This is a genomic window from Rhizobium sp. USDA 3886, from assembly GCF_056279785.1.
On the sequence record NZ_JBWCDC010000001.1, the window covers coordinates 3,219,791 to 3,277,461 of the forward strand.

Sequence of the window (57,671 nt, forward strand, 5' to 3'; positions counted from 1 at the left end):
GGAACAATCCTCTCCTACTACAGCGCCATGTGGCACGCTCCGGTGCTTGCGCTGCTCGCACTCGGTTTTGCGGCACTTCCCGGCGACAACGCATTTCTCGTCGGCATTCCGTTTTCCCTGTTGTGGATCCTTTCACCACTCGTTGCCTGGTATGTTAGCCAGTCAGCAGAAACCGAAGACCGGTTGGAAGTTGCCGATTCGGTATCGAGCGAACTTAGGAAGATCGCGCGACGCACCTGGCGTTATTTTGAGACCTTCACCACGGCGGAACAGAACTACCTGCCGCCAGATAATATTCAGGAAACGCCGCACGTCATCGTCGCGAGCCGTACCTCGCCGACCAATATCGGTGTGTATCTGCTCTCGGTCGTTTCCGGCCGCCAGTTCGGCTGGTTTTCCTTCGAGGAAACGATCGAGCGGCTGGAGCAGACGATCGCCACCATCGACAAGATGGAGAAGTACCGTGGACACCTCTTCAACTGGTACCACACCGACACGCTGCAGACGCTTGGGCCGCGATATGTTTCCGCTGTCGATAGCGGAAATCTCGCCGGCCACCTGATCGCAATTTCGTCTGCCTGCCGCAACTGGGCCGAGGCGCCTTCGGCGCATATGCAGGGCAATCTCGACGGGGTCGGCGATACCGCCGGTATTCTCCGCGAAGTGCTCGCCGATCTTCCGGATGATCGCAAGACTGTCCGTCCGCTTCGCCGCCGTCTGGAAGAACGGATTGTCGGCTTCCAGAACGCGCTCGCAGCAGTCAAGCGCGAGCATGAGTTCGCTTCGATCCGCGTCATCAATCTTGCAGTTCTTGCGCGCGACATCCAGAAACTTGCGGCAAACCTCGATCACGAGGTGAAATCGGCGCTTAGCGGCGAACTAACGCGCTGGGCGGAGTCGCTCGTCAGAGTTTGCGAAGCGCATATTTCCGACAGCACATTCGACCTTTCGAATATCGACGCGTTGCGCCCGCGCCTGATTGCTCTTCGCGACAAGGCCCGCGATCTCGCCTTCTCGATGGACTTCAGCTTCCTCTTCCGTCCGGAACGCCGTCTTCTCTCGATCGGCTACCGTGTCGAAAGCGGCGAACTCGACCAGGCCTGCTACGACCTCCTGGCGTCGGAATGCCGTCTCACCAGCCTCTTCGGCATCGCGAAAGGCGACCTGCCGACGGAGCACTGGTATCGCCTTGGCCGCCAAGTCGTGCCGGTCGGTCCGCGCGGCGCTCTGGTCTCTTGGTCCGGCTCGATGTTCGAATATCTGATGCCGCCGCTCGTCATGCAGGAGCGCGGCGGGGGTATTCTCAATCAGACCAACAATCTGGTCGTGGTCGAGCAGATGAACTACGGACGCAAGCTCGGGATTCCGTGGGGCATTTCGGAAGCGGCCTTCAATGCTCGCGACCATAACCTCAACTATCAATATACGAACTTCGGCGTGCCTACGCTCGGCCTGAAGCGCGGCCTCGGCCACAATGCCGTCATCGCGCCCTATGCCTCGATTCTCGCCAGCCAATACGACCCGCGGTCGGCACTCGAAAATCTGCAGCGCCTGCGTAAGCTTGGTGCGCTCGGCAAGTTCGGATTCCATGACGCCGTCGACTTCACGCCGACCCGCGTGCCGGAAGGCAAGAAATGCGCAGTTGTCTATAACTACTATGCGCACCATCACGGCATGTCGATCGCGGCCGTCGCCAACGTCGCCTTTAACGGGCATCTACGCGAACTCTTCCATTCCGATCCGGTCATCGAAGCCGCCGAATTGCTGCTGCAGGAAAAGGCGCCGCGCGACATCCCTGTCATGAGCGGCAAGCACGAATCGGATACGCCCGCCAGCATCCAGGAAGACCTGTTGCGGCCGGAGCTTCGCAAGATCGCCGATCCACTTTCGCGCGACCGCGAACTCGTGTTCCTGTCCAACGGTCACTATTCGATGATGCTGACGGCGACCGGTGCCGGCTATGCGCGCTGGAACGGCCAGGCCGTTACCCGCTGGAAGGCAGACCCGACGGAAGACCGCTGGGGGAGCTTCATCTTCCTGCGTGATACGGCGACCAACGAATGGTGGTCCGCGACGGCCGAACCGAAAAGTGTCGAAGGTGAAAAGGTCAATGTGCTTTTCGCCGACGAAAAGGCGGAATTCACCAAGGTCGTTGGCGACCTCAGCAGCGAATTGGAATGCATTGTTGCGACTGAACACGATGCAGAAGGCCGCAGGCTGACGCTTGTGAATATGGGATCGGAAGATCGCTTCATCGAAGTTACCTCCTATTTGGAACCAGTGATCACGACCGACGATACGGACAATGCGCATCCGGCATTCGCGCGCATGTTCGTGAAGACGGAATTCGGCAAACGCGGCGACGCCATCCGTGCCGAGCGCAACAAACGCGATCCGGGCGAACCGAACATGAGTGTAGCCCATCTGATCGTCGATAGTGCCGGTCCTTCACGCCAGACGGAATTCGAGACCGATCGCCGCAAGTTCATCGGCCGCGGCCGCAGTCTCGCGGATGCCGCAGCTTTCGATCCCGGGGCGACCCTTTCGGGCACCGACGGCTTTACGCTCGATCCGATTCTTTCCCTTCGCCGCACAGTGCGCGTACCGGCCGGCAAGAAGGTCAGCGTGATCTTCTGGACCATTGCCGCCCCCAGCCGCGACGAAGTGGATAAGGCCGTGGCGCGCTATCGCCACGCCGATGCCTTCAACCATGAGCTCGTGCAGGCCTGGACACGTACGCAGGTGCAGATGCGCCATGTCGGCGTGACGTCGCAGCAGGCCGCCGCATTTCAGTATCTCGGCCGGCATCTGGTCTATCCGGACATGGATTTGCGCGCCGATGCCGCGGTAGTTCGGGCTGGCATGCACTCGCAATCGTCGCTGTGGCCGCTCGCGATCTCCGGCGACTTCCCGATCTTCATGTTGCGGATCGATGACGACATGGATCTTGACATCGTTCGCGAGGCATTGCTGGCGGAGGAATATCTGCGCTCGCGTGGCGTGACGGCCGATCTCGTCATCATGAATGAACGTGCATCCTCCTATGCGCAGGATATGCAGCACGCCGTCGACCAGATGTGCGAAAACGTGCGCCGCGTCGGCCAGGCCGATGGTCTTCGACAGCATATCTTTGCCGTCCGGAAGGATTTGATGGAGGAGGCGACCTATCATGCACTGATGGCCACGTCGCGCGTCACCTTCCATGCGAAGAACGGCAAGGTTGTCGATCAGATCAACCGCGCCATCGCCCTTTCTGCGCCTTCCAAGGACGACGTGCAGGAAATGGAACGCGAGCAGCGTAAGACTCCGGTCAAGCGCGTGGCGCGCGTCGTGAAGCCCAAGCCGCCGGCGCTTGCGATCGAGGAAGAAGGCGATCTCGACTTCTGGAACGGATTCGGTGGGTTTGCACGCGACGGCCGCGAATATGTCGTCCGCCTTGCCGGCGGCACGGCGACGCCGCAGCCCTGGATCAACGTGATCTCGAACGACAAGTTCGGCTTCCACGTGTCTGCGGAAGGCGCGGGTTTCACCTGGAGCGTCAACTCGCGCGACTACCAGCTGACCTCGTGGTCGAATGATGCCGTCGTCAACCGCTCAGGCGAGGCGATTTACGTCACCGATCTGGAAACCGGCGCGCTGATGACGCCCTTTGCTGGGCTTTCGCAGCGGAGCGATGTCCGCTTCGAGGCACGCCATGGCCTCGGCTACTCCGTCTTCTCCAGCGAGCAGAACGACATCGCGCTGGAAGTGACACAGACGGTCGATCGCCAGAGGCCGGTCAAGCTGCAGCGCGTCCGATTGCGCAACATGGGCACTACGGCGCGCAAGCTGCGGCTCTATGGCTATGTCGAATGGGTTCTCGGCAATAATGCACAGCGCTCGGTGCCTTTCATACTCTCATCGAATGATGAGGAAACCGGCGCACTCCTTGCCGCCAACCAGTATAGTATCGACTTCTCGAACCGCGTGTCCTTCTTTGCCGCCAGCGTGAAGCCGTCCAGCTTCACAACAAGCAGGCGCGAGTTCATCGGCAAGGCAGGTACGATCCAAGCTCCTCAGGCGCTCAAGCCATCCGTTGCACTTTCCGGCGCCACGGAACTTGACGGCGATCCGGCAGCGGCGCTCGCAATCGATATCGAAATCGGCGCCGGGGAAGAGCGTGACGTCACCTTCTTCCTGGGCGACACGGCATCGAGGGAAGAGGCCCAAACCTTGATCGCCGAGATCCGCAAGACCTCCGTTGAGGACACCGTTCAGGCAAACCGCGATTTCTGGCAGAGCTTTACCGGCAAGGTTCAGATTTCGACGCCGAATCAGGCGATGAACAATCTCGTCAATGCCTGGCTGCCCTATCAGAGCCTCGGCTGCCGCATCATGGCGCGGTCTGCCTTCTATCAGGCAAGCGGCGCTTTCGGCTTCCGCGACCAGTTGCAGGATACGCTGGCTTTCGTGCTTCAGGAGCCTTCGCTCGCGCGCAACCAGATCGTCAACGCTGCCTCGAGGCAGTTCCGCGAGGGCGATGTCCAGCATTGGTGGCTGCCGGGAACTGGCGCGGGTGTCCGCACACTGATCTCAGATGACGTGGTCTGGCTTGCCTATGCGATCCACCACTACTGCACCACAACAGGCGACAAGAGCGTGCTCGACGAGGAACTTCCTTTCCTTGAAGGACCGGCGCTGCTCGAAGGCCAACACGACTCCTTCTATCGTCCGGAAGTCTCGGACGACAAGGTCAGCATCTACGAGCATGCCGCATTGGCGCTCGATCTTGCGATCAAGCGCAAGGGGGCCAATGGCCTGCCGCTGATCATGGGGGGCGACTGGAACGACGGCATGAACCGGGTCGGTATCCATGGCCAAGGCACGAGCGTCTGGCTCGGTTGGTTCCTGGCCGGCGCGCTGCGGTCCTTCACACCTTATGCGGAAGAGCGGGGCGATACCGCCCGCGTCGAGCGCTGGACGAAACATCTCGTCGAGTTGAAGAAGGCGCTCGAAACCGCCGGCTGGGATGGCGGTTATTACCGCCGAGGCACATTCGACGACGGTAGCCTGCTCGGATCGAAGGAAAGCCTGGAATGCCAAATTGATTCGATCGCGCAATCCTGGAGCGTGCTTTCCGGCGAAGGCGATCCGGATCACGCGGTCAAGGCCATGGACGCGCTTCTGAACCGCCTCGTGGATAAGGAAGCACGGATCATCCGCCTGTTTACCCCGCCTTTTGCTACGTCGGTCAGGGATCCGGGTTATATCAAGGCCTATCCTCCGGGCGTTCGCGAGAATGGCGGCCAGTATACGCATGCAGCCACTTGGGTGGTCATGGCGCTTGCTCAGCTCAACCGGGGTGACGAAGCGATGGCCTGTTTCGAACTCCTGAACCCGATCACCCATGCGCGCGACAAGGCATCGGCCGAGCACTATCGAGTCGAGCCCTACACCGTCGCTGCCGACGTCTACGGCGAGGGTGCGTTAAAGGGCCGCGGCGGCTGGACGTGGTATACGGGTTCCGCGGGCTGGCTCTATCGTGCCGCAGTCGAGGGGATTCTTGGTATCCGTTTGAAAAACGGAAAGCTTTTTGTTCGCCCGGCGTTGCCGAGTGGTTGGGACGGCTTTTCGGCAGAGATCGAACATTCAGGTGTGAAATATCGCATTTCTGTCTCAAAATCGTCCCATCCGGACGGTTACACTTTGCAGATCAACGGCGGCGAAGTCGCCAATCCCCATGAGGGATATCCGGTCGGATAGCAGCATTTTTACACGCTCACACTCCGGCGATTCGTTGCAGCCAAAAGGTGAAACTTTTTGGCTGCAACTGCGTTTGCAGGTCAAACAGGAGAAGACATCATGGCGGCTACGCCGGAAAACGCCATCGGCGCTGAGCGCTTGTCCCAATCCGCAGCGCGGCCAGCGCGCGATACGAGGCTCGATGTTTTGCGCGGCCTTGCCCTCATCACGATTTTCATCAATCACGTTCCCGGCCAGATATTCGAATATGTGACGACGAAGAATTTCGGCTTCTCCGACGCTGCGGAAGCCTTTGTGCTGGTCTCGGGCATTGCGGTCGGACTCGCCTACGGCTCCGGCTTCAAGGTCGGGAAGCGGCTGGACACGGCGAAGAAGGCGATCAAGCGTGCTTTCACGCTCTATCTCGCCCATATGATTACGACCTTCATAACGCTCGCGCTGTTCATTTGCGGCGCCTGGTTGTTCCACCGGCCGGGATTATTGGTCGAAATCAATATCCTCGCCGTCTTGATGAACTTAACCGATGGAATACCCGCTCTGCTTCTGCTTGGTCACCAGATCGGCTACAACAACATACTGCCGATGTACGGCGCCCTGATGCTCATGGTGCCAGTCATCTTGCTTCTGCACTCAGCCCATCCGCTGGTGGCGCTCGGTGTTTCGGGTGCTGTGTGGCTGCTTGCGGGCATCTATCAGATCGCGCCGCACAACATGCTCATCGCCGACTACTGGTTCCTCAATCCGCTCTCGTGGCAGTTCTTGTTCACGATCGGCGTTGTCGGCATCATGCATGTAAAGCGCGGCGGCAAGCTTCCTCAGCATCCGGCGCTTTTCATTCTCGCATCGAGCTATGTGGCGCTGTCCTTCGCGTGGGTGGTTGGTCAGTTTTGGGATCTCGGAAATTCGCTTGCGGCGCTTGGCTTGCCGCCTGTCCTTACCGGTTTCGACAAGACTTTCCTGTCACTGCCGCGGCTGCTGCATGTGCTGGCGCTCAGCTACCTCATAATCAACATTCCCGTGCTGTCTCGTATCCTGCGCCGTCCGTCCGATCATCCACTGACCATCATCGGCCGCCACTCGCTGAATATCTTCGTCGCGGGAACAATCCTCGCGATGGCGGGTCAGGTGCTGCTCTACATTACCAATCACGACCAGATGATCGGTCCGCTCTTTGTTGTCGCAGGCATCTCGGGCCAGTTCGCTTATGCTTACCACCTCGAGCGCAAGCGCATCGACGGGAGCGCGAAGGCCAGGTCGATGGCTTGCAGCGCTTCCGTTCCCGTCGCCGTACGCGTTGGTGATGGCCCAAAGCTTTATCGCGACGGCCGGAAATAGCCCACTTCTTTGCGATATTAGAACCGGCTGGCGGATCCGACAGCCGGTTTTGATCAATCGGCCCAAGGCAACGCAGCCAGCGGTCGACAATTGACAATGGCGGGCCGGCTCTATCTACACCCGCCTCAGATGCAATTGCTCGAGGAGAAATTCATGGTTGATGAAAAGCAACTGATTTCCAAAATCACGTGGCGGCTCATGCCGTTCCTAGGCATTCTTTATCTCATTGCCTACATCGATCGCCAAAATGTCAGCTTCGCCAAACTGGAAATGGTCGGCGCGCTTGGCATGAGCGAATATGCCTACGGCCTCGGCGCCTCGCTCTTTTTCATTGGTTATTTTCTGTTTGAAGTCCCGAGCAATCTGCTGCTCGAGCGGTACGGCGCCAGCAAATGGTTTGCGCGTATTTTGCTCTCGTGGGGCGCTGTTACCGTCGCGCTGGCCTATACGCAGAATGCGACGATGTTTTACATTCTCCGCTTTCTTCTTGGCGCCTGCGAAGCCGGGTTCTTTCCGGGCGTCCTTTATCTGCTGACACTTTGGTATCCGTCCACCTATCGCGGGAGGATGGTCGGATTGTTCATGATCTTCAGCGCTCTTGCCAATGCTGTCGGCGCACCGCTCGGCGGCATGCTGCTCGATCTCGATGGGGTTTATGGTATTGCCGGCTGGCAATGGGTATTCATCGCGACGGGCATTCCCGCCGTCATAGCAGGCGTGGTCACTCTGTTTTTCCTCTCGGATCGGCCGGAGAGTGCAAACTTCCTGAGCGATGCGGAGAAGAGCTGGCTGAAACGCAGGCTTGAGGTGGAAAATGCAGACATGGACAAGAACGCCGAGAACGGCTTCAAGGCGCTCATCAATCCGAAGGTGCTTCTGATGGCATTGTGCTATGTCGGCTTTCCCCTTGCAGCCTACGGCCTCAGCTATTGGCTCCCGACCATCGTCAAGGAATTCGGCGTCAGCAACACGGCCAACGGCTTTCTAAACATCATACCCTGGGTTCTGGTGGCGGTGGCTCTTTATATCGTCCCGTCGATGGCAGACAGGGCAGTCTCGAAGACGCCTTATATCGTCATTCCAGCCCTGCTGGGCGCCATATGCCTTGTCCTTTCGGCTGTTATTCCGGACCATGGCGTCCAGTTCGCATTTCTCTGCATCGCTGCAGCGGGCATCTTCGCCGGCCAACCGGTTTTCTGGAGCCTGCCGTCACGCTTTCTGAGAGGTGCCGGCGCGGCGGCCGGGCTCGCCGCAATCAACTCCGTCGGCAATCTCGGCGGTTTTGTCGCCCAAAACGTCGTGCCCTGGATCAAGGACAGTACGGGAAGCACGATTGCGCCGATGTTCTTTCTTGCCGCATGCCTGGCTGCCGCCGCGCTGCTGGTGTTCGTGGTCGGGCGCCTGATGCCGCGTGGGCAGATTTCCGCCGAAGAGAGCGGAGCTGTGCAACAGCGCGCGCATACCTAACAACGCAAGCCAAAGCCCCAGCAGAGATATAAGGCTGCTGGGGCTTTGGCTTTTGAGTTCTATTCAGGGATCTCAGCAGGAGAAGGTAAACGTTAACCAACGGAGCCTAACAGTCTCATGGAAACATGGATTGATTCGATGGCATCTTCTTTCGACACCCCTCTCGCCGCGCTGACCGCAAGCGAAATCGTGATATTTCCAAGCATCCCCCTGCCAGGGGATATCGAGCGTTGCGCCGCGACGCTTGACGATCTGCACGGAGAACCGGCGGTCGACTTCTGGAAAGCCGAATGCCGTCTGCTGGCGGACGAACTTGCGCGATGCGGCTTGCGCGAGGAGAAGATCCGGGAGCGCGTCTTGTCCTTCCAGGCTGCGGTGCAAGCCGCTTTGGTTGAGAGACATCAGTTGCGCGCTTTATCCGAAAGCCGCGCGAGGCAAGACAGACAGCGCCGTCGCTTCTGATGCGACAAAGCGCTTGTCCTCTGCCGCAGCCGTAACCGGCATCAGCCTTGAGTCTCGTCTGAAGTACTGAGCCCATACCGACTTACGATTCATCGTCAGCGCTGTTCCAGCCCCACGTTGTCCTTCCCGCCTTAATGTGTGATCGCCTTTCCATGGACGAGCGAAGGGAGTTTCTCCATGGAAAGTACATTGGAGGTGCTCACGACCAGGAAGTCTGGACGTGAGGTTCACCGGCACTGGCCGGACGAGGTTAGGGGCGGATCGTTTCGGAGAGCCTTCGGCCCGGCGCGATGGTGAATGAGGTCGCAGAGCGGCATGGCTTGAAGCCGAACCACCTGTCCACTTGGCGAACAATGGCGCGGCAGGGCAAGTTGGTTCTGCCCGCACCCGAGGCCCCGGTAGAGTTTGCAGCGATAATCGTTGATCCAATGCGAAGCCCGTCGGCATTGCAAAGGTGCTTTGAAATGAAAGCCCGGCAATTGGGGTGGTTCCTCAGCGTTAAAAATCGAGAATGCTATGAAGGAGCTGCTGTCGATGTCGGGATTCAAGCTTCTCACCCCGTCTTGCAGCAATGTATCTTTTGTTCTTCAAGGAGGCGGGACATGGAGGGACTACAAAACTCGTTGGATTTCTATAGTCAGGCAGGCCCCCTGACATCAGGAGGGCAGCATGCCGAAGCTCTTGGCGCGCTAGCAGGAGTTGCTGAGGTCGCCAGCGCTTTGCACGGCATATTGATACATGATGCCTGGGCGCAACGGTATGGCCAAGAGCTAACGCCGGCGTGCCGAGCGCAATCACAATTGCGATCTACACAACGAATGCTCGATGCAATCATTGAAATCCACGCCGCCCCGCTCGTTGTAACGCGCACGCCCAGCCAGAGGGCGGTTGGCGTATGCCGTCACTTTGCTGTTCTTGCCTGTGCGTCGCTGAGGGCTCAAGGGATCCCCGCGCGAGCCCGCTGTGGCTTCGGGATGTACTTTGAGCCTGGTAAAGGTGTTGATCATTGGATCACCGAATACTGGAGCGGACGGCATTGGGTATCCGCAGACTTTCAGATCGATGATCTCCAGTGCTGCGAATTAAAGCTTGATTTCGATCCGCTCGACCTGCCGCGTGGAAAGTTCCTAACCGCTGGCGAAGCCTGGCGGCTGTGCCGTGCCCACACTGCCGATCCCGAGACCTTTGGCATCTTCGACGAGGGAGGCTTCTGGTTCATCGCGCGATGAACCTGGTGAGGGATTTCGCCGCGCTCAATAAAATGGAGATGCTTCCTTGGGACATTTGGGGCTTGATGCCGCAACCCGATGAAGACATATCCCCGGACCGCGCAATGCTCTTCGACCATCTTGCCGCGCTAACGGAAGAAGTCGACGAACGGTTCGATGAGATCGGGACACTCTACCAGCAGAATGGCAAGCTGCATGTGCCGACGCGGGTATTCAACGGCGCGCGCAAGCAGATCGAAGATGTTGCGTCGACTTGATCGAGGAAGAGCCTTGCCTTAGGGCACGGTCGTCCGCTTTTGGGCGCTTATCCGCTAGACATTCGCCACTAATCCGAAAAGTACCGAAAGCTGTCGTTGATCAGGTGAGTTCGTTGGTGGAGCGTCGGCACGTAAAGTCTCTTCTCACCGGATTGAAGGCCATGATAAACGGCGCCTATGGGAATTAAGAACTATCTGATCGAAGGCAGTTCCGGCACTGGAAAAACGTCTGTCGCTACCGAACTGGAGCGGCGGGGCTACGATGTCGTCCATGGTGACCGGGTCTTGGCCTATGTCGGCGACCCCGAGACAGGCCAGGCACTCGCAGGACCACCCACAGGCGCGGACCGCATCGTTTGGGGATACGCGCACTGGATCTGGCCTGTCGACAAGGTCCGCGCTATTGCTGCCGACACCACCCATCCCATCACCTTCTTCTGTGGCGGCTCGCGCAATTTCGATAAATTCCTAGACCTATTCGACAAGGTTTTCGTGCTGGACATAGACGTTGAGACATTGAACCGACGATTAGATGGACGGCCGAATGAGCCGGGCTTCGAGCCGGCCGAGCGGGCGTTGGTACTCCGCTACCATCATACTCGGGGATACCTCCCCGTCGGCATCAATATCGACACGGCAGATACCGTCCCAAGTGTCGTCGACGATATCCTCGCTCAACTCACCTGAAGCCCTGAAAGTATTGTGACTCGGATGGGAAGCACTCGATTATTGCGGGAAAGACGCTAGCCGCTTGAGCGGCTCACTGGCATTGTCGCTTTCGTAGCCGACCGGCAGCTTTCAGAACGACAAACCGGGTGTGTCAACGACCGTCTTGCGGGCGCGTTGCCGTCCGGCAGTACCCGGGCCGGAAGCGGCGTGTCCTGTGTTGGCCCTTTCCGGACGGCGTAGCCATGTAACGATCAAGCCCGCATCGCAGCGTTGGCATGTCCTTCCTTTGGTGCTGACCAATCTCTGCTAAATGATGGGCAACGGTGTCATCTCAGTCTCCATCGTGTTCCGACGCGGTTGCAGTGTCCCGGCGACACCCGCACCAACCGGACTGGTGCCTGGCGCGACAGTGTCATCGGCTTTGCCTTTGGTCATCCAACGGTGCATTTCCGCAGCGGGCATCGTCGCGTCAGTGGTGCATAACATACGAACTTCTGCGCCTGCGGCAGAGAATGGGCATTGATCTACGTCAACCTGAACCCGCGCGTGTTGAAGCAGGCACCATTCGGCGCGCGGCCATTCCGCAGTAATTCGAGGAGCAACACATCCGGCGGCAAATCACCAGTCTGCGACCGGTCCTACCTGTCCACCGTCAGGGCACGCCGCGCTTGACGTGCGTCAATGCCACGCTACTTACGGCCCCTATGATCGTCACGGTCTGGAAACGACCGATGAACGAAGAGCTCAGAAAGAAGATTCTGACGCTGTTGGATCAGCACCGGATCATGACGATTGCAACGCTAACGCCGGACGGTTGGCCGCGGGCGACCACCGTCAGCTACGTGAACGAAGGCCTTACCCTCTACTTCCTCTGCGGTCTGGATAGCCAAAAGGCGGCGAACGTGGCGCGAGACGATCGCGTGTCCTTGACCATCGATCACGACACACCACAAGTAATGGAAATCACTGGACTTTCCATGGCGGCGCGCGCACAGGCGGTGGTCGACCGGGGCGAAGCGGAAAAGATCTTGCGAATGCTGCCGCTGAAGTACCCGGAGCAAGTCTCGCTGCCAGGGCCGATGCCGACTCCGGAGCAGGTTCGCATACTCCGCGTGACGCCGACAGTCATCTCCGTGCTCGACTACTCTAAGGGTTTCGGCCACACAGATCTCGTTACCTGCTGAGTGCTCCCCAAACATGCGTGTGGGGGCCGTGCGTGCAGTGAGGCCGGAACATCGTCGGCAAAGTCGGCCGCCTTCCTTCTGCGAACGGGGTGAACGCGAAAAATCGACCCATCACGAGCTAGATATGGTCGACCAGGGCGCGAGTTCATCGGGCAGGAGGCGAAGGTACCACGCTCCCAATCCTGCCACGGGCGGCCGCCGCGGAATCAGGTATCGACGGCACGGTCGATCAGCAACTGATAGAAGACATCGGCCGCGTTTTGGGGACCGGATGCTGCAAACCAAAGCGGTTCTGTCGAGAGCAGCACGGCGTCCCCTGTCACCCTCGAAGGCTGTAGATCCAGCCCGTCAAGCGCGCCTCGCGATCGGTGCTCAGCATCATAAGCTTTCAGGCATGAGGGTGAACAGATGGCGAGCCTGGATCTCACCCACCGGCACGCTGGAACAGCGAACTTTCCTCCTTCCCTGCGTCTTCGTGTTATTATGGCGACTAGGGAGATGGCTCGATGAGCGAGAACCGGAAGCTAGCAGCGATCCTGGCTGCCGACGTGGTCGGGTACAGCCGGCTGGCCGGCGCAGACGAAGAACGTACCTTGGCGAGGTTGCGGGCACTGCGCAGCGACCTGATCGATCCGACCATCGCCGTGCACAACGGACGCGTGATCAAACGCACAGGGGACGGGGCGCTGGTCGAGTTCCGCAGTGTGGTAGACGCCGTGCGCTGCGCCATGGAAGTGCAGAATGGCATGGTCGAGCGTAATGCCGGCGTGCCGCAGGAGCGCCGCATCGAGTTCCGGATCGGAATTCATCTCGGCGACGTAGTCGAGGAAAGCGACGGTGATCTAATGGGCGACGGCGTCAACATCGCCTCGCGTTTGGAGGGCGTCGCGGCGCCTGGCGCCATCTGCCTATCCGAGGATGCCTATCGTCAGGTCAAGGCGCGGCTTGACCTCTCGGTCAGCGATCTCGGCAACACGCAGCTCAAGAACATCGCCGAGCCGATCCGGGTGTATTCGCTGCGTGTCGGCACCGCCGAGGCAAAGGCAACCGCGAACTCCGAATCCGCGACAAGCCGGCTGGCGACGGTACCGCCGCCGAAGCTGTCGATTGCCGTGCTGCCCTTCGCCAACATGAGCGGTGATGTCGAGCAGGAGTATTTCGCCGATGGAATCTCGGAAGACATCATCACGGCTCTCTCAAAGCTGCCGCAGCTCTTCGTCATCGCCCGCAATTCGTCGTTTACCTTCAAGGGCAAGAACGTCCACGTGCAGGAGGTCGGCAGAAACCTCGGCGTACGCTACGTGCTAGAAGGCAGCGTCCGTAGATCCGGCAACAGGGTACGGATCACCGCCCAGCTTATCGACGCAGCCTCGGGTGGCCATCTGTGGGCGGAGCGCTTCGATCGCGACCTGACCGACATATTCGCGGTTCAGGACGATGTCACTCAGCAGATCGTGGATGCGCTGGCCATCAACCTGACGGAAGGCGACCGGCAGCGGCTGGCGCCAGAGCACATTGGCAACGTGGAGGCTTATGACTATTTCCTGCGTGGCCGAGAGCTGTGGCACCGGCTGACGAAGGAGACGAACATCGCCGCCCGGGATCTTTTGCAACGTGCAATCGAGCTGGACCCGAATTTCGCCTCGGCCCACGCGTTCCTGGCCCTTACCCACGGACTCGACTACTTGAACGGATGGAGCCCGTCACCGCCGAATTCGCGCGAGCAAGCGGAAGAGCTTGCGAGGCGGGCGGTAGCGCTGGATGATCGCGATCCTAGGGCGCACTGGGCGCTGAGCATCGTCGAATTGTATTCGCGACGGCACGATATGGCCATCAGCGAGGCCCAGCGTGCGATAATCCTCAATCCGAACTTCGCTGAAGGGCACGTCAGCCTCGGCGAGGCGCTGTACTACTCGGGCAGGGCCGACGAGGCGCTCAAGTATTTCGATGGGGCGAAGGTCTTGAACCCTTACTTTCCGGATGTGCTCCTGCACTTCCAGGCATTGGCGTTGTTTCAACTGGGAAGGTACGAACAGGCAGTTGGCTTGCTGAAAGAGCGGCTGACCCGCAATCCCGTTACCGATGTTTCTCGCGCGCTGCTGGCTTCCAGTTATGGCCATCTGGGCCGTTTCGACGAGGCCCGCGCGGCTTGGCAGGAGGTGCTCCGGGTTAATCCCGACTACTCCCTGGAATACCGTCGCAAAGTGCTGCCCTACAAGAACCCCGCGGATTTCGAGTTGGTGGTGGACGGGCTTCGCAAGGCCGGCTTGGCGTAACTGCGCACCAGGGGAATGCCCGGTTTCAACCTTCTGCAGCCACTCGCTCAAATGAGAAGCAATGACTGGTGTTGGCGCATAGCCGCTCGGTCGCAATCTTTGGAATTGAGAAAGTTTCGTTGACACGTGCAGCCCCACTGTGCGCGGGGCCGCACGCGCTCAGATCTCAGTGTGCTCAGCTAGTTCCTGTGCATCCTCAATGTCCACGCCGAGGTACTTGACCGTATTTTCGATCTTGGTGTGCCCCAACAGGATTTGGATCGCGCGAAGATTGCCTGTCGCCTTGTAGATCATTGCGGCCTTCGTGCGCCGAAGCGAGTGCGTGCCGTAGTCTTCGCGTCGTAGGCCAATTGCGGTCACCCATTCGTCGACCAATCGGGCATACTGGCGAATACTCAGATGATCGGTGTGGTCGACTCGACTGGGAAAGGCGTAATCGTCAACTGTTCCACCTCGCCGTTCAAGCCATGTAAGCAAACTTGCCCTCACCTCCGCCGTGATTTCGAACTGAACCGGACGGCCGGTCTTTTGCTGGACGACCATGGCTCGAGTTCGAATTTCCGTTCCTGTCACGAGACTCCCGATTTTCATTTTCACGAGATCGCAACCACGCAGCTTGCTGTCGATTGCGAGATCAAACAACGCACGATCTCTCATGCGCCCCTCCCTATCAAGGAAGAAGCGGATCGCCCAAATCTAGCGCTGTTTCAGCGGCTTCTTGACACCGACCTTTCGGCCGGCGTTCCACGCCGGACGGCCCAGGGCGGTAGGATCGTATTGTGCAATACCCATTTCAGTTCTCCTTCGGCCAGCATTGGCCGTTAGGAGAACGCATGGGCGCAAGGATTGAAGGGGCCGAAAGCCGTCGGTCGGCTTCCGGGCTCCGTCTGACGCGAAGTGGACGTTCGGTCGCCCTCGGCCGAACGCACGCGCCGACGCCCCCTTCGTAAGTCCGAAATCCTTGGTTTCAGTCCCATCATTTCAGCTATAAGGTGGGAGACATCGCCCAAAGGGGATTCAAGGCCAATGCCCCCAGAGAAGAAGGACCGTTCGCCTGTTGCGCTGGAACAGCGCGACGTAAGCGCCGACCGGCGCATGTTCTCGCCTTCTGTTGCGCGAAATTCGGCGCCGATCCTCGCGGTCCTAAAACGTGTCCTTCCAACACATGGCGCCGTGCTGGAGATTGGATGCGGGACCGGCGAGCACGCCGTGTGTTTTGCGGGAGCAATGCCCAACCTCACCTGGCAGCCGAGCGATCCGGATGCCGACGCCCGCACCAGCACGTCTAGCTGGATCAAATTCTCAGGGCTGAAGAATGTGCTGGCACCGCGGGATATTGATGTGTGCTCAGGACAATGGGGCGTCGAACAAACGGGGTATTTTGACGCCATCGTGTCGATCAATATGATCCATATCGCGCCATGGGCGGCAAGCTTAGGATTGTTCGCAGGAGCTGGCCGTTTGCTTCACGCTGGTGGGCTTCTTCTTCTCTACGGCCCATTCATTCGCGACGGGGCACACAACGCCCCCTCGAACGCTGCTTTCGACGCGGCTCTAAAGGAGCGCAACCCATCCTGGGGTGTGCGTGATATCGCTGATCTTGAACAAGTGGGTGAGGCCGCTGGACTTAATCTCCGCGAGACGATTGAGATGCCTACCAACAATATGTTGCTGGTCTTCTCCAGCAGTAGAGCCTGAACGACAAGTGGGCGCGAAAGAGACGTGGGCCTATAACAGCATTCGGGCCCTTTGCTGCCGTTCGAGGTCGATCCGAGGAACGTGCGGTATGTGCTAGAATGCGGCCGAAGGCGGAACGCGACAGACACGCTGCGAGGGGCGGTGTGATCGAACCGGAATTCGCGCGACCGAGTGCCAACGTTGTGCTCTTGGAAGGGGAGACGAGGACGATGCCGACACCAGAGCAACCCAGTCTAATAGTTCGACAGAAATCCCCACAGAACATCGAGTTTCCGTTTGCGTCGCTCTCCGATTGGCTGATCCCAACCGAGCTGTTCTTCGTGCGAAACCATTTCCCCTCGCCGGACCTCGATGCGCGAGACTGGAGATTGCGCGTTGGCGGGGCGGTGGAGCGGCCGATCGAACTTGACCTCGACAGCATCAAGGCGATGCGGAGCACGACTTTCACCGCCGTCGTCGAGTGCGCAGGGAACGGCCGCGTCTACTATGTGCCACCGAAGGAGGGGTTGCAGTGGCAGAACGGAGCCGTCGGCAATGCTGCGTGGACAGGTGTTTCTCTGCGAGAGATTTTAGAAATGGCGGGCGTTAAGCGAACCGCACGTGAGGTTCTGCTCGTAGGCGCAGACAGCGGCGTCGTCGACACGAACAGGAAAACGGCTTCTCCCGGCCCCATCGCTTTTGCGCGCAGTTTGCCGCTTGAGAAGGCCATCGCTCACAGCACGATCCTTGCCTATTCGATGAACGAAGAGCCGTTGACGCGCGATCACGGCTACCCGCTACGCGCGGTCGTGGGTGGCTGGTTCGGCATGGCTTGGGTCAAGTGGATCACGCATATCACGGTTGTGGAACAACCGTTCCTTGGCTACTGGCAGGCGCGCGACTATTTCCGTTGGGAGCGCAGCCTCGGGGAACCCAGGCTGGTCCCCCTCGCGGAGATGGAGGTCAAAGCGCAGATCGCGCGTCCCGTGCAGGGGGCGCGTCTCATCGCCGGCCAGCCGTATCGGATTTTCGGAGCCGCCTGGAGCGGAGAGGCTGTTATCCGGCAGGTGCAGGTCTGCACCGGAGATGGTAGGGGCTGGCGCGAGGGAAGGCTCCTCGAAACAGAACGTCCCTTTGCATGGCGCTTGTGGGAGTACATGTGGACCCCTGAAGAAGTGGGGCGATATAAACTGCGATGTCGCGCGATCGATGGGGCGGGGTGCGTGCAGCCCGACCTCCAGCGTTCCGACTGCGAGAGCTACGCGGCCAATTGGATCGTTCCGGTGGAGGTTAGTGTCGTTCCCGAGCCACAGACGTACGAGGAGGAATTCGTGATCTAATCACCCGCATGGGGCGGAATGGCGGCTTGGCGCAACTGCGGCCCGCGTTGTCACTGCGTCATGTCCGCTTTGCAGCAACGGCGGCCGGTGGCTCGATGACCACTATGGAAGCGCATTGCCGCCCGGCAGCATTGGCTCGGTCGGTGGTGTCTCTGACCACATTTCTGCTAAAGCTCGGAAGCAAATCGCCCGCGATGTCACCAACTGCCGAAGTGTGAAGGGCGCAACGGGCTGATGGGCCTCTCGCTCATCAGGCCTCTTGTCTTGAAGGAGGAGCGCTAGGATGAGCACCGACCTGGATACCGTGCGGTCCTATGATGCGGTCGCGGCGGAGTACGCTGCCGAGGCCGCGGCGATGCCCGAATGGGTCGCGACAGAGATCGATGCGTTCGTGACCGAGCTGGGCGGCTCGGGCAGGGTGCTGGAGATCGGAAGCGGTGGCGGGCGAGATGCACTTGAGCTTGAGAAGCGGGGAATTAGCGTCCGGCGCACCGACATTTCAAAGGGTTTCGTCGAACTGCTTCGCGAAAGTGGCTTCGAGGCCGACCTGTTGGACCCCCTGACCGAAGACTTGGCCGACCCGCAGCGTCCCGGCACGCCGTACGACGGGATCTGGGCCTGTGCCTGCCTGATTCATGTCGCGCGCGAGGATTTCGGCACGGTGCTTGGGCGGCTTGCCGAGGCGACCCGGACCGGTGGCCGATTGCACGCCTCGGTTAGAGAGGGCGAAGGCGAGGATGTGTCCACACACGGCAGTGCTGCAGCGCCCCGGCGCTACGTCGAGACGTACTGGCGTGAGTCTGCCCTGCGGTCCGCACTCACAGACGCCGGCTGGATCGTCAGCGAGGTACGTCGGTGCGTCGGAAAGCCCCATGATCGGTGGCTGAGCGTTCAGGCGAGTCGGGCGTGACGCACACAGAACTTGCGGGAACGGCCGATTGTGGCGCGACTATGAACTCTAGGTGGTCACCGCAATGTCGGCTTCCGGGCGAAGGCAAAGATCCCCTCTGTGGCCGACATGGGGCGCATTCCGGCCAATCGGCAAGTAGTTTATGTTTGTTTAAACAGTAACCTCTAAAGTTCACAAAATGCTTACCAAAAGCGAAGTCTAGCAACCCGGCCTGACTACATTTTCTTACGAGGTGAGAACACATGCGCAGGCCTACCGTCCGAACTTCCCTGACCACCATCAATCTGGCGTTTGCCGTTATTTTCCTCGCTTTCGCCTTGTTCGCCCTGGGCAGTGTGCGGCAGGTTAATCAGAATACGACCGATATCGCGAAGAACTGGCTTCCCAGCGTGTCCGTCGTTCGAATGATCCAGTTCGAGCTTCAAAAGATGAAGTTCGCCTATGCCAATCACATCATGTCCATCAGCGATGAAGCGATCGCCACCGCGGAGAAGCAGGTCACGGCGCAACGGGAGCAGCTCGGAAAAGCAATCGAAGCCTACCGGCCGCTGATATCCTCGCCTCGCGAAAAGGAGCTGCTGGAACTGATCGGCAAACAGGCGGGCGACTACGTTAAAGCGGCCGAGCCGATGCTCGAAAAATCCCGAAAGAACGACAACGATGTAGCCAAGGTCATCTTCTACAAGGACATGGAGCCGATCGTTCAAAAAGCCGAAAAGAGTGCGAACGAACTGCTGGATATCAATGTGAACGGCTCGCATGCCTCCTATGACAACAGCACACGCACTTATGCGACGATCCTATGGAGCACTTGGCTGCTGATTGCCCTGGTGGTGGCGATCGTCACCGGCGCGATTGCCTATGTTGCGGTGCAAATATCTCGTCCGATCAAGACGATCACGACTTCGATGGCCGGCCTTGCTGCGGGCGGGACGGACTCGCCCATTCCGTTTGCGCGCCGAACGGACGAAATCGGTTCCATGGCCAGCGCAGTCGAAGTCTTCAGGCAGACCGCATTGGCGAAGGTCAGAGCCGATCAGGAGATTGAGGCAAGCCGAGTGCTTCAAGAAAGTGACCGCCAGCGGCGAGAGCAAATGGACCGTGAGCGAGCTGCAGCCATGGCCCAGGCGACGAGAGGATTGGCTGACAGTTTGAAGAGGCTGGCTGAAGGCGATCTCACGGTCAAGATCAGTGAACGGTTCGATGCCGATTTCGAGGCGCTCAGAGACGATTTCAATAGCGCCGTCGCCCAGCTCCGCAGCGCACTCAGCAGAGTGGCAGGCTCCACGGCCGGAATCGACAGTGGATCGACCGAGATCGCCCACAGCGCCAATGACCTCGCAAAGCGGACGGAACAGCAGGCGGCCGCCTTGGAACAGACAGCCGCGGCGCTGGATGAGATCACTGCAAACGTCGCATCGTCTTCCAAACGCGCAGAGGAGGCACGCAGGGTCGCAACTCAGGCCAATACGAGCGCCAAGACGTCCGGCGAGATCGTCAGCGAAGCGGTCCAGGCGATGGGCCGGATCGAGCAATCCTCCAACCAGATATCGAGCATTATCGGCGTCATCGACGAGATCGCCTTTCAGACCAATCTGCTCGCGCTGAACGCAGGCGTGGAAGCCGCCCGCGCCGGCGAGGCAGGCAAGGGTTTCGCGGTCGTGGCCCAAGAGGTGCGCGAACTGGCGCAGCGCTCGGCGAAGGCAGCCAAGGAAATCAAGGCACTCATTCAAACATCGACCGGCGAAGTGGCGACAGGCGTCGATCTCGTCTCGAAAACTGGAGAGGCCTTGAAGCAGATTGGTGAACTCGTGGTGGCGATGAACCAACACGTAGATGCGATTGCCGTATCGGCACGCGAGCAGTCGGTCGGCCTTGCGGAGATCAACACGGCTGTCAACAGCCTCGACAACACGACCCAGCAGAATGCCGCCATGGTGGAGGAGGCGAGTGCCGCATCCGCATCGCTAGCGAAAGAAAGCACCACGCTCCGCGATCTGGTTCTTCGGTTCAACGTGGGTAGCGGAACGGAACAGCAAGCGCACACATTCCGAAAGTCCGCCTGACGCACTTGTCACCGGAGCAACCGCATCGGAAATCAATGACATGGCGACGGCACTCGGCCAAGACTATGCGATGATCGTAAAATCGCATCCCTGTCAAAGCCATGCTCTGATGTCGTTCCGATCCTGTCGCGCGGCCCCGCTCCGTGCTTGATATTCTCTGTAGCGCTTCTCCGGCGCGACGTCCGCTTGTCGAAGCGGTCGTCAGGTTTTGGGGTAAATGCCCAAGGCAGCCGTTTGCCGCCTTTGCGGCCCTCAGACGATGTAACCGGTGGCGGTCGATACCGATCGGAAGGACTTCAGGTCAAAAAGGGCATGATATCTACGCCGTCACCAGGAAACACGGTGATGTGCGGGTGGTCCTCGAACAGCCTTGCCGCGGCGTCGACGGTTTCCGCTTCGACGACAAGGTAACCGCAGAAAGGATTCACGGCATTGGCGACCCCGTCCTTGGTTATGCGCGTCGTCTTGCCCACCATGCCACCACGATCAAGGATGGATGCGGCGTTTCTGTTTTCCCACGCGGCCCACTGTTTCAGGCCGATGGCGTCGATAGCGTCCTGCTCAGCTTTGGGCCGGCTCCTAAAGGAGGCGAGGTCTTCGGGCTTCATGGTGTAAACGGCAAGAAATCGGGGCACTGCGTTCTCTTCGTGGTGTCAGATGGTTTGTCAGCTTATACTCGTCGCATCAGAATTCACCCGTGTTGCCGCACAAATGTTGTGGGACATACTATGCCGTAATTGGCGCGATGGCGACCACCGGCTTTTGCCGATGGCCGTCGTTTCAGAGCTCTATCTGCTCGGCAATTCGCAACGCGTCATCAATCTCGATCCCGAGGTACGGAACTGTGCTTTCCAATTTAGTGTGTCCAAGGAGGATTTGGACAGCGCGCAGGTTACCCGTCTTCTTGTATATCAAAGCTGTCCGCGGAGTTCGTCGTTGCGCCGGGAGCTAGAAAATGTTCTCGGTGGGAAGTCCGAGTGCGAATGAACCCGCGTATTGCGCCTGGGCTCCGGGCTGCATCGGATGATAGCGAGCGCCCTGTATGTCACGGAAGCAGCGCTCCAGCCCATTCTCTCGATAGAATGCCGCGCCGCCTGCGACCTCCATTGCAAGCTCCGTCACCTCGATAGCGTGCCGCGCGACCAAGGAACGGCCGATCATAACCTCGTTGACGGTTTCCGCGGACGGTTCGTTTCGAGCAACCACCTCCAACATCCAGCGATGCGCGATCTGTGCGGCCCTCAGAGACGTTTCCATGCGCCCGACCAACTCGATCAGATGATCGCTGTTGGCCTTGCTTCGGACCATCTTGACTGCGATGTCGCGGGCGCTCTCGGCGACGCCAAGATAGACCGCGTAGATCAGAGGAAACGCGATCATGCCGATGACTTGAAATACGGGATGCCATTGTCCCGCACTTCTGGAAAATGCGACACTCGCATCCGGCACGAAGAGGTTTTCGATGATGATATCGTTTGACCCGGTTCCCCTCATTCCAAGTGTTCGCCACGTCTCCTCTATCGAAACCTCTGGCGATGCCATCGGAACGCCGAAATGAATGACGGAGCGCGCGCCGTCCTGTTCTTCATAAACAGCACCGGTCATCAGGATGTTTCCTGCCGCCGCGCCGGAAGTGAAGCGTTTACGCGCGGTGATCCGGTATCCGCCATCAACTTTCATGGCCTTGCCCGATCCGCCGATCCAGTCTGATCCGCCGCTCGAGAGCAATATGATTTGCTCCGATGCAACACGTCTCAGGAGCGGCTCCACCGCGGCCACCTTTTGATGCCGCCAGCGCCAGGCGGGGATGGCGACTTGATGGGTATGCATGGAAAAGGCAAGCGCAGTGGACCCACATGCACGAGCAATGGATTTGAGCATCTCAGAAAGTTCGGGCACTTCAGCGCCCAGCCCGCCCAATTCGATTGGAACGCCTGCCCGCGCGAGGCCGGATTCCTTTAGCAGCGCGTAATTCTCGCCGACGAAGGTGTCGCTCTCGTCGATCGATGCGGCGCGTTGCGCGAAGGTGGGCAGGACTGAATTGGTTAGTTCGACGATGGTCCGACCGCCGACAAGGTTCTGTGTTGGTTCTGCAAGCCCGAGCATATCAATGCCTCCTATCTCGTGAGGATTGAAACTCTGCGCTCGTTTCACAATTGCGGCTAGTACACGAACTGTACTGAACTCCACCTCAGTATGGGTAGGCAAGGAGCGTTTGGCGGATCGGTTGCTTTGCAATATCGTGCCTGATCCAGACCGGTGGAGGGTCCTTATGGTAGAGCGTGACGGCTACGGGCAATTCTGTCCAGTATCAATGGCGTCGGAAATCCTCTGCTCGCGGTGGACGACCTTGGTCGTCCGCGAGCTCCTTTGCGGATCGACGCACTTTAATGAGTTGCGCCGCGGTCTACCAAAAATGTCTCCGGCACTCCTGTCAAAACGACTGAAAGAACTGGAACAATCGGGCGTCATCACGGTGACAAGGAGTGCGAACGGCATGACCGATTACCAACTCACGGCAGCGGGCGAAGAGTTGAGACCTCTGATCATAGGTCTCGGAAATTGGGCTCAACGGTGGATGGAATCGCGACTTTCCTTGAAGAATCTCGACCCTTCTCTGCTCATGTGGGACATGCGGAGGAGCCTCGATACAAAAAGACTTCCGCGCCGCCGTTGTACGATACAGTTTCTGTACCCGGAACTTTCGGCCGCGCAAAAGAGCTGGTGGCTTGTGGTCGAAAACGGAAAAGTCGATCTCTGTAACTTCGATCCGGGCTATGATGTAGACCTTCTCGTTGAAGGGTCGCTCCGTTCGATGACCGCAATTTGGATGGGCCTCACGACCATACGTCAGGAAACCGATGCAGAAACACTGAAACTTGAAGGGGACAGGGGTCTCGCGCGCGACATGCAGGAATGGCTCGGTCTTAGTGTGTTCGCCAAAACCCCCCGGATGAGGGTTTAAACTTTAAGGCGAGAGGTTCTGACGGATACCACCTATAAACGAAGACCCGTCACCCAGCTGGAAAATGGGCACGCACTCCTGCAGAAGCCGATGTCCGCTGTTGGCGCATAGTTACCGTCCCCGTCATGGCTCCGGCCCTCGACACTGCAAAAAGCATCTTGGTCAAGGTGTGAGCGGGACAACGCTTACGATTCATCAGCCGTCGCCGAACAAAGTCCGAGGAAAATCAAATCAAAAAGGCCGGAAGGTTTCCCTCCGACCTTTTAATTTCGTTTTCGAACCTGGTTAAGCAGCTTCGGTCGTGTGAGCCTTGCGGACTTCCTCGTCCGTCAGGATACCGCTAGCGCGAAGCAGCGCGGCAAAGCGACCATTGCTGTGGCTGAGTTCATCGAAGCTACCCTGTTCGACGATCCGGCCATTGTCGAGGAAAAGCACCTTATCTGCTTCGCGAACCGTCGACAGGCGGTGCGCGATGATGAAGGTGGTGCGGTTCTGGCGAAGGTTGTCGATCGCAGCCTTCACCCGGTTCTCGGTTTCCACGTCCAGCGCGCTGGTCGCCTCATCGAGAACCAGGATTGGTGCGTCCTTGAGGATGGCGCGGGCGATTGCCACACGCTGACGCTCACCGCCTGAAAGCCTGTTGCCACGCTCGCCGACATGCGTGTCATACTGCGCCTCGCGCGTCTCGATGAAGTCCGCAGCAGCAGCCGCTTCAGCAGCGCGGCGCATCTCTTCCTCGCTGGCACCTTCGCGGCCAAGACGAATGTTGTCGCTGATCGAGCGGTTCAGCAGACCCGCATCCTGGAACACGGTGGCGATGTAACGGCGCAGCGACTTGCGGGTGACCTTGGTGATGTCGTGACTATCCACCAGGATCTTGCCGCTATCCGGATCGTAGACGCGCTGCAGCAGATTGACGAGCGTCGTCTTACCCGCGCCGGTCGGGCCTACGATCGCGACCGTCTGGCCAGCCTTCACGGAGAAGGAGACATTGTGCAGGCCCTGCGACGAGTTGCCGAAGCCGAAAGAGACGTCGCGGAATTCGACTTCGCCCTTGACATCCTTGATGTCGGCATTGCCCGCCGGCTCTTCGCGCTCGCGGACGGAGTCTTCGAGCATATAGAAGTCTTCAAGCTTCGAGCGGGCCTCGAAAATCTGCGTAGCGAACTGGCGCATCTGGTCGAGGCGGGAGATCAGCAGGTTTGCAAAGCCGATGAAGGCGATGACGTCACCGATCCGCAGTTCGCCGGCCTGAACCAGCAGCGTGCCGATCACAAGGATAATCATCATGGCGATGGTCGATGCCATGCGGTTCAGCGCACCGGCAAGCGCCCACCAGTCGAGCACCGGGTACTGAGCCTGCAGGAGCCGGTCGGCAAAGCCCTTGAGCGCCTTGGTTTCAGCCTCGATGCGGTTGTAGCTGTGCAGTACCGAAACGTTGCTGATTGAGTCGCTCACATGCGAGAAAACGGTATGGTAGTGGTTCTCGACCGAAGCCTGGCCGTCCTTCGTGCGGCTCATGACCAGACGGCCAATCAGCCAGTAGGCAAGACCAAGCACGACCAGCACGCCGGACAATCGCAGGTCCATGGACATGGCGGTCGGCACCAGGAGTGCAATGGCGACGACGGTCGAGAGGTGATTGCGCATGAATTCGAGCCAGAGGCCGAACAGCGTTTCGCAAGCGCGCAGCAGCGTATGCAGCGCGTTCGACGTGCCACGCTGGTGATGCCAGGAGAGCGGCATCGAGATGATGCGGCCGAATGCTTCCGTCAGCAAAGTCGCGCGCCGGCCGTGGGCTAGTCTATCCGCCTCGCGGGCGACAAGAACGAAGGCGATCGTATTGAAGACGGCAAATCCGGCCCACATGAACAGGATGGGCTTGACCTCACCCTTGCCTGAGATGGCATCGATGATGCGACCGAACAGGATAGGCTCCGCAATCGTGATCGCGGCCAGAACAATGTTCGCAACGACCACCAGGGATACGCGGAGCTTGTAAGCGCCAAGGTAGCGCAAAGCTCTGGCATAGACCTTGAATAACGACACGGCGGTACCTCTTGTGTGGATCTGCAAAAACGGGATGGCGCGATGCTATGAAAAGACACCTGAACCGACGATTAACGGCGCATTCAGGTGAGATGTTTCTGCAGGATGTGACGAGGCAACTGCTGTGGAAAGCTGCCCAACCGATCGGGAGTGCAACAATTTCCACTTGTATTTAAACCAAGCTTTAGCAATCGATAAACCTTATATGGAGCCAGCTTGTTAATCGAAGACCGTCGTCGCCACGTCCAGGTGGTCCGATCGGCGGATCTCACCTATCGCCCATTGCCGGGCAAGGGGCATTTTGTGAATATTCATTCTTTGGTTCAATTGCTTGTCGTCATAGAAGAATGCAAGAAGCCAGAAAACGTCGTTGAGGAGCTCCGGCGGACCGTCCATTCCTATGGCTTCGAATATTATGGACTGCTTCGCCACCTGAAGCAGAGCCAAGATCCCTGGGGCCTCGTTCTTGCGGGGCATTGGCCCGAGCAGTGGCCGCAAACATACGTTGCAAAAAAATATGTCCTCATAGATCCAACGGTCAGGTATCTGGCGCAGGCACAAAGGCCGTTTCGATGGAAGGACAGCCTTGCCGCCTACCGCCGCGACCCGCATCAGCGGCGCATGGAGCAGATGATGGCGGATGCCCATGCCCACGGCCTCCGCGACGGGTACATCTTCCCCATTCACGGAAAGAGCGGCGTGCTCGGAAACCTGAGCGTCGGCGGTGGGCCTGTGGAATTGTCGCCGGTCGAGATGTCGTTGTTCGAAACGGTTGCACGCAAAGCGTTCTGGCGGCTGCTCGATCTCAAGGGCGAAGCGAAGGCACTCGAAAGCACTTCATTGCTCGAGATGCCGTTGACGCGCCGGGAACTGGAAATCCTCCACTATCTGGCTGACGGCCTCACCTCGATCGAAATCAGCAAGGTGCTGAATATATCGAACCATACGGTCGATTGGTATATGAATGGGCTGCAGGACAAGCTTAAAGCCAAGAACCGCCAGCAGGCGGTGGCGCTGGCTTTCCGTCACGGGCTCGTTATCTGACCCTCGCATTTGGGAAACTCTATTTCGCAAGGGAAATTGAACTTTTCGTAACGGCGCGTTAAGAATTTTCTTCGCGGGTGCAGCATTGCCCGTATCGATGCCGTGAGGAGAGCGCATTGCCCATTTCCAAGATACTCGTTGCCAACCGTTCCGAAATTGCCATCCGCGTGTTCCGCGCGGCCAATGAGCTGGGGATAAAAACGGTCGCGATATGGGCGGAAGAGGACAAACTGGCGCTGCATCGCTTCAAGGCGGACGAAAGCTATCAGGTCGGCCGCGGCCCGCATCTTGACCGCGACCTAGGGCCGATCGAAAGCTATCTTTCGATCGATGAGGTGATCCGCGTCGCCAAGCTCTCTGGTGCCGATGCAATCCACCCGGGTTATGGCCTCCTGTCGGAGAGCCCCGAATTCGTGGACGCCTGCAATAAGGCCGGCATCACCTTCATCGGCCCGAAGGCCGATACGATGCGCCAGCTCGGCAACAAGGTCGCCGCGCGCAATCTGGCGATCTCGGTTGGCGTGCCAGTGGTTCCGGCAACTGAGCCGCTGCCGGACGACATGGCGGAGGTCGCCAAGATGGCCGAGCAGATTGGCTATCCGGTGATGCTCAAAGCTTCTTGGGGCGGCGGCGGGCGCGGCATGCGCGCCATTCGTGACCCGAAGGACCTTGCCCGTGAGGTGACGGAAGCCAAGCGCGAGGCAATGGCCGCCTTCGGCAAGGATGAAGTCTATCTGGAAAAGCTTGTCGAGCGTGCCCGCCACGTCGAAAGCCAGATCCTCGGCGATACCCACGGCAATGTCGTGCATCTCTTCGAGCGCGATTGCTCGATCCAGCGCCGCAACCAGAAGGTCGTCGAGCGTGCGCCGGCACCTTACCTGGCAGAAGCCCAACGCCAGGAGCTTGCCGCCTACTCGCTGAAGATCGCCAAGGCGACGAACTATATCGGCGCCGGCACCGTCGAATATCTGATGGATGCCGATACCGGTAAGTTCTACTTCATCGAAGTAAACCCGCGCATCCAGGTTGAGCACACGGTTACCGAAGTCGTGACCGGTATCGATATCGTCAAGGCACAGATCCACGTTCTCGACGGCTACGCGATCGGTACACCGGAATCGGGTGTTCCCAAGCAGCAGGATATCAAACTCAACGGCCACGCGCTGCAATGCCGTATCACGACAGAAGATCCGGAACATAACTTCATTCCGGACTACGGCCGCATCACCGCCTATCGCTCGGCCTCGGGTTTCGGCATCCGTCTTGATGGCGGCACGTCCTATTCGGGCGCGATCATCACCCGCTATTACGATCCACTGCTCGTCAAAGTGACGGCCTGGGCGCCGAACCCGCTGGAGGCGATCTCCCGCATGGATCGGGCGCTGCGTGAATTCCGCATCCGTGGCGTGGCGACCAACCTCACCTTCCTTGAAGCGATCATCGGGCACCCGAAGTTCAAGGACAACAGCTATACGACCCGTTTCATCGATACGACGCCGGAGCTCTTCCAGCAGGTCAAGCGTCAGGACCGTGCGACGAAGCTTCTAACGTACCTTGCCGACGTCACCGTCAACGGCCATCCGGAGGCAAAGGACCGCCCACGGCCTTCGGAAGATGCAGCCAAGCCTGTTGTGCCCTACGGCAACGGCAGCAAGGTCCAGGACGGCACCAAACAGCTTCTCGACAAGCTCGGCCCGAAGAAGTTCGGCGAGTGGATGCGCAATGAAAAGCGTGTTCTGATGACCGATACGACGATGCGTGACGGCCATCAGTCGCTGCTCGCGACGCGCATGCGCACCTATGATATCGCCCGCATCGCCGGCACCTACGCACATGCGTTACCGAACCTGCTGTCGCTCGAATGCTGGGGTGGTGCGACTTTTGACGTTTCCATGCGTTTCCTGACGGAAGATCCATGGGAGCGTCTGGCGCTGATCCGTGAAGGTGCACCGAACCTGCTCCTGCAGATGCTGCTGCGCGGCGCCAATGGCGTCGGCTACACGAACTATCCGGATAACGTCGTCAAATACTTCGTCCGTCAGGCGGCCAAGGGCGGCATCGACCTCTTCCGTGTCTTCGACTGCCTGAACTGGGTCGAGAACATGCGTGTCTCGATGGATGCCGTAGCGGAAGAGAACAAGCTCTGTGAAGCGGCCATCTGCTATACCGGCGATATCCTGAATTCGGCGCGCCCGAAGTACGATCTAAAATACTATACCGATCTTGCCGTTCAGCTCGAAAAGGCCGGCGCGCACATTATCGCGCTGAAGGATATGGCCGGCCTGCTGAAGCCCGCCGCCGCGAAAGTTCTCTTCAAGGCCCTGCGTGACGCGACAAGCCTGCCGATCCATTTTCATACGCATGATACGTCCGGTATTGCCGCTGCAACCGTGCTTGCAGCCGTCGATGCCGGTGTCGACGCGGTCGACGCCGCCATGGATGCGCTGTCCGGCAATACCTCGCAGCCCTGTCTCGGTTCGATCGTCGAAGCGCTGCGCGGATCGGATCGGGATCCCGGGCTCGATCCGGAATGGATCCGGCGCATCTCCTTCTACTGGGAGGCGGTACGCAACCAGTACGCAGCCTTTGAGAGTGATCTCAAGGGGCCGGCGTCGGAAGTCTATCTGCACGAAATGCCCGGTGGGCAGTTCACCAACCTCAAGGAGCAGGCTCGCTCGCTCGGCCTCGAAACCCGCTGGCACAGGGTGGCGCAGGCTTACGCCGACGCCAACCAGATGTTCGGCGATATCGTCAAGGTGACACCGTCTTCCAAGGTAGTGGGCGACATGGCGCTGATGATGGTTTCGCAGGATCTGACGGTTGCCGATGTCGTCAGCGCGGATAAGGAAGTCTCCTTCCCAGAATCTGTCATCTCGATGCTAAAGGGCGATCTAGGCCAGCCGCCGGGTGGATGGCCGGGCGCGCTGCAGAAGAAGGCGCTGAAGGGCGAGAAGCCCTATACGGTTCGTCCGGGCTCGCTGCTCGAAGACGCCGATCTCGACGCCGAGCGCAAGGTGATCGAGACCAAACTCGAACGCACGGTCAGCGATTTCGAATTTGCCTCCTACCTTATGTATCCGAAGGTTTTCACGGACTTTGCGTTCGCTTCCGATACTTACGGTCCGGTCTCGGTTCTCCCTACGCCCGCCTATTTCTACGGCCTGGCGGACGGCGAGGAACTCTTTGCCGATATCGAAAAGGGCAAGACGCTGGTTATCGTCAATCAAGCGATGAGCGGTACGGACAGCCAGGGCATGGTGACGGCTTTCTTCGAGCTCAACGGGCAGCCGCGCCGCATCAAGGTGCCGGATCGTGCGCATGGCGCTTCCGGTGCCGCTGCCCGCCGGAAAGCCGAGCCTGGAAACCTCGCCCATGTCGGCGCGCCGATGCCGGGCGTCATTTCCCGCGTTTTCGTTTCGCCGGGCCAGGCAGTTAGCGCCGGCGACGTGCTGGTCTCGATCGAGGCCATGAAGATGGAGACAGCGATCCACGCGGAAAAAGACGGCACGGTCGCCGAAGTGCTCGTCAAGGCAGGCGACCAGATCGACGCCAAGGATCTGCTGGTCAGCTATGCCGGCTAACCGGAAGCCGAAGGGTTAGGGTGGCCCCAGGGTCGCCCTTTCGTTGTAAGGAAGGCCGAAAATGAACAAGCTCAAGATTGCAGTTATCGTCGGAAGCACACGCATCCGTCGCTTTGCCGATCATCCGGCGAAGTGGATTGCAGAGATTGCCGCGCAGCGGCCGGAATTTGAGGTCGAAGTGCTCGATCTTCTCGACTACCCTATGGCTTTCTTCGGTGAAGCACGCGCGGTGGAAGCTGAGAGCGAAACGGCGGAGCGCTGGAAGAAGAAGCTGCGCGAGTTCGACGGCTTTATATTCACTGTTGCAGAATACAATCACGGGCCGACGGCCGTGCTCAAGAATGCCATCGACCTCGGCGACTTCATCCAGAAGCCGGTTGCCTTTGTCGGCTATGGCGGCGTCGGCGGTGCGCGTGCCGTCGAGCAATTGCGGCTGATCTTCGTTGAAATGGGTGCTGCCTCGGTAAAGACCGGCGTCCACATATCCTTCCCGGAATATCTCGCCGTTGCCAAGGAAGGCAAAAGCCTCAGCGACTATCCGCACCTTGTCGAAGCGGCGAAGAACCAGCTCGATCAGTTGGCCTGGTGGGGCAAAGCACTGAAGGCGGCGCGCTCGCAGTAAACGAGAGCTGCAGTGCGGGGCCGAGTGGTGAAAATCTGACGCTCCGACCCGGAGCCGAAAAACCATTTTCGAGGCCCTCAATCGGACAAGCGTTTGAGCTGTCGGAGCTGGATCGCGCACGAAGTCCTATCTTTTCAACCCGGAAATGCGTCCCAAGCCGGCAGCGCTTGGCTGGAGCTGCGCGCGTCGGGCGGTATATATTGCAGTTGTCATGTTGCGATCTACGCGGCCCGCAAACTGCCCTGTTACAATTTCGGTCAAAGCATCGAGCAGATGGCCCCGCTCTGTTGGCGCAAGGGCGGAAACATTAGAGTACGTGGCATAGAGGCTACGCACGCCAGACGCATCAAGCCTCAATGTCCAGCGGATAAATTCAGGAGGATCGGGTACGAACCCAGCATCCGTCATCTCCTGAATTCGTGCATCCGTATCAAGCGCATAAGGAGAACTGTCGGCCCCACCCGCTGACAGGCTCGTACGATGGCCAACGAACAAATGTTTGGTGGCATCATGAAAGGGATCGGGCCGACTTACATCGCCAAAGACGTTCCACCAAAGGGCGACTGCGCCGCCCGGTCGCAGCAATTCATGAATTCGTCTCAGAGCAGGCGTAGCTTCCAGCCAGTGAAAAGCCGTCGCACTGGCAACCAGGTCGAACGAGGCAGGCTCCGGGTTTACGTCTTCAAAAGGCAGCGCGAGCACCTGCAGGCAGTCGTCCGCAATCGAGGTTTGCAGGAAGTCTGCTAGCCGCATGTCAGGTTCAACCGCTGCCAACCGCCGCGGCTTGTGCGCCAGCAATTCTGCCGTTGCAAGGCCAGTACCAGCGCCGATCTCCAAAATATCAATGCCGGGTCCAAGGTTAGAGCGTTCGCGCAATAGCTGCCATGTTTCTTCAGGATAGCGCGGGCGGGCAGCATGATAGTTGGACGGTTCGGCCCCGAATGCCACACGACCAAACACACGATCCAGTGTTGGAACTGTCATCGCGTCCTCCCAACGGCACAGACCACTCAGACCTTTTTCGCCCGTGATGTGCATATTATTCAAGTAGCATGAGTCGTCACCGCTAGATTTCGTAGGTATGTGCGGCGTTGATCGTCGAAATGAAGCGCTTGGTGCGCTCGCGCTCGGGCGCGGTGAAGATCGCCCTTGCCGTACCGGTTTCTACGACGTTTCCTGCCTCCAGGAACACGACGTTGTGGGCGATCTTCGAGGCGAGCCGCAGATCATGCGTTGCGATGACCATGGTCGTGCCTTCGCTGGCCAGCGTTGCGAGAACATCGACGACTTCCGCCGAAAGTTCGGGATCGAGCGCCGAGGTCGGCTCGTCGCAGAGCAAGACGCGTGGCGAGGGGGCCAATGCACGGGCGATCGCCACACGCTGCTGCTGGCCGCCGGAAAGCGTCGAAGGCCACGCATCGGCCTTATGCGCCATTCCTACCTTGGTCAGCAGTTCCATGGCGCGGGCATGGGCCCTTTCCTTCGGCCACTTCAGAACCGTCACCAGACCTTCCATGACGTTTTCGATCGCGGTTTGATGCGGGAAGAGCTGGAAATTCTGGAAGACCATCCCCGTCTGGCGGCGAATCTTCTGGATCGCTGGCCAGCCCGTCTTCCTGCCGGGTACAAAATCCAGCTTCTCTTTGCCGATCCTGATGGATCCCGTAGTCGGGATCTCAAGCAGGTTGATGCAACGGAGAAGCGTACTCTTGCCGCCGCCGGAGGGACCTACGAGGGCTGTGACGCTGCCTTCGGGAATGCGGACGCTGATATCACTGAGGATGACGGCATCGCCGAAACGTTTCTCGATGTTGGAAAGCTCGATCATGCATTTGTCTCCAGAGTGCCGCCGTAGCGCGCGAAGCGGCGCTCGAGGCGCACCTGCAGCGCTGAGAGAACAGAGCTCAGCACGAGGTAGATCAGCGCCGCCTCGATATAAAGGATCAGCGGCTCATAGGTTGTCGCAACGACGCGCTGTGCGGCCTGGAAGAGTTCGGGCACGGTGATTGCTGCTGCTAGCGAGGTATCTTTCACCAATGAAATGAAGGTGTTCGAGAGCGGCGGCACGGCAACGCGGCCGGCCTGCGGCAGAATCGTGCGGCTCATTGCCTGCCGCCAAGTCATGCCGATCGAATAGGCAGCTTCCCATTGTCCCTTCGAAACGGAGGAGATGACCGCCCGGATGATTTCAGAACTGTAAGCACCGATATTCAGCGTGAAGCCGATCAGAGCCGCCGGAAAGGCGTCAAGCAGAATGCCGATGCTCGGGAGGCCGTAGAAAATGACGAAGAGCTGCACGAGCAGCGGCGTGCCACGGATCACCCAGACGTAGAACCGCGCGATGGAAGCAACCGGAGCCGGGCCAAAGAGGCGAGCCACTGCAGTCATCAGCCCGAGCACCAGGCCGAAGACGAAGGAGAGCAGGGTCAGCGGTATGGTGAAGATCAGTCCGGCCCACAAAAGCGTGGGGAGTGATTCCGCCATCAGTTGAAACCAGTGCGGCACGGGTGTGTTCCTTGATAAAAGGGCGTCCAGCGGGATTTCGCTGGACGCTCTTCAGCAGATATAGAGGATGTGCCGGCGGCAGGAAACCGCTCCTCTGGAGCGATTACTTCGAGACGTCTTGGCCAAAATATTTATCGGCGATCTTCTTATAAGTGCCGTCGGTCTTGATGTCTGCCAGTGCCTTGTTGATCGCCTCGAGCAGTTCCGGCTCTCCCTTGCGGATGATGATGCCGGAGTGGTCGGCGTTTTCCTGCTCGGCTGCAATCTTCACATTTGCGTCCGGCTTGTGCTTTTTGAAATCCAGAAAAGAGAGGCTGTCGTTGATCGTCGCATCGGCACGGCCGGTCAGCACGAGCTGGATAGACTGGTCGAAACCTTCGGTGCCGACGAGTTCTGCGCCGGATTGCTCGGCGAGCTTGCCGAAGTTGCTCGTCAACGACTGGGCAGATTTCTTGCCCTTCAGGTCCGCAAAGCTCTTGATGCTGTCGTCGTCTGCGCGGGCGATGAGCACGGCCTTGGATGCGATATAGGGCTCGGAGAAGTCGTACTTCTGTTTGCGGGCTTCGGTGATGCCGACCTGGTTGATGACGGTATCGTAGCGCTTGGCATCGAGGCCGGCGATCAGGCCGTCCCACTTGCCTTCAACGAACTCAGCCTTGACGCCGAGCTTGGCGGCAATCGCTTCGCCGATCTCGACGTCGAAGCCCACGAGCTTGTTGCTTTCATCATGATAGGTGAAAGGCGCGTAGGTGCCTTCCGTGCCGATCTTGAAAACGCCTGCCGACTTGATGGCGTTGAGATTTTCGCCGGCCTGGGCGGCGACGAAAGCAGCGGCTGAGATAAGGGCTGCTGCGGCGATGGTCTTGAGGAGTTTCATGTTTTGCAGGTCCAATGTGGGAGGAATTCAATGAGAGATAGATCGCAGAAAATAGGGCGTCGCGAAGCGTAGAAAACTGCAAAGAAATTGGGCAACTGCGAATATTTTTCTCATTTGTCTGGCTTTTGACGCGACCTGTTTCAGGGCGTCAGAAAACGTGTGTCTGATGCCTATTGTGTGCACGTTGATATACGTTTATGCACGTTCTTAAAATTTAATGCCAACTTGTGAGCTAAACAGGCATGAACACGACAGAGATGCTGTTGAAGGAGCGGCAGAACATCATATCGGGCAAGCTTCGAGCAAACGGCCGCGTGCTTGCGGCTGAACTCGCTCTGGAATTCAGGGTCTCAGAAGACACGATCCGCCGGGATCTGCGCGAGATGGCGGCTGCTGGGCTTTGCGAGCGGGTCTATGGTGGTGCGCTGCCGATTTCGCCTGCGGGCGGCAGCCTCAAGCAGCGAATGGATATTGCCCTTGATCGCAAAGAACTGCTGGCGCAGGCCGCCGTCTCGCAGATTGCGCCCGGGTCGACGGTATTCTTCGATGCCGGAAGCACCAATCTTGCGATTGCCAATGCACTTCCATCAGACATGAGACTGACGGCTGCAACGAATGCTCCGGCGATCGCCGCGGCGCTGATGGACAACGGCAGTGTCGACGTCATCGTGATCGGCGGTATGGTCGACCGGCAGGTGGGCGGCGCGCTCGGCGCCAAGGCGATGCGGGATATGGAGCAGCTCTCGCCCGATCTTTGCATTCTCGGCGCCTGCGGCATCGATGTGGAAGCAGGTGTCACGACCTTCGGTTTCGAGGATGCGGAGTTCAAGCGGTTTGCGACATCAAGGAGCCGGAAGGTTCTGGTTGCGGTGACTTCGGAAAAATTTGGGACAGCGGCGCCGCACAGCGTTTTGCCGGTTGCGCATTGCGAATGCCTTGTGGTCGAGCACGATGCCGATGAGGCACTGCTTGCAGCCTATCGCGAGCGGGGTTGCCGGACTGTCAAGGCCGGAAGGCTCGATGAATTGAGATGAGGAGCCGACTCGTAGCGTAGGCGGCAGGAGGAAGACGGTAATAAAATGGATAATTCGACGAATATAGCGTACGGAGTTCGGCGCGGCTTCCTGCCAAAGAGCAGGGTGGCGGTGTCGCTGCTGTTCCTGATGAACGGCTTTGTCGTGGGTTGCTGGGCGCCGAAGATTCCGGATTTTGCGGAGCGGCTGGAACTGACAAAATTCCAGCTTGGGCTGATGATCCTGGTGTTCGGCGTTGGATCTTTGACACTGATGCCGATTGCCGGCGCGCAGATCGCCAAGCACGGGTCGCGCGTGGTGTCGCGGGCAACTGCGATCTGCGTGCTGCCAATTCTTCTGGCTCTGACGCTGGCACCGAATGTGGTTACCGGCGCAATCGCGCTGTTCCTGTTTGGCGGATTCATTGGCGCGATGGACGTCGCGATGAACGCCAACGCAGTCGCCGTCGAGAAATCGATGCGGCGGGCGATCATGTCGTCCTGCCATGCCTTCTGGAGCCTCGGCGGGTTGATCGGTGCGGGCCTCGGCGGCTTCGTTATCGCCAAGCTCGGCGTCCTCGGTCATGCCGAACTTGCCACAGTGTTCGCGTCGATTTTCCTGGTGATCGCCTGGCCGATGATCCTTGCCGATCCGCCGCATCCGGACGAGAAGAAAGAGAAGGCACGTCTGCCGATGACGCCTCTGCCATGGCTGCTCGGGTTGATGGCGCTCTTTTCGATGGTTCCGGAAGGTGCGGTCCTGGACTGGGGTGCGCTCTATCTCCGCCAGGAAATGAATGCATCCGTGGCTCTTTCCGGTTTTGGTTTCGCGGCCTTTTCGCTGACCATGGCAATCATGCGTTTCGCCGGCGATCTGGTGCGCGACAGGCTCGGCGGCGTCAGGACGCTGCGAATCTGCACTCTCTTTGCCATCGCCGGCATGCTGATCGCAGCCCTGGCGCCGAATGCCGAACTCGCCATCGTTGGCTTCGCGTTCTGCGGCATCGGTATTTCGAACATGGTGCCGATCGCCTTTTCCGCCGCAGGCAATATCCCTGACCTGAAGGCCGGGATCAGCCTTTCGGTCGTCACGACCCTGGGCTATTCCGGCATGCTGGTCGCGCCTTCTGCAATCGGCTTCGCTGCCGAGCATGTCGGCTTTAGCGCCGTTTTCATGGCACTGCCGGTGTTGCTGCTTGTGGTGCTGATCTTTTCGAAGCTTGCACGCTACGCAGACGGCATCTCCGGCGGCAGCCACTAGGGCTGCCAAGCGAAAGTGATGCTTTGGGCGTTGACAAGAAAGCGGGTATGATCCACCTGAAAGGCACAAATTCAAGGGTTCAAGAGCTCTATCCATGTCTTTAGCTACCGATTTTGATCCGAAACCGCGCCGTGCTTCCGTCGCGGTCGACGTGGGCGGTGTCGTCGTCGGCGGCGGTGCACCGGTCGTCGTACAGTCGATGACGAATACGGATACGGCGGATATCGATTCGACGGTCGCGCAGGTTGCAGCCCTCTTCAAAGCAGGCTCCGAGCTCGTGCGAATCACCGTCGATCGCGACGAGAGCGCTGCTGCCGTTCCGAAGATTCGCGAGCGATTGCTGCGCCTTGGCATGGATGTGCCGCTTGTCGGCGATTTCCACTATATCGGCCACAAGCTGCTCGCCGATCATCCGGCCTGTGCCGAAGCGCTGGCGAAATACCGGATCAATCCCGGCAATGTCGGCTTCAAGGACAAGAAGGACAAGCAGTTCGCCGAAATCATCGAGACGGCGGTCCGCTATGACAAGCCCGTGCGTATCGGCGTCAACTGGGGTTCGCTCGACCAGGATCTGCTGACGGCGCTGATGGATAAGAACGCCGAGGCGGGCTCGCCGCTTTCAGCACGTCAGGTGACGCGGGAGGCGATCGTGCAATCGGCGCTCATCTCGGCCAACCTTGCCGAAGAGATCGGCCTGCCGCGCAACCGCATCATCCTGTCGGCCAAAGTCAGCCAGGTCCAGGATCTAATCGCTGTCTATTCCATGCTTGCCGACCGCTCCAACCACGCGCTGCATCTGGGACTCACCGAAGCGGGAATGGGCACTAAGGGCATCGTCGCTTCGTCGGCGGCCATGGCTTACGTTCTGCAGCACGGCATCGGCGATACGATCCGCGTTTCGCTGACGCCTGAGCCGAATGGCGATCGTACACGCGAAGTGCAGGTAGCACAGGAACTGCTGCAGGTCATGGGCTTCCGGCAGTTCGTGCCGGTGGTCGCCGCCTGTCCGGGTTGCGGCCGCACGACATCGACGGTTTTCCAGGAACTGGCGCAGAATATCCAGAACGACATCCGAAAGAACATGCCGGTCTGGCGTGAGAAATATCCTGGTGTAGAAGCGCTCAACGTCGCAGTCATGGGCTGCATCGTCAACGGTCCGGGCGAAAGCAAGCATGCCGATATCGGCATTTCGCTGCCTGGCACCGGCGAGACGCCGGCCGCTCCCGTTTTCATCGACGGCAAGAAGGCGCTGACGTTGCGTGGGCCGAACATTGCTTCGGATTTCGAGACGCTTGTTGCCGATTACATCGAGAAGCGTTTCGGCCAGAAGACTGCCGCTGAATAGGCTCAGCCGCTGACGCCAAGAGACGCCGGTTTGTGTCAGTTCTTGCGGTCGGCAACAAAATGCGCGGTGGCGGCGAGCGTCGCAGCGGCATCGCCGTAAGGCGCCAGAAGCTGTGTGGCATCCTCGACGTGCCGCCGAAGCTCAGCTTCCGCCCATTCGATACCACGGAGAGCGACGAGCGTTCCTTTGCCGCGGCTTATGTCCTTGCCGGTTGCCTTACCCATGGTGGTGGCGTCGGATGTAACATCCAGAAGATCGTCGGCGAGCTGGAAGGCAAGGCCGATCTTTTCGCCGAACGCGCGCAGGCGTTTGCGATCATCACTCGAAGCGCCGGCGATGAGCGCACCCGCTTCGCAAGCAAAGCGGATTAACGCTCCCGTCTTCATAGACTGCAATATAACGATATCACATTCATCCGGCGTATTTTCTTCCGCGGCGAGGTCGAGTGCCTGGCCGCCAGCCATTCCGCCCAGACCAGCGCTGCGCGCAAGCGCAAGGATCAGCGCCACCTTGCTTTGCTCGGGAAGTTTCGTCTCGTCGGCAGCGATAATGTCGAAGGCATAGGTCAGAAGGCTGTCGCCTGCCAGGATCGCGGTCGCCTCGTCGAAGGCGATGTGCACCGTCGGTTTGCCGCGGCGCAGATCGTCGTCGTCCATCGCAGGAAGATCGTCATGGACGAGCGAATAGCAGTGAATGCATTCAAGTGCCGCACCCACTCTCAAGGCCGCCCCTTTATCTCCGCCTAAGAGCAGCGCGCTCTCCACGACGAGAAACGGGCGAAGCCGCTTGCCGCCGTTCAACACGGCATAGTGCATTGCCGTCCTCAGGCTTTCAGGCCGGGCTATTTCATCCTCTCGCATGCCTTCGGAAAGCAGCGCGTCCAGCAACGTCTCGATCTCTCGGGCGTTGGTCTTCAAACGTGCTTCGAAGGCTGCGGGGCTCGCGTTCATGCGCGCTCTTTGGCACGAGCGGCGGCGCAGTAGCAACGGAATTGTCGATGGTCACGGCAAGATTTCGTCTGTGCTCTGGCCTTCCGAACCGGCAAACGGTATGAGAACGCAGGGAACAGGTATTGGGCTTATATATTGGACATAGCGCCGGAGAGAGAGGACAGCATTGCGATGCCGGCTCATCGCCGTTTATTCGCTTGGCTGCGAAGCCAGCCGATGATGATGCGCATCGTCCTTGCAATCGCCGGACTTCTGATCCTGCCTTATGTGCTGATCTTTATTTATCTCATTCCCTTTATTCATCCCGTCTCGACACTGATGCTGCGCGATCTCCTGCTTCTGCGTGGCTATGACCGGCAATGGGTGTCCCTGGACGACATCTCGCCGGTTCTTGTCCGGTCCGTGATGGTGTCCGAGGATGGCCAATACTGTTTCCACGGTGGTGTCGACTGGGGGGAAATGCGCATGCTGGTCCTAGACACGCTCGACGGTGAATCGACCCGCGGCGGCAGCACCATACCCATGCAGACTGCCAAGAACCTGTTTCTTTGGAACGGCCGTTCCTTTGTGCGCAAGGCGCTCGAGCTGCCGCTGGCGGTTGCCTCTGACCTCGTCTGGACAAAGCGCCGGTTGATGGAGATCTATCTCAACATCGCCGAATGGGGCCCGGGTATCTATGGCATCGAGGCGGCAGCACGCTATCATTTCAAGGTACCGGCTTCCAAGCTCTCGCGACGCCAAGCAGCGCTTTTGGCCGTTTCTCTTCCGAACCCGATCGACCGGAACGCCGGAAAGCCCCGCCGCGGCCTTCGCACGCTTGCCTCGGTCATCGAGCGCCGGGCTCAAGGTTCCGGCGATTACATCAGATGCCTTTATGATTGAGGCATGAATTACTCATTGGTCGCTTTAGCCGGGCGCCGCTAAATTCGGCCTCGAAATCAATTTGCGGATGCTTCATGGATAGCCTTACCCTCTATATCGGAAACAAGAACTACTCCTCATGGTCGTTCCGGCCATGGATTGCGATGGAAGCAACGGGCATTCCGTTCGAAGAAATTCTGATCCCCTTTGATTTTCCCGCAGGCAATCCGCGCATCAGGGAGGTCTCTCCCACGGGCAGGGTGCCGGTTCTATTCCATGGCAGCCTGCGGGTATGGGAATCGCTCTCGATCATCGACTACGTCTCCGAGCTCTATCCCGAGGCGGGGCTTTGGCCCAAGGATCGCGCACAGCGCGCGGTGGCGCGTTCGGTCTCGATGGAGATGCTTTCGGGCTTCCGGGCGCTCAGAGGCGCTTGTCCGATGAATATCCGGCGTGCTCGCGGCAAGATCGCACTTGCGGACGGCGTGATGGCTGACGTCCTGCGGATCGAAACCATTTTCCGCGACTTGCGCGGCCGCTCGGGCGGGCCGTTTCTCTTTGGCGGATTTTCGGCAGCCGACGCAATGTTTGCGCCGGTTGTCAGCCGCTTCGATGCCTATGACCTTGTGACTGCCAGCGATACGTTGAGTTATATGTCGGCGATGAAGGCGCATCCTGCCTGGCAGAAATGGGAAACTGCGGCCCGGGCCGAACCCTGGATTGTGCCGGAAGACGAGGTCTGATCTTCAATCCGCGAGAATCACAAAAAATCCGTTTTGGGACTGGTCAACCACCTTCAGGGCATGTATAAGCGCGCAAAATTTCCGAAATCGCGACACGTCCGTTTCGGCCGCCAGCTTGGCCGGGGAATGTGTTGCCTGTGAATTGGAGTATGTAAAATGGCTGTACCGAAGAGAAAAACAAGCCCGTCCAAGCGCGGTATGCGCCGTTCTGCAGACGCACTGAAGGCCGCGACCTACGTGGAAGACAAGAACTCCGGCGAACTGCGCCGCCCGCACCATATCGATCTGAAGACCGGTATGTATCGCGGCCGCCAGGTTCTGACGCCGAAGGAAAGCGCATAAGTTTCCAAATTCTGGCATGGCCAGGATTGAAAGGCCGGCTTTAAGCGCCGGCCTTTTCGGTTTTGAGAACTATTATATTTCTGATGCCTTGAAGTGGCGCTGTGATTTGCTGCAGTATTCCCGTCGAGTAGGGGGACATGCTGAAATGATCGCTGTAATGCCGCTGATGGTAATTCCGTATATTCTTTACAATATGACGATTGCCGGTTTGATGGGCGGCGGAGGCATTCCCGCGCTCCAGCATGACATCATCGTGCTTTCGATGATCTCCGGGGCGATCTGGAGCATGGCACTTGGCGATCTCTTCATCGTCGTGGCGCTGGTCATTCTGTTCGTCGAGATATTGAAGGCCACCAGCAATGGATCTGGCAGCCTGGTCAACCACATGCTGTCAATGCTGGTCTTCATCGCCTTCCTGGTCGAATTCCTTCTCGTCCAGGATGCAGCAACACAGGTCTTCTTCATCTTGATGACGATTGCACTGATCGACGTGATCGGCGGATTTGCCGTCTCGATCCGCAGTGCCGGGCGCGATGTTTCGATTGGGCTTTGAGCCTTAGAGATTGTCGAGCTTGTTCTGCAGGGCGCGCAGCTGCTCCTTCAACTCATCGATATCCTTCGCCTCCGCCTTCTTCGTTTCCTTGGCGGGAGGGGTCATGAAAGGAGAGAACATCTGCATGGCCTGCTGAAACATCTCGGTGTTGCGCCGGACCTGGTCTTCGACCATCTGCATCGGGAGCTGCAGGTTCTTGCTGAGCGGCGATTCACCGAAGGCGCGGGTCACTTGTTCGCGCATCTGCGACTGCTGTTCGGTAAAGGCACGCATGGAATGTTCGAGGAAAGTTGGAACGACCATTTGCATCTGATCGCCGTAATAGGTGATGAGTTGGCGCAGGAAGGAAATCGGCAGCAGCGTGTTCCCGGTCTTTGATTCCTGCTCGAAAATGATCTGGGTCAATACGGAGTGCGTAATGTCATCACCGCTCTTTGCGTCCTGTACCGTAAAATCCTCACCCTTCTTCACCATCTCTGCCAGATCTTCCAGCGTCACATAGGTGCTGGTGCCTGTATTATAGAGGCGGCGGTTGGCGTATTTCTTGATAACTATTTGGCCCTCATTCTTCGCCATATCAGTTCTCCTGAACCCCGTCTGATTGTTATGGATATTCCTCCACCACAGACTGTAGACGCAAAAGAAGCCTGGTGACAATCTCTTTGTGCGATGCGGCAACCCCTTTGATAAAAGGGATAATTCGTATCTTCGTAAGCGGCGGCAAAAATTGCCGCAATCGTCTTGCCGTTTGACTTAGGGCTGAACCTTTGCCAGTTTCAGCTTATATATGCTGAAGGAAACGAGGAGGCCTTTATGAGCAATTCGTCCATCGTCATCGCCAGCGCGGCCCGCACAGCGGTCGGCTCTTTCAATGGTGCATTCGCAACCGTCCCAGCGCATGAGCTTGGGTCTGCCGCCCTCAAAGCTGCGCTCGAACGCGCAGGCGTCGAGGCGGCGGAAGTCGACGAGGTGATCCTCGGCCAGGTGCTGCAAGCAGGAGAAGGGCAGAACCCTGCTCGGCAGGCGGCCATGAAGGCGGGGGTTCCAAAGGAGGCCACGGCCTGGGGCGTCAACCAGCTTTGTGGCTCAGGCCTTCGCGCCGTAGCGCTAGGTATGCAACAGATCGCGCTTGGGGACGCGAAGATCATCGTCGCCGGCGGCCAGGAATCCATGTCGATGGCTCCGCATGCCGCGCATCTGCGTGGCGGTACGAAGATGGGCGACATGAAGATGGTCGACACCATGATCAAGGACGGCCTGATGGACGCTTTTTACGGCTATCACATGGGCATCACGGCCGAGAACGTCGCCCGCCAGTGGCAACTTTCCCGCGACGATCAGGATCAGTTCGCGGTTTCCTCTCAGAACAAGGCGGAAGCAGCCCAGAAGGAAGGCCGCTTCAAGGATGAGATCGTTCCCTTCGTCATCCAGACACGCAAGGGCGATGTGACGGTGGATGCCGACGAGTATATCCGCCACGGCGCAACGCTCGATGCGATGGGGAAGCTTCGTCCGGCTTTCGACAAAGAGGGCACCGTGACGGCTGGCAACGCATCGGGTCTCAATGACGGCGCCGCAGCCGCAGTACTGATGACGGAAGCAGAGGCCGTAAGGCGCGGAATCCAGCCGCTGGCACGCATCGTTTCGTGGGCAACGGCTGGCGTCGATCCTCAGGTCATGGGAACCGGACCGATCCCCGCGTCGCGCAAAGCGCTCGAGAAAGCCGGCTGGTCTGTTGGTGATCTCGACCTGATCGAGGCGAACGAGGCCTTTGCGGCCCAAGCCTGCGCCGTGAACAAGGACCTTGGCTGGGATCCGGCCATCGTCAATGTTAACGGCGGAGCAATCGCGATCGGCCATCCGATCGGCGCATCCGGGGCACGTGTTCTCAACACGCTGCTTTTCGAAATGAAGCGGCGTAGCGCAAAGAAAGGACTTGCCACGCTTTGCATCGGCGGAGGCATGGGCGTCGCCATGTGCTTCGAAGCATTATAATAGCATGCGATTGATGATTCAAAACGCCTGATCAAAGGCGAAATAGCCTCGAGGGGAGCGAAACATGAGCAGAGTGGCTTTGGTCACCGGTGGCACGCGCGGTATCGGTGCAGCGATTTCGATGGCGCTCAGGAATGCGGGTTATAAGGTCGCCGCCAACTACGCCGGCAACGACGAGAAGGCGAGGGCCTTTCATGACGTGACCGGCATTCCGGTCTTCAAGTGGGACGTGTCCGATTATGTCGCTTGCGGCGAGGGTGTCGCGAAGGTGGAAGCGGAACTTGGCGGTGTCGAGGTGCTGGTCAACAATGCCGGTATCACCCGCGACGCAATGTTTCACAAGATGACGGCGCAGCAGTGGCATGAGGTGATCAATACGAACCTCACGGGCCTCTTCAACATGACGCACCATGTCTGGGGCGGAATGCGCGATCGGAGCTTCGGACGCATCGTCAACATCTCTTCCATCAACGGCCAGAAGGGCCAGATGGGGCAGGTGAATTACTCGGCTGCCAAGGCGGGGGATCTCGGCTTTACGAAGGCCCTCGCCCAGGAAGGGGCTGCGAAGAACATCACCGTGAACGCTGTCTGCCCCGGTTATATCGCCACGGAAATGGTTCTCGCCGTTCCCGAGAAAGTGCTCAACGAGAAGATCATTCCCCAGATTCCGGTCGGACGCCTTGGTGAGCCGGAGGAGGTCGCGCGCTGCGTTGCCTTCCTCGTCTCCGACGATGCCGGCTTTATCACGGGCTCGACACTTTCGGCAAACGGTGGGCAATTCGTCGTCTAAGCTTACTTGCCACGCGGATGCTTGGTCTTTGCCTTGACGGGCACTCTTTGCAACCGTCTGTCTGCACCGCGAAGCGCGGCGATAGCTGTCGTGAGAAATGCTGCCGCAACAAGGATAGCGACAGCGGAATTTAAGACAATCGGGGTCATAAGGCATTCCTTTCATACCCGGCATACTGTTGCCGTGTTCATGAGGGGAATATGAGCCCGTTTTCCGCAACGCAGTAGAGTTGGATTTCGGGACCGATCGTCAACATACCGTTGACGATGCGCATAAACAAAAACGGACGCCGAAGCGCCCGTTTTTCATACAAAAACGGCGATGTTTAGTAACGGCGTGGGCAGCGTGCTTCGTAGCGGCGGCCGTAGCGATCGCGATAGACGCAGTAGCCGCGGCGCTCTACCGACTGGCCGATCAGGGCGCCAGCGAGACCGCCAGCAACGGCGCCGATTGCAGCGCCACCCCAGCTGTCGGAGACAGCGCCGCCAATGATTGCGCCGGTACCGGCGCCAATTGCCGTTCCCTTTTCCGTCGGCGTGCAGGAGGCAAGCGTGCCTACGAAGGCGGCAACAATTGCAATTTTTTTCATCATGAACTTCACTCCCTATTTTACCAAGCCGCTATATCCGGCCCATTAGGACAAGAATAATAATGATGATGAGGACTAGCCCTAAACCGCCGGAAGGTCCATAGCCCCAACCACGGCTATATCCCCAATTCGGTAGGGCACCAATCAAAAGCAAAATAAGGATAATGAGAAGTATCGTTCCGAGCATGTTCCGGTTCCTTCAACTCATCGTGAGTCCGATTGGACAATAAACACGCATCCGCGATTTTTGTTCCCGGCTAAACTCCGCACTGTGCGAAGGGCGCTGGTTTCTGCTTGAACCGGGCGATCAAGAGACCAAAAAATTCTTAATGGGCGTCGATCAGAAGTGCCGCGCGGCCAGAATCTCGCAATCGATCTATGGTTAAAATTGTATTCATGTACAACATGTTGCGGTGAACGAACCGGGAAAATCCCGATGTCGCTGATTCGTCGGCGATTCGTTCCGTCTTTGGTCGAAGTGTTAATAGAGCCGGGCGTAGGCGTTAATCAAATATGAGTCCGGCTTCCGAAACAGGCATCAGAGTTGCCTCCGCGATTCGCCGCCGAGTCGTTCCGAATTCGACGGAAGCATTCTTTCCCGGCAGTTTTCCAACCGTTTCTGGGCGATATTCTCTGTTCGGTAAGAAATGTTAACCGAGTGGCGCTCCAGCTCTTGCCGCGTCCGATGCCGATTCAGCATCTAGTAGGAAAAATCGATTCAAAACCAATACTTAGCCGTGAACAAAAGCTGAATCACCGCGAGTCACCGATTCGTCGCTGATTCGTTCTCACGCTGTTCCGAATCTTAAAACAACCATTTAGCGACATTTTTTGAATCGAGTTTGCAGCTCATTTTGAAGCCCGGCTCTTGCGTTTGGCCGGATGGCTGTCCATGTGTTGTCTGCTTCGGGAACGGAGCGCACTTGACCTCAAGGCTCCCCGCCTCACTTGCACGGACAATGACACTGACATCGCAGCCGATGATATTGAGCGGGCGCGGCGTGACCGCGGTGCTCGGGCCGACCAATACAGGCAAGACCCATTACGCCATCGAGCGCATGGTAGCGCACGGCACCGGCGTAATCGGCCTGCCACTGCGTCTGCTGGCACGTGAGGTCTATACGCGCGTTGTCGAAAAGGTGGGAGTGCAGAACGTTGCGCTTGTGACCGGCGAGGAGAAGATCTCACCGGCGAATGCGCGCTTTTCCGTTTGCACGGTCGAAGCCATGCCGCGCGAAACAAAGGCCGCATTTGTCGCGATCGACGAGGTTCAGCTTGCAGGCGACCTCGAGCGCGGCCACGTCTTCACCGACCGTATTCTGCATCTGCGCGGCCGCGACGAAACGCTGCTTCTGGGGGCCGACACGATGCGGCCGATCCTCCAGCAACTCCTGCCTGGCATCACGGTCGTCGAAAGGCCGCGGCTTTCGCAACTTTTCTACTCGGGCCAAAAGAAGATCACCCGTCTTCCGCAACGGTCGGTTATCGTCGCCTTTTCGGCAGATGAGGTCTACGCCATTGCAGAGCTGATCCGCCGTCAGCGCGGGGGTGCCGCGGTCGTTCTCGGCGCTCTCAGCCCCCGCACCCGAAATTCTCAAGTCGCGCTCTACCAGGCCGGCGATGTCGAATATCTCGTCGCAACCGATGCGATCGGCATGGGCCTCAATCTCGATGTTGATCACGTAGCTTTCGCGCAGGACCGCAAGTTCGACGGGTATCAGTTCCGTAATCTCAATCCTGCCGAACTCGCTCAGGTCGCGGGACGTGCTGGCCGTCATGTCCGTGACGGCACATTCGGAGTGACGGGCCAGGTGCATCCGTTCGACGAGGAATTGGCGGAGCGGATCGAAGCCCACGAATTCGATAGTGTCAAAGTTTTGCAGTGGCGGACGAAGGAGCTTGATTTCTCCTCAATACAATCATTGCGGGCGAGCCTCGAAACTCCTCCGACCGCCCAAGGTTTAACGCGAGCCCTGCCGGCCGTTGACCAGCAAGCGCTCGAACATCTGGCGCGCTATCGGGAAATTATTGATCTGGCTACAAATCCGCAGCGCGTGGAGAAGCTTTGGGAAATTTGCGCACTGCCTGACTACCGGCGTATCGCGCCGGCACAGCATGCCGACCTGATCTCGACGCTCTTTTCCGATCTTGTGCGCCATGGCACGGTGAACGAGCAGTTTCTCGCAGAGCAGGTGCATCGAGCTGATCGGACGGATGGCGAAATTGACACGCTTTCGGCGCGAATCGCGCAGATAAGAACGTGGACTTATGTGTCGAATCGACCCGATTGGCTTGCCGATCCGACACACTGGCAGGAAAAGACGCGGGAAATCGAGGATCGATTGTCCGATGCGTTACATGAAAGGTTGACGAAACGCTTTGTTGATCGCAGGACATCTGTGCTCATGAAGCGCCTGAGAGAGAATGCGATGCTGGAAGCAGAAATCAGTGTGAATGGCGATGTCTTTGTTGAAGGACATCATGTGGGGCAATTGTCCGGATTCCGGTTCACTCCCCTTTCGGGTGCGGACGGACCGGACGGCAAGGCGATCCAGACCGCATCGCAAAAGGCGCTTGCCCTGGAATTCGAGGCGCGCGCCGCGCGCCTCCATGCTGCAGGCAACAGCGATCTAGCGATCAGCGCCGACGGCCTTATCCGCTGGCTCGGCGATCCGGTTGCGCGCCTTGCGGGCAGCGAGCACATCATGCGTCCTCGCGTCATCCTGCTTGCCGACGAACAACTGACGGGCAATGCGCGCGATCACGTTGCAGCCCGCGTCGAGCGCTTCGTCAATCACCACATCAGCACGATCCTGAAGCCGCTCGATGATCTTTCGCGTGCCGAAGACCTGCAAGGCTTGGCCAAGGGCCTTGCCTTCCAGCTCGTCGAAAATCTCGGCGTACTCTTTCGCCGCGACGTGACGGAAGAGGTGAAGTCGCTGGATCAGGACGCGCGTGCTTCCATGCGCCGTTATGGTGTTCGCTTCGGCGCCTACCACATTTTCGTGCCCGCGCTTTTGAAGCCGGCTCCGGCTGAACTTATCACGCTGCTCTGGGCCTTGAAAAATGACGGCCTCGAAAAACCGGGCTATGGCGACCTCATTCCGGTGCTGGCTGCCGGCCGCACGTCCGTCGTGACCGACCCGGGCTTCGAGCGCATGTTCTATAAGCTTGCCGGCTTCCGTTTTCTCGGCAAACGTGCCGTTCGCATCGATATTCTCGAGCGGCTTGCGGATATCATCCGTCCATTGCTGCAGTGGAGGCCGGGTCAGGTGAATCGGCCGGAAGGAGCTTATGATGGCCGCCGCTTCACGACGACCACCGCGATGCTTTCGATTCTCGGCGCGACGCTGGAGGATATGGAAGAGATTCTCAAGGGCCTCGGTTATCGCGCCGATGCCGTGACGGCCGAGGAGGCGGCAGCTCATCTTGCTGCTCAAGACACTTCTGCCGCCCCGGCAGCGGAGATCCCTGCGGAAGAGGCCGCCGAGAAGGCAGATCATGACGATGCCGACAGCACATCGGAAGAAGCTGCTTCCGATGGGCCGGCTACAGAAGACAAGCCTGCTGTCGAGGCCGCGACTGCCGACTCATCCGCGGCTGAACCTGCGGAAGCCGTGGAGCCTGTCGAACAGAAACCTGTCCTTCTGTGGCGTCTTGGCGGGCGCAACGACAACCATCGCCAAGGACGCGGTCAAGGCGAACGCCGCAGCGGTGACCGTCAGCAGCATGGCACCCGCCGTCACGGCGGGGGCGAAGGCGCAGAAGGCAATCGTGGCGAAGGCCGTGACGGCAAACGCCAGGAACGGGACCGCGACGGCAGCAAGCCGCACCAGGGCCGTGGCGATCGCAACGAGAAGCGGGGTGATCGTCAGGATCGCGGCGACCGCAAGGATCGCAACAACAATCGCAACGGCCCACAGCCGCTGCGCTTCGAGGCAAAGCCGCCGCGCAAGGAAAAGCCGATCGATCCGGATTCTCCTTTCGCAAAGCTCGCTGCCTTGAAGGAGCAGATGAAGAAGTAGCCAATGAGCGGGGAGACACAGCCAGGGAGCGGTTCGCGGCAGCGCATCGACAAGTGGCTGTTCTTCACGCGCATGGTGAAATCACGCTCTCTGGCGCAAAGCCACATCCAATCAGGCCGCGTTCGTATCAACGGCGAGCGCGTACAGCAACCCAGCCAGATCGTAAAGGCAGGCGACCGTGTCGAGTTGGCACTCGAGCGCCGGGATGTGGTTCTGATCGTGAAGGCACCAGGCGAGAGGCGCGGGCCTTTCGAGGAAGCAAAACTGCTTTACGAAGATCTGACGCCGCCGCAGGGTGAGACAAAACGTCTCACGTCCTATGAGCAAGCCATCCGTGCGGCCGGCAGCGGCCGGCCGACGAAAAAGGAGCGGCGTGCAACCGATCGGCTATTGCCCGACGAGGATTAGAAAACTCTATCAGCCAGAGCCTGCTTGGCAGATCGTTTATTCTTGAAATCCGGCCACAAAGCCGATACGTCACAGTCAACTTGCCGGACAGTGTGCTTGCCTCCCAAGCCTGTCCACGCTGTCCTCCGGCCAGGGGAAAGGCGCGACGTTCCAGGTTGCCCGGCCCCGCTTTCGTGAAAATCCTGGAGTTCTTCATGACCTATGTCGTGACCGACAATTGCATTCGCTGCAAATATACCGATTGTGTGGAAGTCTGCCCCGTCGATTGTTTCTATGAAGGCGAAAATTTTCTCGTCATTCACCCGGATGAGTGCATCGACTGCGGTGTCTGCGAACCCGAATGTCCCGCCGAGGCCATCAAGCCGGACACCGAACCGGGGCTCGACAAGTGGCTCAAGATTAATGCGGAATATGCCAGCATCTGGCCCAACATCACGATCAAGAAAGAACCGATGGCGGAGGCCAAGGAAATGGACGGTGAGGCCGGCAAATTCGAGAGGTACTTCTCCGAAAAGCCCGGCTCCGGCGATTGATGGCTTTTTGCCCAGCATGGTCGTGAAATCGGGATCGGAGCCGGGCGTAAACGTTTATATGATGCTCTGTTCATATAGGTGCCATGTGTTGCCCGCATGACTCACATTAAGCAAATTATTGATTTCCTCATATTTTTATGATAGTTTTCGGAAACTGATCCATTTGAGGCACGAAGCGTGCCGAAGCCATCACGAAAGCAAGAGAAATCCGTACGCGGTTCCCCGTGAGATATCAACACCTTGAGCCGTTCGATCGTTGGTCGCGCGCAAGGATTTCTTTTACTTCTGTCTGGTGAGACCAGAGTGAAGTCACCCGACGGAGCTGATCCGTCTCATCCGGGCCTGACTGACCCGGCTCCGGCCGCCGCCGGACGCGTAACAGGGAGTTTTTGACTAGTATGACGATCCAGCAGAAAAAACCTTCAGCAGCACGCCACGGCTTCAAGACCGGTGAATCGATCGTATACCCCGCTCACGGCGTCGGTAACATCACCGCTATCGAAGAGCAAGAAGTCGCCGGCATGAAGCTCGAACTTTTCGTTATCGATTTCGAGAAGGACAAGATGCGCCTGAAGGTTCCGGTTGCCAAGGCAATGAACATCGGCATGCGCAAGCTGTCTGAAACCGATTTCGTCGAGCGCGCTCTGAAGGTTGTGCAGGGCAAGGCGCGCGTCAAGCGTACCATGTGGTCCCGCCGTGCGCAGGAATATGATGCCAAGATCAATTCCGGCGACCTGATTTCCATCGCCGAAGTCGTTCGCGATCTCTATCGCGCTGAAAACCAACCGGAGCAATCCTATTCCGAACGCCAGCTCTACGAAGCCGCACTCGATCGGATGGCGCGTGAAATTGCTGCGGTGAACAAGATGTCGGAAACTGAAGCCGTCCGCCTCGTCGAGACGAACCTCAACAAGGGTCCGAAGCGCGGCAAGGCAACCGAAGAGGACGAGTCGCAGGACGAAGCCGCTTAATACAGCATTGTTTTCCCTAGGAAAAAGCCCGGCCTGCGTGCCGGGTTTTTTTTGTGGAACTTTTCCCGGCCACCCGCGTTTAAATACCGTAAGTGCGGACTGCATCGGGAAATATTCGTCCCCTCGAACGTTCGCATTCCTGTCAACGTTCGATGAGGAGCGGATCATGCCTTCCACAATTTGCCCTGCCGGCAACTTGAAGAAACAGGTCCAGCCTTACTGCCTTAACGGCACATGACGAAGAGATAGGGCCCCCTCCTGAAAAATCCAGGAGCGGGGCCTTTATGCAATTCAGACGCTGGATTGGTTCGGACAGCGATGCGCCGGAAACGGATCTTGTTTGTTTCTTTCAGGGGCACGAGGCCTGATTTTTAGGAGACCGATATGAAGAACATGTCTGCAGACCGGCGTATGATCAAAATCGCCATGGCGGCCCCCTATCTTGCTCGGGAAGAAGAACATAACCTCGCTATTCGCTGGAAGGACAATGAGGATCGCGGCGCCCGAAACCAGATCGCGATGGCTCACATGCGCCTCGTTATTTCCATGGCGGGCAAGTTCCGGAATTTCGGTCTGCCAATGAGCGATCTTGTACAGGAAGGTTATGTCGGCCTTCTTGAGGCGGCTGCCCGCTTTGAGCCGGAGCGTGAGGTGCGCTTCTCCACCTATGCAAGCTGGTGGATCCGCGCGTCGATCCAGGACTACATCCTGCGCAACTGGTCGATTGTTCGCGGCGGCACGAGTTCCGCGCAGAAGGCCCTTTTCTTCAATCTGCGCCGCCTCCGCGCCAAGCTCGCCAGAGGCGACTCGCATCTCACCCTTCAATCCATCCATCAGGAGATCGCGGCTGCCTTGGGTGTCAGCCTTGCCGACGTTCAGACGATGGATGCGCGTCTTTCCGGCAATGACGCCTCGCTGCAGGCACCTTCGGTCTCCGGCGATGCTGACAGCGCAGAGAAGATGGATTTTCTTGTCAGCGACGATCCGCTGCCGGACGAGCAGGTTTCCAACATGATTGACGGTGAACGCCGCCGTATCTGGCTGACATCGGCGCTGAAACATCTCAATGAGCGCGAAATGAAGATCATCGCAGCGCGCCGCCTTGCCGAAGAAGGCGCGACGCTCGAGGAACTCGGCGCCGATCTCGGAATTTCGAAGGAACGCGTTCGCCAGATCGAAAGCCGCGCCATGGAAAAATTGCGCAGCGCACTTGTCAATGCGGATCCGCATATGGCGGCTCACGCCTAAGAGCCTTTACTCCCAGCAGCACAAACTCACCCGGTGAAAGCCGGGTTCTTTTTTATTCGGAAATGATCTTCACGCGGTCGCCGGGCGAGACCGTGCCGCCGGCCCGCAGGGCATTGATCAGTTTGAAGAGGTCGAGTTTACGATCCGTGCCCAGCATTCGGGCCGCCAGCGTTGCAACATTTTCGCCGGGACGAACGGTGACGACGCGGATTCTCAGGGGTTTCAGCGTTGCCGCCTCCTGCGGCGTCATGCGGCGGAAGCTGGCGCGCAACACGTCTGCCGTCTGCTGCAAGACGGCACTGCCCTTTGGAACGGCCGTCAGGAAGCGGAAGATCTGCGAATTATTGCGCACCACCGTAACATCGAAATCCCATCGATCCGCTGTGGCACGGGCCGTTGCCGCTTCCATGCCGTTAACGGTGATCGGCCGGATCGTCGAAGGATCGAGACCGGTGACCCAGCCGCTCGAAATGTAATTCGTCAGGCTCTGGTTGTCGTTGTCGGCAACCCCGTCAAAGCGGATAGCCACGTCTCCCGGACCGGTTGCCATGACGGCTTCGACTTTATTGTCGATGCTGAAATCCGGCGGCACGTCGAACCGAATGCCGAGACCGCCATGTAGGAAGGTCTGGCCGCGAACATAGCCTTCCTCCGGACTGTCGCCGTAGAGAAGACCGTCGATGCCATCGAGATAGTAGCCCCTTCCCTTGTCACCGACCGTCCCTTCCTGGCCGAAGGCGCGGGCGTGATCGCGCGAAAGCTCGATACGCTGCACCGAGTTCGGGTGGCTCGAAAGGAAGTCCAGGCTTTGGTCGGCGTCAGGATCGGCAGACATGAAGCGGCTGTAGGCCGCCATGGAATCGAGGAAGCGCGTGGCGGCATAAGGGTCATAACCCGCTTCGCCAAGCATGCGCACACCAATCACGTCGGCCTGCAGTTCCTGCTGGCGGGAGAAAGCCGCGAGACGCAGCTTGCCTCGCGCGAGAGCTTGCTTACCAGCGATGTCGCTCGACAGCACCTCGGCAACTACGCGGCTTGCAATGACCTCAGCCTCTTCGCGCTTCTGCCGCTCGATGCCGTGATTGGCCGTCACGTGGCCCATTTCATGCGACAGCACGGCTGCGACTTCCGAAGCATCGTTGGCGAGTGCCAGCAGGCCGCGGGTTACATAGAGATAGCCGCCCGGCAGTGCAAAAGCATTGATCGCCGGTGAATTCAAAATCGTGATGCGATAGGACTGGCTCGGATTTTCCGAAACCGCCGTCAGCGCGCCGGCAATGCGGGCAACGAGGCGTTCGGTCTTGGCATCCTTGTATTCGCCGCCGTAGCTCGCAACGATACGCGGATGTTCGCGCGCACCCATGGCGGCACGCGGATCGTTCTTTTGTACTTCATCGACGATCTGCGGATTGGCAGAGGGAGAGACGGTCGGCTGATACGATTGTTCGATGATCGACTGGCAGCCATTAAGCGCGACTGCGGCCGCAGACACCAGTAATGCGCGGCGGCTCCACCGGTATGGCACAGAAAGCACGTTACTGGAGGGCGCGGGGCGTTTCCACGTCGTCATGCTGTCCAGTCTGGCTCTCCGAGTCATCTTGCTTTTCGGCCGGTTTGCCGCATGTCTGATCCGGCCGCTTCCAACGGGGTTCAACAGTCGTCCATCCCGGTTCTCGCACTGCACAACGGGAAGACACAAGCCATTGCTGTAACTGATTTCCGCATCGGTTGCATAGCGAGACTCTGCTTAATTGTAGCGCCGTTGTATTTTAGCAAGCGTGGCATCGTTAGGGTGTCCTCTCGCTCGGATGAAATTGTGGCGAAAGTGCCAGTGCAAGCGTGAGATTCGTCAGCGGCGCAGAAATTGCCGTAGCGCAGGCATGTCCTCCCGCGTGAGATAATCGGCGAGTGGCGCGGCAAGAACGATCGCCCCTTTATCGATAAAGACACCGTAGTCGGCGATGCGACGCACCTCGTCGGGATCATGCGAAACGATGATCACCGTGTTGCCGGTCTCCATATGCAAGCCGAGCAGCAGCTCGGCCATGTCTGCGCGCAAGCCCGGATCAAGCGCTGCAAAAGGTTCATCCAGGAGCAGAACGGCGCGCTTTCGCACGAGCGCCCGCGCAAACGCTGCTCGCTGCCGCTCCCCGCCAGAAAGCGTTGCGGGCATACGCCGTTCGAAATTGGCGAGGCCGACCTTCTCGAACGCCTCGGAAATGTTTCGCCGGTCCTCGGCAGTGAGGTTCAATGTCGAATCGATCCCCAGACCGACATTGGTGAAGATATCGAGATGGGCAAAGAGATTGTTGTCCTGGAAGACGACCGAGACTGGACGCTCCGCCGGATAGGCCGCCGTCACATCGGCGCCGTGCATCCGAATGCGGCCGACGTCAGGTCGTTCAAAGCCGGCGAGCAGATTGAGAAAGGTTGACTTTCCGGCGCCGGAAGGGCCGCTCACGGCGACGATCCGGCCGGCCGGCAGACGGCAATCGAAATGGAAAGCGTGCGTGCCGAGCTTCAAGCGCACGTCCTCCATTTCGATCCCGGCTTGATCAGCGGCCGTCATTGCCATTCTCCCGCCTTGGCTGGCCTGCGGTTCCAGCGATCGTCAGCAGTAGACAAACAACGCCGAGGATAAGCGCAAGGCCGTCGGCGTCGTTCGTCCTGTAGCTGCCCATGCGGCTATAAACGAGCCAGGGCAATGTGACAAAACCCTCGGAGCCAAAGAGCGCGACGGCGCCGAGATCGCCAAGTGAGAGCGCCATGGCGAATGACAAGGCAGTGAGCAGCGGCTTCTTCAAGCCCGGCCAGTCTATGAATCTCAATCGGGCCGCGCCCGCAATACCCAGGCTTGCGGACAGTTTCTGCGTCCGGCGCTGATGCACAACATAGGCCGGCTCCAGTACGCGCATGACAAAGGGAAGCGCCATCAGCATATTGATGAGAACGACGAGCAAGGCTGCAAAGCGCGTCGCATCGCCGAAAGGCCGCAGTGCCATGAACCATCCGGTCGCAAGCACGATCGGCGGCACGAGCAGGACCATCGACGAAGCGCTGCCCATGGCCGCAAAAAAGGATCGGTCGGTAATGCCTCGCCGCCGTTTCGATACAATTGCATGCCGGGCACGTATCATGGCCATCGAAAGGGCGACCGAGAGCAGAGCCGCGGTAAGCGAGATTGCGAAGCTCGTTCCGGCCGACTGCCAGAAGATCGGCTCCTGCAGCAGCTTTATGAGATCGGCATGCAATCCTGCCGCGATAACGGATAGAAGCGGCAAGCCGAGGAAAAGCACGGCGATCAGCAACAACAGCCTGTCGGCCAATCTGGCACCTGGGCCTTTGCCATCCAGCCGCTTGATGTCCCTGCCTGTGGTCAAGCCTTCATCTCCGGCCGGTGGAAAGAATGTCATCGCGCCCAGGATCGCCGCCGTGAGCGCGATCTGCAGGAGCGACAAGGCGATTGCGCGGCCGGGATCGAAATCGAAGCGAAGCGACTGGTAGATCGCAACTTCGATCGTGGTCGCCGCCGGGCCACCGCCGAGGGTCAGCACCAGCGTGAAGCTGGTGGCGCAGAGCATGAAGATCAATCCACCGATCCCGGGAATGAGCGGGCGGATCGCCGGCCATTCAATGAAGCGGAAAACCGAGTGGGGCCGCATGCCGAGACCGCTTGCCATCAGCCAGTATTCGGCGGGCACGCGTTCGAGACCCGCGAGGATCAGCCGGCAGGCAAGCGGCAGGTTGAAGAAGATATGCGCGAGAAGGATGCCCGTGAGCCCATAGATGCTTATTGGTTCGTCGAGCCCGACCTTCACCAGCAGAGAGTTCAACAACCCCTGCCTGCCCCATATGCCAATCAGGCCGAGTGCTCCGATCAGCACCGGCAGCCCCATTGGAATCGCCATCAGACGGATGATCCAGATGCGGCCTATAAAATGCGGCTGGCGAGCGAGCGCGCGTGCAACCGGAATTGCTAAGGCGATGGAAAGTGCGGTTGAAAGCAGCGCTTGCAGCAGCGTGAAGCGCAGCACACGCAGAAGATAAGGATCGAAAAGAATGCCGGCGATGGCCGATCCCCCGCCGGCAATAAGCAACGAGAATGCTGCCAGGCCGACAAACAACGTGACTGCGGCGAGGCTGATCACCCCGCCGGTCAATGCACGCTGCCGTTCAGCCGCGGTCTGCAGCATCAGTTCACGCTCATCGCTGCGAGCCACTCGTCGATCCAGGCCTTGCGGTTCCTGGCGACGTCGTCAGGGCTCATCGAGAAGGTCTTGGCCGGATTGACGAGCTTGTTAAAGGCGTCCGGGAGCGGCTCAGAGGTTGCGGAAACGGGCATCATCCAATTGTTCGTCGGGATGGTATCCTGGAAGGCGGGTGTCACCATGAATTTCAGGAAATCGCGAGCGAGATCCTTGGTCGGCGCATTCTTCAGAAGACCTGCGACTTCGATCTGGATAAAATGGCCTTCAGAGAAAGCTGCGGCCTGATAGCGATCGGTTTTTTCGACGACCATATGGTAGGCTGGGGACGTGGTGTAAGAGAGCACCATCGGTGCCTCACCCTTGGTGAACAGGCCATAGGCTTCGGACCAGCCGGGCGTGACCGTCAGGATGCGGTTCTTGAGTTTAGCCCAAGCTTCCGGCGCCTTGTCGCCGTAAATGGATTTGATCCAGAGCAGCAGGCCAAGACCGGGCGTCGAGGTTCGCGGATCCTCGATGACGATCTTCTGCGCGGGATCGCCCTCGACCAGATCCTCCATGCTCTGCGGCGGGTTCTTGATCGTCTGTGTGTCGTAGATGATCGCAAAGTGGCCGTAGTCGTAGGGAACGAAGACATCGTCCACGAAGCCGCCCGGCACCTTCAGAGCGCCGGCATTGACGCCGCTTGCGTCGAACAGGCCGGTTTCCTTGGCTTCGGTGATGAGGCTCGTGTCGATGCCGAGGACGACGTCAGCTTTGGTGGAGACCCCCTCGAGCTTCAAGCGCGAAAGCAGTGCGACGCCATCGGCAACGCTGACGAAATTGACCGTGCAGCCGCATGTCTTCTCAAAAGCCTCCTTGACCTTAGGTCCAGGTCCCCATTCGGACGTGAAGCTTTCATAAGTATAGATGGTGAGCGTCTTTTCCGCGGCGTGCGCGGCAGACAAGCCAAGCGTCGCGGCGAAAAATGCTGCGGTCAGCGAAGAGATGATCGATGTGCGGCCGGACATGGCACGCCTCCTCCTTGAGTTTCGTTTGAACGGGAAAAGGGCGTTGCCGAATGTCACGCGTCTAATCCCTCCGCCGGTGTTAACCGGATCAGGTTCCGCGGGTTGGCTCGAAGCCTCTCAGCCGGATGTCTTTGGACACGCGGCACCCCGTTAGAGCGTCGGCAGATGTATCGTCATGAAGTCGCTGTGACAAGGGCGAAGCGGAGCTTCTGCGCCTATTCGGCAGCTTCGGCGGCCGCTGTTGCCGGGCTTATCTCTTCACGCGTTCGAGGGAGCTGAACCGGCCTCAGCATGAGTGCCGCTGCAAGCCCTATCAGGGCAATGGCGCAGGAGGTCATGAAGAGCGGCATGAAGGCTGCGGCATAAGCATCGGCGACAGCCAGGCGGCTTGCTTCGGGAAGGGCAGCCATCATCTTCGGCGTCAGTTGCTCGACATCGGCAACAAGCGGAATGGAGTGGCCGATTTTTGCAAGCTGCGAGCCGATAATCGCGCCATAGATCGAAATGGCGATCGAGGCGCCGCCCATTCGCGAAAGGGTCACAGAGCCGGTCGCGGCGCCGACATCACCCGCA

The 57,671-nt window shown here is 58.9% G+C and carries 48 protein-coding genes, 1 pseudogene and 1 riboswitch (2 of these 50 running past the window's edge); of the genes and pseudogenes, 32 read left to right on the forward strand and 17 right to left on the reverse strand.

From position 1 onward, the window contains the following. From ACZ9BX_RS16370 to ACZ9BX_RS16415, 10 genes and pseudogenes are all read left to right on the forward strand, one after another. Positions 1-5,742: the 3' portion of a glycoside hydrolase family 94 protein gene (locus ACZ9BX_RS16370; RefSeq protein ID WP_476218923.1), read on the forward strand. Its footprint begins 2,775 nt before the window's first position; 5,742 of the gene's 8,517 nt are visible here — the last part of the coding sequence; the start codon falls outside the window, past its left edge; its stop codon occupies positions 5,740-5,742. Positions 5,743-5,841: 99 nt separating this feature from the next. Further along, positions 5,842-7,077, forward strand: coding sequence for an OpgC family protein (locus tag ACZ9BX_RS16375; protein WP_476218924.1), 1,236 nt, complete (start codon positions 5,842-5,844; stop codon positions 7,075-7,077). Between the two features lie 153 nt (positions 7,078-7,230). Beyond that, a complete protein-coding gene (locus ACZ9BX_RS16380) occupies positions 7,231-8,544 on the forward strand; it encodes an MFS transporter (protein ID WP_476218926.1) in 1,314 nt (437 codons plus the stop codon). 138 nt (positions 8,545-8,682) lie between these two features. Further along, positions 8,683-9,006, forward strand: a complete 324-nt coding sequence (locus ACZ9BX_RS16385; RefSeq protein ID WP_476218927.1) for a DUF6074 family protein — start codon at positions 8,683-8,685, stop codon at positions 9,004-9,006. Between the two features lie 290 nt (positions 9,007-9,296). Next, a pseudogene (locus tag ACZ9BX_RS16390) lies at positions 9,297-9,353 on the forward strand (hypothetical protein); the annotation flags it as partial. Between the two features lie 255 nt (positions 9,354-9,608). Continuing rightward, on the forward strand, positions 9,609-10,235 hold the full coding sequence (locus ACZ9BX_RS16395; RefSeq protein WP_476220047.1) for a transglutaminase-like domain-containing protein: 627 nt from the start codon (positions 9,609-9,611) through the stop codon (positions 10,233-10,235). A 65-nt stretch (positions 10,236-10,300) separates the two neighbouring features. After that, positions 10,301-10,492: a hypothetical protein gene (locus tag ACZ9BX_RS16400; protein ID WP_476218928.1), complete on the forward strand. Its 192-nt coding sequence runs from the start codon at positions 10,301-10,303 to the stop codon at positions 10,490-10,492. 177 nt (positions 10,493-10,669) lie between these two features. Further along, on the forward strand, positions 10,670-11,179 hold the full coding sequence (locus tag ACZ9BX_RS16405) for a DEAD/DEAH box helicase family protein (RefSeq protein WP_476218929.1): 510 nt from the start codon (positions 10,670-10,672) through the stop codon (positions 11,177-11,179). A 713-nt stretch (positions 11,180-11,892) separates the two neighbouring features. Then, on the forward strand, positions 11,893-12,345 hold the full coding sequence (locus ACZ9BX_RS16410; RefSeq protein ID WP_476218930.1) for a pyridoxamine 5'-phosphate oxidase family protein: 453 nt from the start codon (positions 11,893-11,895) through the stop codon (positions 12,343-12,345). A gap of 506 nt (positions 12,346-12,851) precedes the next feature. Next, complete coding sequence (locus ACZ9BX_RS16415; RefSeq protein WP_476218932.1) at positions 12,852-14,621, forward strand: adenylate/guanylate cyclase domain-containing protein; 1,770 nt, start codon at positions 12,852-12,854, stop codon at positions 14,619-14,621. A gap of 159 nt (positions 14,622-14,780) precedes the next feature. On the opposite strand, the gene ACZ9BX_RS16420 is transcribed toward ACZ9BX_RS16415, so the two are convergent. Continuing rightward, positions 14,781-15,317, reverse strand: coding sequence for a tyrosine-type recombinase/integrase (locus ACZ9BX_RS16420; RefSeq protein WP_476220048.1), 537 nt, complete (start codon positions 15,315-15,317; stop codon positions 14,781-14,783). Positions 15,318-15,647: 330 nt separating this feature from the next. Between ACZ9BX_RS16420 and ACZ9BX_RS16425 the strand changes: the two genes are divergently transcribed. From ACZ9BX_RS16425 to ACZ9BX_RS16440, 4 genes are all read left to right on the forward strand, one after another. After that, positions 15,648-16,319 carry a DUF938 domain-containing protein gene (locus tag ACZ9BX_RS16425; RefSeq protein ID WP_476218933.1) on the forward strand — a complete coding sequence of 224 codons (672 nt, stop codon included), beginning with the start codon at positions 15,648-15,650 and terminating at the stop codon, positions 16,317-16,319. Positions 16,320-16,528: 209 nt separating this feature from the next. Continuing rightward, entirely contained in the window at positions 16,529-17,638 is a 1,110-nt protein-coding gene (locus ACZ9BX_RS16430; protein ID WP_476218935.1) for a sulfite oxidase, read from the forward strand. 283 nt (positions 17,639-17,921) lie between these two features. After that, positions 17,922-18,548 carry a class I SAM-dependent methyltransferase gene (locus tag ACZ9BX_RS16435; protein WP_476218937.1) on the forward strand — a complete coding sequence of 209 codons (627 nt, stop codon included), beginning with the start codon at positions 17,922-17,924 and terminating at the stop codon, positions 18,546-18,548. A gap of 242 nt (positions 18,549-18,790) precedes the next feature. Further along, the gene (locus ACZ9BX_RS16440) at positions 18,791-20,614 is read left to right on the forward strand and encodes a HAMP domain-containing methyl-accepting chemotaxis protein (protein ID WP_476218939.1); all 1,824 of its coding nucleotides are present in this window, start codon (positions 18,791-18,793) and stop codon (positions 20,612-20,614) included. 296 nt (positions 20,615-20,910) lie between these two features. On the opposite strand, the gene ACZ9BX_RS16445 is transcribed toward ACZ9BX_RS16440, so the two are convergent. Next, on the reverse strand, positions 20,911-21,249 hold the full coding sequence (locus tag ACZ9BX_RS16445; RefSeq protein WP_476218940.1) for a hypothetical protein: 339 nt from the start codon (positions 21,247-21,249) through the stop codon (positions 20,911-20,913). A gap of 313 nt (positions 21,250-21,562) precedes the next feature. Beyond that, positions 21,563-22,720, reverse strand: a complete 1,158-nt coding sequence (locus ACZ9BX_RS16450; protein ID WP_476218941.1) for an acyl-CoA dehydrogenase family protein — start codon at positions 22,718-22,720, stop codon at positions 21,563-21,565. 166 nt (positions 22,721-22,886) lie between these two features. On the opposite strand from ACZ9BX_RS16450, the gene ACZ9BX_RS16455 reads away from it, so the two are divergent. Further along, positions 22,887-23,579 carry a winged helix-turn-helix transcriptional regulator gene (locus ACZ9BX_RS16455; protein ID WP_476218942.1) on the forward strand — a complete coding sequence of 231 codons (693 nt, stop codon included), beginning with the start codon at positions 22,887-22,889 and terminating at the stop codon, positions 23,577-23,579. A 285-nt stretch (positions 23,580-23,864) separates the two neighbouring features. Here ACZ9BX_RS16455 and ACZ9BX_RS16460 read toward each other — a convergent pair whose 3' ends face one another. After that, a complete protein-coding gene (locus ACZ9BX_RS16460) occupies positions 23,865-25,628 on the reverse strand; it encodes a glucan ABC transporter ATP-binding protein/ permease (protein ID WP_476218943.1) in 1,764 nt (587 codons plus the stop codon). A gap of 303 nt (positions 25,629-25,931) precedes the next feature. Here ACZ9BX_RS16460 and ACZ9BX_RS16465 point away from each other — a divergent pair, with 303 nt between their 5' ends. The 3 genes from ACZ9BX_RS16465 (at position 25,932) to ACZ9BX_RS16475 (ending at position 30,875) form a co-directional block, all read left to right on the forward strand. Further along, positions 25,932-26,672 (forward strand): LuxR family transcriptional regulator, encoded by a 741-nt coding sequence (locus ACZ9BX_RS16465; RefSeq protein ID WP_132562212.1) that lies wholly within the window; start codon positions 25,932-25,934, stop codon positions 26,670-26,672. Positions 26,673-26,788: 116 nt separating this feature from the next. Beyond that, a complete protein-coding gene (gene pyc, locus ACZ9BX_RS16470; RefSeq protein ID WP_476218944.1) occupies positions 26,789-30,253 on the forward strand; it encodes a pyruvate carboxylase in 3,465 nt (1,154 codons plus the stop codon). A gap of 61 nt (positions 30,254-30,314) precedes the next feature. After that, positions 30,315-30,875 (forward strand): NADPH-dependent FMN reductase, encoded by a 561-nt coding sequence (locus tag ACZ9BX_RS16475; protein ID WP_476218945.1) that lies wholly within the window; start codon positions 30,315-30,317, stop codon positions 30,873-30,875. Positions 30,876-31,001: 126 nt separating this feature from the next. Here ACZ9BX_RS16475 and ACZ9BX_RS16480 read toward each other — a convergent pair whose 3' ends face one another. The 4 genes from ACZ9BX_RS16480 to ACZ9BX_RS16495 form a co-directional block, all read right to left on the reverse strand. Continuing rightward, a complete protein-coding gene (locus tag ACZ9BX_RS16480; RefSeq protein WP_476218946.1) occupies positions 31,002-31,859 on the reverse strand; it encodes a class I SAM-dependent methyltransferase in 858 nt (285 codons plus the stop codon). An 82-nt stretch (positions 31,860-31,941) separates the two neighbouring features. Beyond that, positions 31,942-32,703 (reverse strand): amino acid ABC transporter ATP-binding protein, encoded by a 762-nt coding sequence (locus ACZ9BX_RS16485; protein ID WP_476218947.1) that lies wholly within the window; start codon positions 32,701-32,703, stop codon positions 31,942-31,944. Beyond that, positions 32,700-33,380, reverse strand: a complete 681-nt coding sequence (locus tag ACZ9BX_RS16490; protein ID WP_476218948.1) for an amino acid ABC transporter permease — start codon at positions 33,378-33,380, stop codon at positions 32,700-32,702. Before ACZ9BX_RS16490 ends, ACZ9BX_RS16485 begins: the two co-directional genes overlap by 4 nt. 103 nt (positions 33,381-33,483) lie before the next feature. Further along, on the reverse strand, positions 33,484-34,257 hold the full coding sequence (locus ACZ9BX_RS16495) for an amino acid ABC transporter substrate-binding protein (protein WP_476218950.1): 774 nt from the start codon (positions 34,255-34,257) through the stop codon (positions 33,484-33,486). 242 nt (positions 34,258-34,499) lie between these two features. Here ACZ9BX_RS16495 and ACZ9BX_RS16500 point away from each other — a divergent pair, with 242 nt between their 5' ends. The 3 genes from ACZ9BX_RS16500 to ispG all read left to right on the forward strand — a co-directional run bounded on the left by ACZ9BX_RS16500 (position 34,500) and on the right by ispG (position 37,875). After that, positions 34,500-35,291 (forward strand): DeoR/GlpR family DNA-binding transcription regulator, encoded by a 792-nt coding sequence (locus ACZ9BX_RS16500; RefSeq protein WP_476218951.1) that lies wholly within the window; start codon positions 34,500-34,502, stop codon positions 35,289-35,291. Between the two features lie 45 nt (positions 35,292-35,336). Further along, positions 35,337-36,530 (forward strand): MFS transporter, encoded by a 1,194-nt coding sequence (locus ACZ9BX_RS16505; protein ID WP_476218953.1) that lies wholly within the window; start codon positions 35,337-35,339, stop codon positions 36,528-36,530. A 94-nt stretch (positions 36,531-36,624) separates the two neighbouring features. After that, a complete protein-coding gene (gene ispG / locus ACZ9BX_RS16510) occupies positions 36,625-37,875 on the forward strand; it encodes a flavodoxin-dependent (E)-4-hydroxy-3-methylbut-2-enyl-diphosphate synthase (protein WP_132562228.1) in 1,251 nt (416 codons plus the stop codon). 35 nt (positions 37,876-37,910) lie between these two features. Here ispG and ACZ9BX_RS16515 read toward each other — a convergent pair whose 3' ends face one another. Continuing rightward, the gene (locus ACZ9BX_RS16515) at positions 37,911-38,825 is read right to left on the reverse strand and encodes a polyprenyl synthetase family protein (protein ID WP_476218955.1); all 915 of its coding nucleotides are present in this window, start codon (positions 38,823-38,825) and stop codon (positions 37,911-37,913) included. Between the two features lie 135 nt (positions 38,826-38,960). On the opposite strand from ACZ9BX_RS16515, the gene mtgA reads away from it, so the two are divergent. From mtgA to ACZ9BX_RS16535, 4 genes are all read left to right on the forward strand, one after another. Continuing rightward, positions 38,961-39,707, forward strand: coding sequence for a monofunctional biosynthetic peptidoglycan transglycosylase (gene mtgA / locus ACZ9BX_RS16520; RefSeq protein ID WP_476218957.1), 747 nt, complete (start codon positions 38,961-38,963; stop codon positions 39,705-39,707). 74 nt (positions 39,708-39,781) lie between these two features. Further along, on the forward strand, positions 39,782-40,429 hold the full coding sequence (locus tag ACZ9BX_RS16525; RefSeq protein WP_132562234.1) for a glutathione S-transferase family protein: 648 nt from the start codon (positions 39,782-39,784) through the stop codon (positions 40,427-40,429). A 156-nt stretch (positions 40,430-40,585) separates the two neighbouring features. After that, the gene (gene rpmF, locus ACZ9BX_RS16530) at positions 40,586-40,771 is read left to right on the forward strand and encodes a 50S ribosomal protein L32 (protein ID WP_016556742.1); all 186 of its coding nucleotides are present in this window, start codon (positions 40,586-40,588) and stop codon (positions 40,769-40,771) included. A 145-nt stretch (positions 40,772-40,916) separates the two neighbouring features. After that, positions 40,917-41,324 carry a hypothetical protein gene (locus ACZ9BX_RS16535; RefSeq protein ID WP_476218961.1) on the forward strand — a complete coding sequence of 136 codons (408 nt, stop codon included), beginning with the start codon at positions 40,917-40,919 and terminating at the stop codon, positions 41,322-41,324. A gap of 3 nt (positions 41,325-41,327) precedes the next feature. Here ACZ9BX_RS16535 and phaR read toward each other — a convergent pair whose 3' ends face one another. Further along, positions 41,328-41,900, reverse strand: a complete 573-nt coding sequence (gene phaR / locus ACZ9BX_RS16540; protein WP_132562238.1) for a polyhydroxyalkanoate synthesis repressor PhaR — start codon at positions 41,898-41,900, stop codon at positions 41,328-41,330. A gap of 237 nt (positions 41,901-42,137) precedes the next feature. Between phaR and ACZ9BX_RS16545 the strand changes: the two genes are divergently transcribed. Both ACZ9BX_RS16545 and phbB read left to right on the forward strand, forming a co-directional pair. Next, a complete protein-coding gene (locus ACZ9BX_RS16545; RefSeq protein WP_476218962.1) occupies positions 42,138-43,319 on the forward strand; it encodes an acetyl-CoA C-acetyltransferase in 1,182 nt (393 codons plus the stop codon). 64 nt (positions 43,320-43,383) lie between these two features. After that, positions 43,384-44,109, forward strand: a complete 726-nt coding sequence (gene phbB, locus ACZ9BX_RS16550) for an acetoacetyl-CoA reductase (RefSeq protein ID WP_476218963.1) — start codon at positions 43,384-43,386, stop codon at positions 44,107-44,109. A 325-nt stretch (positions 44,110-44,434) separates the two neighbouring features. Here the strand turns inward: phbB and ACZ9BX_RS16555 are convergent, their stop codons facing one another. Next, the gene (locus tag ACZ9BX_RS16555; protein ID WP_476218965.1) at positions 44,435-44,701 is read right to left on the reverse strand and encodes a YMGG-like glycine zipper-containing protein; all 267 of its coding nucleotides are present in this window, start codon (positions 44,699-44,701) and stop codon (positions 44,435-44,437) included. A gap of 28 nt (positions 44,702-44,729) precedes the next feature. Further along, complete coding sequence (locus tag ACZ9BX_RS16560) at positions 44,730-44,885, reverse strand: DUF3309 family protein (RefSeq protein ID WP_022717477.1); 156 nt, start codon at positions 44,883-44,885, stop codon at positions 44,730-44,732. A gap of 772 nt (positions 44,886-45,657) precedes the next feature. Between ACZ9BX_RS16560 and ACZ9BX_RS16565 the strand changes: the two genes are divergently transcribed. From ACZ9BX_RS16565 to ACZ9BX_RS16585, 5 genes are all read left to right on the forward strand, one after another. Further along, complete coding sequence (locus tag ACZ9BX_RS16565; protein WP_476218966.1) at positions 45,658-48,723, forward strand: helicase-related protein; 3,066 nt, start codon at positions 45,658-45,660, stop codon at positions 48,721-48,723. 3 nt (positions 48,724-48,726) lie between these two features. Next, the gene (locus ACZ9BX_RS16570) at positions 48,727-49,131 is read left to right on the forward strand and encodes an RNA-binding S4 domain-containing protein (protein WP_087001829.1); all 405 of its coding nucleotides are present in this window, start codon (positions 48,727-48,729) and stop codon (positions 49,129-49,131) included. Between the two features lie 194 nt (positions 49,132-49,325). After that, on the forward strand, positions 49,326-49,664 hold the full coding sequence (fdxA, locus tag ACZ9BX_RS16575; RefSeq protein WP_132562246.1) for a ferredoxin FdxA: 339 nt from the start codon (positions 49,326-49,328) through the stop codon (positions 49,662-49,664). A 398-nt stretch (positions 49,665-50,062) separates the two neighbouring features. After that, positions 50,063-50,635, forward strand: coding sequence for a CarD family transcriptional regulator (locus ACZ9BX_RS16580; protein ID WP_132562248.1), 573 nt, complete (start codon positions 50,063-50,065; stop codon positions 50,633-50,635). Positions 50,636-51,019: 384 nt separating this feature from the next. Continuing rightward, complete coding sequence (locus ACZ9BX_RS16585; protein ID WP_027512081.1) at positions 51,020-51,883, forward strand: RNA polymerase factor sigma-32; 864 nt, start codon at positions 51,020-51,022, stop codon at positions 51,881-51,883. A 52-nt stretch (positions 51,884-51,935) separates the two neighbouring features. On the opposite strand, the gene ACZ9BX_RS16590 is transcribed toward ACZ9BX_RS16585, so the two are convergent. The 5 genes from ACZ9BX_RS16590 to ACZ9BX_RS16610 all read right to left on the reverse strand — a co-directional run. Further along, positions 51,936-53,480 carry a M48 family metalloprotease gene (locus tag ACZ9BX_RS16590; protein ID WP_476218968.1) on the reverse strand — a complete coding sequence of 515 codons (1,545 nt, stop codon included), beginning with the start codon at positions 53,478-53,480 and terminating at the stop codon, positions 51,936-51,938. A gap of 252 nt (positions 53,481-53,732) precedes the next feature. Then, positions 53,733-54,452, reverse strand: a complete 720-nt coding sequence (locus ACZ9BX_RS16595) for a thiamine ABC transporter ATP-binding protein (RefSeq protein ID WP_476218970.1) — start codon at positions 54,450-54,452, stop codon at positions 53,733-53,735. Further along, positions 54,439-56,076, reverse strand: a complete 1,638-nt coding sequence (gene thiP / locus ACZ9BX_RS16600) for a thiamine/thiamine pyrophosphate ABC transporter permease ThiP (protein ID WP_476220050.1) — start codon at positions 56,074-56,076, stop codon at positions 54,439-54,441. Before thiP ends, ACZ9BX_RS16595 begins: the two co-directional genes overlap by 14 nt. Next, positions 56,076-57,098: a thiamine ABC transporter substrate binding subunit gene (gene thiB / locus ACZ9BX_RS16605; protein ID WP_476218971.1), complete on the reverse strand. Its 1,023-nt coding sequence runs from the start codon at positions 57,096-57,098 to the stop codon at positions 56,076-56,078. Before thiB ends, thiP begins: the two co-directional genes overlap by 1 nt. Before the next feature lie 48 nt (positions 57,099-57,146). Next, positions 57,147-57,258, reverse strand: a riboswitch (TPP riboswitch). 55 nt (positions 57,259-57,313) lie between these two features. Beyond that, positions 57,314-57,671 carry the end of an MDR family MFS transporter gene (locus ACZ9BX_RS16610; protein ID WP_476218972.1) on the reverse strand. 1,181 nt of this gene lie beyond the right edge of the window, so 358 of the gene's 1,539 nt are visible here — the last part of the coding sequence; the start codon falls outside the window, past its right edge — the gene reads right to left on this strand; its stop codon occupies positions 57,314-57,316.

What these genes read in the sequence shown, in the direction of transcription:
- ACZ9BX_RS16375 (WP_476218924.1), top strand. Translation starts at nt 5,842, where the DNA reads ATGGCGGCTACGCCGGAAAACGCCATCGGCGCTGAGCGCTTGTCCCAA.
- ACZ9BX_RS16380 (WP_476218926.1), top strand. Translation starts at nt 7,231, where the DNA reads ATGGTTGATGAAAAGCAACTGATTTCCAAAATCACGTGGCGGCTCATG.
- ACZ9BX_RS16385 (WP_476218927.1), top strand. Translation starts at nt 8,683, where the DNA reads ATGGCATCTTCTTTCGACACCCCTCTCGCCGCGCTGACCGCAAGCGAA.
- ACZ9BX_RS16395 (WP_476220047.1), top strand. Translation starts at nt 9,609, where the DNA reads ATGGAGGGACTACAAAACTCGTTGGATTTCTATAGTCAGGCAGGCCCC.
- ACZ9BX_RS16400 (WP_476218928.1), top strand. Translation starts at nt 10,301, where the DNA reads ATGCCGCAACCCGATGAAGACATATCCCCGGACCGCGCAATGCTCTTC.
- ACZ9BX_RS16405 (WP_476218929.1), top strand. Translation starts at nt 10,670, where the DNA reads ATGGGAATTAAGAACTATCTGATCGAAGGCAGTTCCGGCACTGGAAAA.
- ACZ9BX_RS16410 (WP_476218930.1), top strand. Translation starts at nt 11,893, where the DNA reads ATGAACGAAGAGCTCAGAAAGAAGATTCTGACGCTGTTGGATCAGCAC.
- ACZ9BX_RS16415 (WP_476218932.1), top strand. Translation starts at nt 12,852, where the DNA reads ATGAGCGAGAACCGGAAGCTAGCAGCGATCCTGGCTGCCGACGTGGTC.
- ACZ9BX_RS16425 (WP_476218933.1), top strand. Translation starts at nt 15,648, where the DNA reads ATGCCCCCAGAGAAGAAGGACCGTTCGCCTGTTGCGCTGGAACAGCGC.
- ACZ9BX_RS16430 (WP_476218935.1), top strand. Translation starts at nt 16,529, where the DNA reads ATGCCGACACCAGAGCAACCCAGTCTAATAGTTCGACAGAAATCCCCA.
- ACZ9BX_RS16435 (WP_476218937.1), top strand. Translation starts at nt 17,922, where the DNA reads ATGAGCACCGACCTGGATACCGTGCGGTCCTATGATGCGGTCGCGGCG.
- ACZ9BX_RS16440 (WP_476218939.1), top strand. Translation starts at nt 18,791, where the DNA reads ATGCGCAGGCCTACCGTCCGAACTTCCCTGACCACCATCAATCTGGCG.
- ACZ9BX_RS16450 (WP_476218941.1), bottom strand. Translation starts at nt 22,720, where the DNA reads ATGCTCGGGCTTGCAGAACCAACACAGAACCTTGTCGGCGGTCGGACC.
- ACZ9BX_RS16455 (WP_476218942.1), top strand. Translation starts at nt 22,887, where the DNA reads ATGGTAGAGCGTGACGGCTACGGGCAATTCTGTCCAGTATCAATGGCG.
- ACZ9BX_RS16475 (WP_476218945.1), top strand. Translation starts at nt 30,315, where the DNA reads ATGAACAAGCTCAAGATTGCAGTTATCGTCGGAAGCACACGCATCCGT.
- ACZ9BX_RS16480 (WP_476218946.1), bottom strand. Translation starts at nt 31,859, where the DNA reads ATGACAGTTCCAACACTGGATCGTGTGTTTGGTCGTGTGGCATTCGGG.
- ACZ9BX_RS16485 (WP_476218947.1), bottom strand. Translation starts at nt 32,703, where the DNA reads ATGATCGAGCTTTCCAACATCGAGAAACGTTTCGGCGATGCCGTCATC.
- ACZ9BX_RS16495 (WP_476218950.1), bottom strand. Translation starts at nt 34,257, where the DNA reads ATGAAACTCCTCAAGACCATCGCCGCAGCAGCCCTTATCTCAGCCGCT.
- ACZ9BX_RS16500 (WP_476218951.1), top strand. Translation starts at nt 34,500, where the DNA reads ATGAACACGACAGAGATGCTGTTGAAGGAGCGGCAGAACATCATATCG.
- ACZ9BX_RS16505 (WP_476218953.1), top strand. Translation starts at nt 35,337, where the DNA reads ATGGATAATTCGACGAATATAGCGTACGGAGTTCGGCGCGGCTTCCTG.
- ispG (WP_132562228.1), top strand. Translation starts at nt 36,625, where the DNA reads ATGTCTTTAGCTACCGATTTTGATCCGAAACCGCGCCGTGCTTCCGTC.
- ACZ9BX_RS16515 (WP_476218955.1), bottom strand. Translation starts at nt 38,825, where the DNA reads ATGAACGCGAGCCCCGCAGCCTTCGAAGCACGTTTGAAGACCAACGCC.
- ACZ9BX_RS16525 (WP_132562234.1), top strand. Translation starts at nt 39,782, where the DNA reads ATGGATAGCCTTACCCTCTATATCGGAAACAAGAACTACTCCTCATGG.
- rpmF (WP_016556742.1), top strand. Translation starts at nt 40,586, where the DNA reads ATGGCTGTACCGAAGAGAAAAACAAGCCCGTCCAAGCGCGGTATGCGC.
- ACZ9BX_RS16535 (WP_476218961.1), top strand. Translation starts at nt 40,917, where the DNA reads ATGATCGCTGTAATGCCGCTGATGGTAATTCCGTATATTCTTTACAAT.
- phaR (WP_132562238.1), bottom strand. Translation starts at nt 41,900, where the DNA reads ATGGCGAAGAATGAGGGCCAAATAGTTATCAAGAAATACGCCAACCGC.
- ACZ9BX_RS16545 (WP_476218962.1), top strand. Translation starts at nt 42,138, where the DNA reads ATGAGCAATTCGTCCATCGTCATCGCCAGCGCGGCCCGCACAGCGGTC.
- phbB (WP_476218963.1), top strand. Translation starts at nt 43,384, where the DNA reads ATGAGCAGAGTGGCTTTGGTCACCGGTGGCACGCGCGGTATCGGTGCA.
- ACZ9BX_RS16555 (WP_476218965.1), bottom strand. Translation starts at nt 44,701, where the DNA reads ATGATGAAAAAAATTGCAATTGTTGCCGCCTTCGTAGGCACGCTTGCC.
- ACZ9BX_RS16560 (WP_022717477.1), bottom strand. Translation starts at nt 44,885, where the DNA reads ATGCTCGGAACGATACTTCTCATTATCCTTATTTTGCTTTTGATTGGT.
- ACZ9BX_RS16565 (WP_476218966.1), top strand. Translation starts at nt 45,658, where the DNA reads ATGACACTGACATCGCAGCCGATGATATTGAGCGGGCGCGGCGTGACC.
- ACZ9BX_RS16570 (WP_087001829.1), top strand. Translation starts at nt 48,727, where the DNA reads ATGAGCGGGGAGACACAGCCAGGGAGCGGTTCGCGGCAGCGCATCGAC.
- fdxA (WP_132562246.1), top strand. Translation starts at nt 49,326, where the DNA reads ATGACCTATGTCGTGACCGACAATTGCATTCGCTGCAAATATACCGAT.
- ACZ9BX_RS16580 (WP_132562248.1), top strand. Translation starts at nt 50,063, where the DNA reads ATGACGATCCAGCAGAAAAAACCTTCAGCAGCACGCCACGGCTTCAAG.
- ACZ9BX_RS16585 (WP_027512081.1), top strand. Translation starts at nt 51,020, where the DNA reads ATGAAGAACATGTCTGCAGACCGGCGTATGATCAAAATCGCCATGGCG.
- ACZ9BX_RS16590 (WP_476218968.1), bottom strand. Translation starts at nt 53,480, where the DNA reads ATGACTCGGAGAGCCAGACTGGACAGCATGACGACGTGGAAACGCCCC.
- ACZ9BX_RS16595 (WP_476218970.1), bottom strand. Translation starts at nt 54,452, where the DNA reads ATGACGGCCGCTGATCAAGCCGGGATCGAAATGGAGGACGTGCGCTTG.
- thiP (WP_476220050.1), bottom strand. Translation starts at nt 56,076, where the DNA reads ATGCTGCAGACCGCGGCTGAACGGCAGCGTGCATTGACCGGCGGGGTG.
- thiB (WP_476218971.1), bottom strand. Translation starts at nt 57,098, where the DNA reads ATGTCCGGCCGCACATCGATCATCTCTTCGCTGACCGCAGCATTTTTC.